Here is a 54,891-nt window from a genome sequence, read left to right on the forward strand (position 1 = left end):
TCGCAGGGGCCGATCCGTTCAGAAAGGACTCTGGTATCCGCCCCGGCAATGTCGGCCACGATGCAGTTCACATCAGCGTCGAGCAGTGCGGCATTCTCCCGTGCGGTAACGATGGCCGCTGGGTCGAGATCGACCGCCCGCACCGTCCGGGCGCCGAGGAGTGCCGCCCCGATCGCAAGGATCCCGGTCCCGCACCCGAGGTCACAGACTGCCTTTCCCTCGATGTCGCCGTTCATGTATGCGTCATAGAGGAGCCGGGCGGCAAGGGTGGCCGGGGTCTGGTACTGTTCCCATGCCACGCGGGGCGTTTTGTAACCGGCACAGCGCTGCAATGCCATCTCCAGCTGCCTGAGTTTCATACGATCTCGTCAATGGTGTAGTAGTCCCACGTCCGCACACCGCAGAGGATCTCGAATTCCTGTGGGGAAAGGACGGGTTTTTTAAACCGTACCTGGTCGTCATAGGCAAGCCGGGGGCAGGCCGTGTTCACGTAACAGTCAAACCCGAGGTTGAGCAGTTCGTCCGGGTTTACCTCGCGCATCGTGACAATGACGGCCCCGGGAGAAAGTGCCGCGAGCCGTTCTGCAAGTGCCCGGCGCTGCTGGCCGCTTTTCGTGCTCACGATGATACCGATGTGCTGTGCCCCCCGGGCTTTCTCCATCACCGCAAACCGCCGGCGCAGGAGCGCATCGGCGCTGACTTCCTGTGCAGCACCGGTAAGGGGATCGAGTGCGATCACCCGGGCTTTCGTGGCAAGCGCGATGCCGATCGGGTGGAAAAGGCCGGTGCCGACAAAGAGGATCTCGCCGGCCCCGGTCGATTTTGCCGCGGCAAAACTGCACCCGAGAACCTGCCCCCTTAACGGGGTGCGCCCGGCGCCATCGGCGACCCGGACTTCATGGCCGTGCGATGCGAGAAATGCTTCCATTGCCGGGATGAGCGGGGCATGCTGGACCGTGGTGACAAGGCCAACGATCTTCTCCTTAAGCAGGGGAAAAGCATGGGCGAGAACCGACACATCGAAATCTACCGTCCATGGCTCGAATATGACGTTCTCCCTCTTGTCTACGGGAGCGTGTCCGAAATGCACGAGTACGTCTGCATTCCCGTATTCAAGGGTGTCGAGCGCAAGATCGCAGGCGCCATAACAGGGATCGCCACTGATAATAACCTCGAATCCTGCATTCTTCAGATTGGAGGTAACGGATGCTGCTTGCCGTTTGAGCCCTTCGGGAAACTGGAGGGCAACCTTATGTGCCCCGCGTTTTTTGAGTTTTTTGATCAGCTCAGATGTGTCGCTCAACCACATGCACCCGGTCGGTGACATTGATCTTCACGAGTGACTTGTACGGCCGCCCGATGTCGGGGTCGCCGCGCTGGATCACGATGCAGACATCTTTTACCTCAGCACCTGCGATTTCAAGTGCCGCAAGGAGCGCCCGCATCGTGCCACCCGTGCTCACCACATCATCGATGATCACAACCCGGTCACATTTGTATACGCCGTTGAGGTACAGTTCCCCTTTCGAGTAGCCGGTCTTCTGGTGAACAGGCACTTCTGAGGGAAGTTTATACTCCCGTTTGCGCATGACTGTCATGGGGATGTCGGTCATCACCGAGAGTACCGCCCCGATGTGGATGCCCATCGCCTCGACAACAACGATCTTATCGACATTGTTGAGGTCAAGCACTTTTATCATCGCGCTGCACACATCGCGGAGCAGGGCGGGTTCAACGAGCGGAACGCCGTCAGTGATTGGGTGGATAAAGTAATTGTACTCTCCGCGTTTCACCATCGGGCATGATTCAAGGGATTCTACCAGTCGGTCAAGCATGCATATCACCAAAATCTTTTAAGAATGCCTCAATACTATTGCGGGTCACGTGCGGCATGCAGACGATCCGCAGGTGGCCGTTTCTCGTCCACGAAACCTTCCACGGGGACGGGCCCTTCTCGCAGACAAAGGTCGCCACGTTCACGTCAGGGGTCGCCGCCGCCTCAATGCCGAGCGTTCCCATGCCGGCGATGAGGCGTCGGGTATTTTTCATGCAGCCGGCAACGACGGCTCTCATGCCCTCAATACCGAGATAATCGAGCACCGCGAGGGCTCCTGCCACCGGGGCCCCCGGGCGGGTACCGGCGAGCGTGTATTCTTTTTTCACCGTGAGGTACGGGGTGTCAATGTTGAGCGCATCGAGCATGTCCGGTTCCCGGGTTAACAGGCAGCCGGCCGGGATGGTGCTCATGCCCATCTTGTGCGGGTCGACAGCAATGGTCGTCACCCCGGGCAGGGCAAAATCAAAGGGCAGGGGCCTATCGAGAAACGGGATCACCATGCCGCCGAACGCTGCATCCACGTGCAGGAAGAGATCGTGCTGGTCTGCGATCTTTGCCAGATCTGCAATAGGGTCGACCATGCCGTACTCAGTAGTACCAGCGACACCGACCATGCAGATGGTATTCTTATCGACAAGCTCGGCAGCCTTGTCTGCCTGCATCCGGAGATCGGGGCCGAGCGGCACGCTCCGCATCTCAAGGCAGAGGATATCGCAGGCCTTCTTGAACGAGAAGTGGGCGGACTCCGGAACGACCACGTTCGGACAGGTGGCATGCCGGAGGGTTTTTGCAAGCCGGAGTGCCTGGATATTGGATTCGGTGCCTCCAGAGGTCGCATATCCCCCGGCCTCCTTCCTGTGGAAGAGTGTGCCGAAGCGTTCGATGAGCAGCCGCTCAAGCGACGCCGTCCCGGGAAAGAGCCCGGGGTCGCCGAGGTTCGTCTCCATGAACATATCGTGCGCCTTTACGGCGACCGGGTGCGGGAGCGTGCACATGGAGCTTAAGATATACGAATGGTCGATATCCTCCTGTTTTTTTGAGGATAAAAAAGAGAAGAGATTGTCTTCTGTCGTGCCCTTATTCAGCATCGCGGTTTCTCGCAGCTTCAAGGATGATGCGTTTCTCGGTGCGGGCAACAGCCTCGCGGATCTTTGCAATGGCATCGATATTTGCAGAGATACTTGAAATCCCGTGTTCCACGAGCCAGACCGCCATCTTCGGGTCGGAGCCGGCCTGCCCACAGATCGAGCATTCGACCCCGTACTCGCGGCATTTCTGGATGGAGTTGTGGATCAGGGTAAGGACTGCAGGGTGCTGGGGGTTGTACATGTCGGCCACATTCTCGTTGTTCCGGTCAATGGCGATCGTGTACTGGATAAGGTCGTTTGTCCCAAACGAGGCAAACTTAATGCCGGCCTGGAGGAAGTCCTCGATCATAATTGCGCTTGCGGGGATCTCGATCATAATGCCAAGTTCAACGTTTTCCACGTCAACGCCCCAGTCCCGCATCATTTCCTTTGCTTTTATGAACTGGTCGGGGTGGGAGACCATCGGGAACATGACGCCGAGATGTTCGTAGCCGGCCTTCCAGAGACGCTTGAACGCCTCAACCTGGAGCCGGAACTGGTCCGGGCTCTGGAGGTCGCGGCGGATCCCGCGCCAGCCGAGCATCGGGTTGTGTTCGAGCGGCTCGTTCTCTCCGCCTGCCATGTTCCTGAACTCGTCAGTCGGGGCATCGAGCGTCCGTACCCAGACGGTTTTTCCCGGGAATGCGTCGAGCACGATCTTGATGCCATCGTAGAGCTCTTTTACGAACTCCTCTTCCTTGTGGTTGGAGATATACCAGCCGGGCGTCTTGTTGAGCCCGAGGATGAGGTGCTCGATCCGGAGCAGACCGACACCGTCAGCACCGGTTGCCGCCGCCCGTGCCGCTGCCTCGGGGATCGAGACGTTGACTTTCACGCTTGTCGCGGTGATCACCGGTGCGCTGCCGACAACCACCGGTGCGGCACTGCCGGCCTTTGCTGCTCCGCCAACTGCGCCCTCGTAGACAAGCCCCAGTTCGCCATCGACGGTAACAAGCTGCCCGTTCTTGAGCTGCTGGGTCCCCGTCTTTGTGCCGACTACTGCAGGGGTGCCCAGTTCCCTGCTCACGATGGCTGCGTGGCACGTCATACCTCCTTCATCGGTCACGATCGCGGCGACCTTTCTCATCGCCGGCACCATGTCCGGATTGGTCATTCGGGTGACGAGGATATCGCCCTCTTTTACTGCTCCCGTATCCTTTGCATCCCGGATGATGACCACTTTACCGGTCGCGGTACCCGGCGCCGCACCCTGACCTTTCAGGAGAATCTTTGCATCCTTGTTCTGTCCAGACATGCCCGTTGCCTCTTTCTTACCGATGGTTGTGATCGGCCGGGACTGGAGGATATAGATAGTCCCGGCAACAATGCCCCATTCAACATCCTGCGGAACCCCGTAGTGGTTCTCGGCGATCTTGCCGTACATGGCGAGCTTCGCCACCTCGGCATCAGCGAGCACCTGCGCATCCTGCCGGGCCGCGTCAACGGCCACCAGTTTCGTGCCGTGGGATCCGTCAGGAACGATCTCCACTTTCTTGTTTGCAATCGTCGTTTCCGCGATGGACTCCGTCCGCTGGTCAAAAACATAATGGTCGGGAGAGACCGAGCCGGACACAACTGCCTCGCCAAGGCCCCACGAGCCTTCGATAATTGTGATCGGTTCACCGCTGATCGGGTGGGAGGTAAACATGACTCCCGCCTTCTCCGAATGAACCAGCTGCTGGACGACGACCGCGATGTTGACCGTGCTGTCCTCGAATCCCTGTTTTGCCCGGTAATAAATCGCCCGTGCCCCGTAGAGCGAAGCCCAACAGTTCTGTACTGATGTAAGGAGCGCCGCCTCCCCCTTTATATTGAGATAGGTATCCTGCTGGCCGGCAAAACTTGCATCAGGAAGGTCTTCAGCTGTGGCGCTCGATCGCACGGCGACGATCAGGTCTTTTTGCGACATCTTTTTGTACGAGGCTTTGATGTCGTCTTTTATCGCTGACGGCATCTTTGACTTTATCACCAGCGCCTTTATGGTATCGGCGGCCTTTTCAAGAGCCGCATTATCCTCTACATCCAGATTGTCCGAGACCTTGAAGATCTTCTGGTCAAGGCCGGTCTCGACAAGAAACCTCCGGAACGCCTGGGCAGTGACCACAAACGCCGGAGGCACCGGAAGGCCGATCGAAGCCATCTCACCAAGGGAAGCTCCCTTGCCGCCGACCGACGAGATATCCTCCTTCCTGATCTCTTCGAGCCATAGAATATTGGGCACTTCTTTCATGCTCGCACCACTTATGATCTCACCTCCCCCCTGTTTAAGTATTATCATCTGCCGGTACACCCATGGACGTCCCGGCCGGCCCTTTTTTTCATAAGGCAAGAATAACCCTGATTAGGTATCGCGCAGATATTGTATGGGTTTTTATGGCAAACGCGAGAGTGCTCGTCAGCGATCCGCTGGCGGAAGAGGGGCTTCTTATCCTCAAAGAGACGTGCGACGTTGATGTCAAAACCGGCTTGAAAGAGGACGAGCTCTGCGGGATCATCGGAGATTACGAGGCCCTGATCGTGCGGAGCGGTACCGAAGTGACCGCAAAGGTGATCGAGTCCGGTAAAAAGCTCAGGTTTATCGGGCGTGCCGGCGTCGGTGTGGACAACGTTGACGTAGACGCGGCAACCAGAAAAGGTGTCATTGTAGCGAACGCCCCTGAGGGAAATACTCTCGCAGCAACCGAGCACACCATGGCGATGATGCTCTCGCTCGCACGAAACATCCCGCAGGCAACCGCGAGCCTGAAGAAGAAGGAATGGAAGCGCTCGAAGTTCATGGGAGTCGAGCTTAACGAGAAGACACTGGGGATTGTCGGTTTTGGCCGGATCGGCCGTGAGGTGGCGAAAAGGGCAAACGCGATGGATATGAAGTGCGTTGCCTACGACCCGTTCATCTCCAAGGAGCGTGCGGCCCAGCTCGGTGTTAAGGTCATGTCCCTTGATGAACTCTTCAAGGTCGCCGATGTAATCACGGTACACACGCCGCTCATCAAAGAGACAAAACATGTCATCAACGCCCGGAGCATCGCGACGATGAAAGACGGCGTGCGGATCATCAACTGTGCACGCGGCGGCATCATCGATGAAAAGGCGCTCTATGATGCGATCCAGAGCGGCAAGGTTGCCGGTGCGGCGCTCGATGTCTTCGAGGAAGAACCTCCTCTGGAATCCCCGCTTCTTACCCTTGACAAAGTTATCGTAACCCCGCACCTCGGGGCAAGCACGGTCGAGGCCCAGAAGAACGTGGCAATTCAGGTCGCAAAACAGTGCATCGAGGTCTTAAACGGCGGCTCCGCAAAGTACGTGGTGAACGCACCGATGGTTCCGTCAGAGCAGGCCGAAGTGCTCGAGCCGTTTGCCGAGCTTGCCGAGAAGATGGGACGTTTTGCGATCCAGACTGTTGAAGGACGGCTCGCGTCGGTCGAGTGTATCTACGGCGGCGAGCTCTCTGCCTATGCGGGAAGCATGAAGTTTGTGACCCGGCTTGTCCTCAAAGGACTTCTTGACCCGATCCTCCAGACGCCGGTCAATATCGTGAATGCCGAGTTTGTCGCAAAGGAGCGCGGCATCTCGATGAGCGAGACCGTGACCGAGGAGTCCCACGGGTTCAAGAATCTGATCACGATCAGGGTGAAGACTGACAAGACCGAGGAGACCGTCAGCGGCACGGTGTTTGTGAAAGGCCGCAGCCGGATCGTCTCGGTCGACAAGTACACGATGGATTTGATCCCCGAGGGGTACGTGATTGTCTCCCGTCACCTGGACAAGCCGGGCGTGATCGGGAGGGCATCCACGATCCTTGGGAAGTGCAACATCAATATTGCCGGCATGCAGGTGGGCCGGATCAACCCTGGCGAAGAGGCACTCATGGTCCTGAATGTGGACAGCGAGGTTCCCGAGACCGTGATGAAGGAGATCCGCTCGATGCCAGGCATCTTCTCCGCGACGTTTGCCAAAATCTCATCAAAGAAGATCTGAACCTTTTTTATATATTTTTACAATTCTGGCACTCAAATCTGTGCCCGGGTAAAAAAGAAGACCGGGTTTTGCCGACTATGCTTCTTCTTCGTACACCCTGATCGCAACCGGCAGGATGTCGGGGCGCTTGTCGTTCATGATGTACGTGTAGCTCATCACGTGTACGCGATACTCAAGGTAGCCTCTGGCAAAGTTGGAGAGCCCTTCGTGCCGGGTGCCGAAAATCAGGATGTGGAACCACTGGATGAACAGGCAGATGAAAGTGATGATCCCGTAGACCCAGACGACAATTGCAATCAGGATCCAGTAGACGATGCGGATGAGCAGCTCAAGACGGCTTGCATCGTGCACGTACGTGAAGAGCTGGGTGGAGGCTAGGGCAGTTCCTTCAGTCATAATAAACCCGGCTCCTACTATGTGATGAGCGCTGATAAACCGACCGGTTTTTGTGCGCCCTGATCTAGGCCAGAGGAGAAATGCAGGGCGGAACGCGGCACGGGTGCACTATTTTTTAATAATAGGATGACAAATATCGTAGAGCATCAGACCTTTTGCGGGCTCGTGGTCTAGTTGGCTATGACGTCGCCTTGACATGGCGGAGGTCCTGAGTTCGAATCTCAGCGGGCCCATTCCGATGCTTATTTTTTTTAGTTTCCGTTCTTTTGCGAGCTGGAGCGGTTTTGGGATGTGATGAAATCCTAAGCTGATTTCTTCCACTCTGCCACAGGATCTGTGTATGAGTTTCTCCGTACCGTTTTTTGGGATTCAGTGTATATCATCCACACCGCGTAGAGCATGATGGCGGAGGCAATGAGCAGGATCAGCGAATGAAGACGGGGAAACGTATACGGGGAAAAAGTCCGAACCCCGTCAGACAGGGCAAAGAGTGCAAAGGTAATCGCAATAAGCCAGCCGTACGACCTGCCCTTCAGGACCGCAATCAGTACGGCAATTAATGCGACTGCGCATTCAAACAGGATGGCGACGATCTGGATAAGTCCGGCGATGTCCATGGTGCAGGATAGGTATCCCTGACAATATTTGTTTTACGGGTGCCCTGAAAAGCAGGAGTAAAAAAGGGAATTGGAAATCTGTTCCGGTTATGCCGTATACCCGGCATAATTGGCGGCAACCTGCGTTGAGGTCAGGGCCTGGTTATAGAGCGCCGTCGATCCTATGTACCCATTGTAATTGAAGTCATTGCCCGAACTTGCTGCATTTTGCTGCCCGATATTTACCGGGTAGTTATTATTATTCGCAATATTGACCAGACCATTCGGGGTGGGGGGAGTAGTTTGGGTCGAGCTTAAATTCGGTACATTACTGTTGTCATAGACAAGGGGCTGTGCCACACCGTTATCATAGATCGTAAGATGACCACCGGAGACGGTCGCGGTCACGTAATTCCATGAGCCTGCAGTGACCGGTGTCGTTGTAGTGATTGCCTGGTAATGCTGGCCATTTGTAGCATCATTCCATTCGAATAACAACTGGTTTCCCAGCTGGAAGATCTGATAATTGTCGTTCTCATCTGATGAACTGCTCCCGGCGCTGGTTGTCAGACCTTTCCCGATAAGTTGCTGCCAGTTGCCGCTGTTGCTTGCTGATCCCGCCGTCGTCGGATCAAACCACATGGAGATGGACATATCCCCGGTGAAGGCGAGTCCGGTAGAATCTGGGATTGTGATATATGCGCCATTGCTGAATAAGGTGGCCAGCATGCCTCCGGGCCCACTGTTGGAAGTGGTCAGAAGCCCGTTTACCGTTTCGTTTAAGGGATTACAATTCACGTCGTAGAACTGACCGGTGCCGGTACTAAGAAGCCCTCCTGCCACCGGCAACGCTGAAGCCCCATTCTTCACCTGCTCGGTATATGTGCCGGCGATCACATGTACGTTCTGGTCGATCATCCGGATGGTCCAGGTGCCAAGTGCCATGGGCCGGAGCGTACCGTTCGGGGGCTTCTGGGATATTGCATAGTTGCACTGCGTGGACGAGGGTGTGTTATTTGGGTAGATGTAGAGTGTTTTCCCGTACAACGTCCCGTTTAAGGTGCTTGCGTCCGGGTAGAGCACCTGCCCGGTCGGGCTGATTGCCTCCAGCGTGACCTGCGTACCGGTTGTCCCGGATGTCTGCCCGGTCAGGTAGAAGAGATCTCCTGCTTTTGGCAGGAAGGTCAACACATCGTCTGAAATACCCCCAGACTGCGGGATGGTGGCTATCCCGGCACTTCCCGCGACATAAACGCTCTTTTTGAAGAACAGGGAGTTGAGTTGGCCGGAGAACGCCGCATAGGCCACCACGGCAATCAGTACCACGAGGATGACGATCAGGATCTCGGCAGCGACCTCAGATACACCACTCGTAGATTTCAAATCATTCTTGCTCATATCATTCAGTAATTGCGTTTTTCTGTTTTATCTAACTGCTCATATAAGCCGGCACCCCGCACTGCCATGTTTTTCATGATACTGCTGGTGGTACTCTTCAGCCCGCCAGAACTCCCCCGCAGGAACGATCTCGGTGATAACCGGTCGTTTGAACCGTCCGGAGCGGCCAACTTCTTCCTTTGATAGGTTCGCGATCCGCTGCTGTTCCGGATCATGGTAAAAGATGACCGAACGGTAATTCGTCCCGATATCGGGCCCCTGACGGTCTTCCTGCGTCGGGTCGTGGATCGACCAGAACGTTGCAAGGAGGTCCCCATACGTTACCTCATCGGGATCGTACAGGAGCCTTGCCACCTCTGCATGTCCCGTCTGCCCGGTACAGACATCCTCGTACCGGGGATTTTTCGTGTGTCCCCCTGCGTATCCCACTTCTGTCGACACTACACCGTGCACCTTCCGGAATGCGGCCTCGACGCCCCAGAAACAGCCGGCCCCAAATATCGCGGTCTTAAGTTCGCCCATCACAGACTCCTCAGGAGAGTCCCTTTTTCACACAACCTGTTAATGGTTGTGTAGTAATTTCACCACCTGTCATTACGGTAATCCTCATAATCGATAACGACACACCATCCACTATGAAATGCCGGTACTGTAGCATTCTGTCGGGGCATTCCTGCGGAACGGATCGTCCGGGAAAATTCCCGTGGCGCTGAGGCAGCGCCGGCAGGCACCCTGTGCGTGAGGAAATTAAAAAATGCGGATACTGTTTGTCGTGTGCGGCGAAGGGCTGGGGCACTCGTCCCGGTGCATCCATCTTGGTCATTACCTCGAGCAGCAGGGACATTCGGTCAGCTTTGTGGCGTACGGAAAATCCTACGATTTCTTCCGCGACCATGGGTGCGTCAATGTCTTCAGGGGGGAGCGGGAGGTCTGTCTTGAAGGGGAGAACGGTTTTTTTTCCCTGAAAAAAACCCTCTGGTGCTCGAAGTGGGCTGCCTTCAACCTGATCCGTTCCGGATTACGTGTCCGCCGGCTGATCATAGAGCAGAATATCGATTGCGTGGTCTGCGATACGATGTATGGCGGGGTCATGGCGGCACGGTTCCAAGGGGTGCCGGTTGTTTTTATCACCAACCAGAACCGGTTCAGCGGCCCCGGCGGCCGGATGAACCCGGTCTGGTACATTCTCAATTTTGTGATCCGGCGGTACCTGTGTCTTACCGATACGGTGATCATCCCGGATTATGCCCCTCCGGATACGGTAAGCGAATATAATCTGTTTATTCCGGATCATGAACGAAATCACTATCATTTCACCGGTCCGTTTCTCGATGTCGATCTTTCCCGGTACCATTTTTCACAGGAAACGATCTTTGCCAGTTTCGGGGGAGAGCCGTACAAGCTTCCGCTCTACCAGCTGCTGCGGAAGATTGCCGATGAGAGAAAGGATCTGATTTTCGACGTATTCTATACCGGTGCCATTCTTCCGGAATCATCTGAGAATTATCTGTCCCACGGGTACGTGCCCAACCTGTATGAGCACCTCGCAGAGGCGCGGATTGCAATTGTGCATGGCGGGCTCACCACGCTTCATGAGGCACTCCTCTTTAATAAGCCGGTTCTTATCATTATGGATCCCGGTCACCCCGAGCAGCAGAACAATGCAAAGAAGATTGTCGATATGGGTGCAGGAATATCAATTGACGGACGGACCGTCACAAAGGAGATCCTCAGACAAAAGATCGCCGAGACGCTGGCTCTCTCTCCCAGAAAATCCGGTACAGATTATGCGGCGGTTGCCGGCAGGAAGAATGCTGCGGCGATCATCGAGGCGGTCGCAGGTCGTGGGGTAAATGGAAAGATTAAGTCTTCATCATCCCCTACCGGTGAGCAGTGAATGATATGGGCATTTCAGCGGAGATCAAATCCATAAAACCGGGTGAGGAACTGCATAAGTGCCCATCATGCAGGTACGAATATGGGTTCCATACGTCCTTTGTGAGTGTGAATGCCGGAACTGACGGAAAGGAGAGCCCGGTGAAATCCACCGGGGCCATTTACCGGGTTATCCTGATCTGTCCTGAGTGCGGGGCGCGGTTCGATGCAGGCTGGCGGATCTCGTTCTGCGATGAGGAGAACCGTGTTGTCAAGGCAACGAGTATTATCCTGCGCTGATGCGCCCGTCCTGTCCCTGCAAAATCCGGGAATGGGGGACGGCAGCGTGGAGCCGGGAGGCGGTTCCTGATGCAGTGTATCCGGTGCAAGGGAAAAGGGATGTGCGGTCTCGCCCGGTGTCCCATCACGAGCAGGTTCCATGCACAGGCTGAAGTGAAACCATCCACCTGTTACCAGGGCAGCGCCCCGTCGATTTTTGTCGGCAGTTTCGGGTTCCCGGATGTCCAGGGCGGCCCGCTCATGATAAATGACAGCGATCATCCCCCGGACTGGCTGGGCCGGAACCTTGGGATTGAGGATATTGTGGATATCCGGGCACGGACGATCCGCGGGAGAGCCCCGCTCCAGCGGTTTACCGGCAACCTCCAGGAGATCGCCCTCTCCTCGCAGCCTCTTGATGTCGATGTGATGTTTGAAAAGCCCGTTTCATTTGCGATGACCTTTGATGGCACGGTCGCCCCGGTCGGGTTTTCCGGGGCAGTCCGAAACCTTGACGTCATCGGGAGCGCCCGGGTTGGGAGAGTCGTGGACAGGATCACATCTGACGTGGACATACGGGCCACGGATGCCTGTGTCGAACTCAGCCAAGGTGGAAGCGATGTCTACGAGATCACGAAACTCATGACCGCGGGGCTCCTTGGAAAACGCCGGCATTTCGTTCCCACCCGCTGGGCGATCATAGCGGTCGATGACACTCTTTCCACGGCCCTGAAAAAAGAGATCGCACAGTTCCCGTCCCTTGACGAATACCGGGTCTTTTCCGGAGAGATCTTCGGCAACCGGATCGTCTGCATCCTTGCGCCGGGGGACTGGCGATACGAGATGATCGAAGTCTGGGGCCGGCGCACGCTCTGGGCCGGGGATACGGAAGTGATCGTCGAGGACCGGGAATCAATGAAAAAACAGGGCTACTCCCCCATTTCAGGTGCCTATTACTCGGCACGGCTTGCCGTGTGCGAGTATCTCAAAAGCATCCGCCGATCAGCACGAGTGATCGTGCTGCGCTACATATCCAGCGATTACTGGGCACCGCTCGGAACCTGGGTAATCCGTGAAGCGGGACGAAAGGCAATGGCCTCGCCTTCGGATTCATGCGAGTCGCTGGACGCGGCCATAGCCGTTGCGTCCGACCGGATCGGGTTTGATTACTGGCAGCAGCACAGCACGCTCATTCTTGAAATGCGCACGCAGCGGACCCTTTTTTCATTCTGATCGTTTATTTCTGGTATGCCTGCGCCGATTTGGACTGCCGCTGGTACCGGTCTTTTATGGCGTCGAGCGTCTCGATCTCGGTTGTGTCCTTGTCGTCCCTGATCCGGATAAAACGGGGGAACCTGAGGGCAAACCCTGCTTGGTAGGTCGGGCTGACCTGGAGTTCCGCATACCCTACTTCGAACACAAGTCCCGGTTCGAACTGCACCTCTTTACCGGAGCCTGATATCACCGTGTCCTTGAGGAGATCGTACACCTCGGCCAGCTGCTCATCGGAAAAACCGGTGGCGACCCGTGAGAGGGGAATAAGTTTTCCCTGGTCCTGGCAGGCGACAAGGAACGAGCCGAAGACGTGCGCCCGTTTGCCTTCGCCCCATTCCGCCCCGATGACGGCAAGGTCGAGCGTATCCACTTCGGGTTTGATCTTGATCCAGTTCTTGCCTCTCTGTCCGGGCGTGTACGGCGAATCGCGGACCTTTATCATAATGCCTTCATGGCCGGCGGCAAGCGCCCGGTTGTAGGTGTCCGCTATCACGGCCGGATCCGCACTTGTCACCTGCGGTGCCATGTATTTTTTTTGTGTCACCACACTCTCCAGCCGTTTGCGGCGTTCCGTGAACGGGAGGTCGATCAGGGTCTCCCCATCGAGGTAGAGAATATCAAAGATGTTGGGCACCATCATGATCTCTTCCTTCACCTCGGCAATATCATGCCGGCGCCGGAACCTCCTCAACACGGACTGGAACGGCATCGGCCTGTTATCTTTTATGGCGATCACTTCTCCGTCGAGGATGACATCGTTGTCCGTTGAAGCAAGCAGGATTTCTATCACGTCGGGCAGCGCCCCACTGACGTCCTCGAGCCTGCGGGAGTACATCTTCCCAAGTCTCCCCTTTTTGTGGAACTGGAAACGGGATCCATCGTACTTGAACTCCGCTGCGACCTCTCCGTGTTCTTCGATCATCCCGGCGATCGAGCCCTGCTGGGCGAGCATCATTCTCACCGGGTGGAAGAGCGTGATACGGACGTCCCTGAGTGCGTCCGGTCCTATCTTTGCGAGGCGTGCCACTTCGCCCAGATCATTGATGGCTTGCATCGCGTGTTCCACAAGGGCCGGCTCCACAGAGAACGCCTTTGCAATAGCCTCCCGCACGCTCCCCTCGCCGACCCCGATGCGGAGCTCCTCAAGCATGATCCTGGCGAGGTACCGCCCTTCAAGCGGGCTGGCGGTTGAGAAGAGTTTACGCACGCCACGCAGTTTTTCCTGCTGCGGCTTCTCACGTCGGATTTTATCTTGGCCGGCGCCCGCTTGCAGGTTCTTTCCGCCCTGCTCCGAGATGTTGATCAGTTCGTTGTAGACCGACATAATGTCGTGGGCTTCGTGGGAAAAGAGCATCTGCTGGGAAATGTGATTTTTATTGGACAAGAGCTCCTCCACAGCCATGCCAACATCCCCCGTTCGGTTGATTCGGTCAATGACCTGCTCTTTCTTTAAACCGACAACATAGCCGACAGATTCATAGAGTAGATTAGGCCCTATATCTAGTTTTTTATTGCTCCAGTCAGGAAATATCCGTCCCATGACAAACCTGACAAAGACCGGGAGTTCCTCCGGTGAAAGCCCGGGCAGGACCCTGCTTATCACATCGATCATGTCGAGGCGGCCGGAGATGCCCTCAATCTTTTCGCAGCAACGGGAGAACTCCAGAAAGAGCATGATGTTCCTGTTTTGTGAGTTGGCCGCTGGAGCATTAACATTTTACTGTAACGCCGTAAACCGGGGTTTTATTAGTGTTGGTTCCCGCTCTGCGATAAATGTAAAAGTATTTTTAATGATCTGCCGATAGTTCATGCAGTGCAGGTCGTGGATTATCTCTATGGGTGATGAGTGGCAGCCAGAAGCTGTTGTCCGGTTGAGACTGGAACGCCTTAAAAAGGAGTTTATCGATTATATCGCGGTCAACAGCGAAAAGATCGATGCCAACATCCCGGTTTTTTTTGGTCAGGTCATTGCGTCCCTTGACAAGACGCTCCCGGGCCTTGGTGACGATCTCTACGACTCGTTTATCGATGCAATGGCATTTGCCGTGCTTGAAGCCTCAAAACGATCCGAGGACATCCCGTTTGTGGAAAAACTCTTCGATTACGCCATGCGGAACAAGCGCGGGAACCGGGGTCGCGTAGTCTACGATATCCTCCTTGGCATGAAGATGATCAATACCGGCAAGTATGCAGAGGCAGCCGAGCAGCTCAAGAAGTACCGTTCTGTTGATGTCATCATCTGCCCAGCGATCGCATACTGCCACTTTGTCCTCTCCACCCAGCAGACCCCGATCGACCGGACCGGGGGGGCCCAGCGCCCCAATAATATGTCGCTTGCCGCGCGGGAACAGATGATCGAGCTCATCCGGCTCAATCCACCCATAAACCGGCTTCAGGATCTCGAAATTGCTGAAGACCCCCGGATCAACACGATCTTCTGGTTCATGATCAAGAAGGCGATCGAATGGTTCCCCAGCGAGCGCGAGTTTATCCGCATCGGGATCGAAAAGGCATCCCGCGACGGGAAACGCGACATAAAAGAGGAGCTCCTCAACATCGCGATCGAGCGGTTCTACAATGATATGTTCTTCCTGCGCGAGCTTTACAAACTCAAACTCGAGAACCGTGATGCCGGTGGGGTTGCGGGAGTCGTCAAGCAGATGACCCAGCAGTATCCCGATGACATCGAACCGATCTACTATGGCCTCAAACTCTCGATCATCACCAGCCGCATGGACACCTATTTCCGGTTCCGAAAACTTGCCGTGACTAAAAGTATACCGGCACAGGCGCTACTCCTGCTGGACTATTCGTTTGAGTTGATGAGCGGCAAGCAGGCCGAGGCGGCTGCCTGCATGGACGAGATCAAAAAACGCTTCGGACCGCAGCATTTTTTTGTGACGCTGCTCGAGTATGTGGCGCACGATTTTCAGTCAGACGACACAAAAAAAGTCAAACGGGCTAAAAAGGCGGTATTCGATGCCATCGATCAGTATTGTATAAAACTGCTCAAGATTGAGGTGCGATGATGAGAACACGTATGACGACAGGTGTATGTGAAGACAGAACGGTTTTCCGGGAACGGCAGGAGGTCACTCCATGACCGTAGTGCGGATTCTTATCGCAGCGGGAGATGCGGCAGAAGCCGACGAACTCGCGTACCTGGCAGAGGAGGCAGGATACCGTGTGATGGCACGGGCATCTTCCGGGAAAGATGTCATTGCGCTCGCAAAGGCCCGTCATCCGGATCTCATTCTGATGGATGTGCATCTTCGCGGGGAGATGGGAACGCTGGTAGCAGTAAAGAAACTCCAGATGCACTGCAACATTCCGGTGGTGCTGGTCGCCGCTTCAGATGAGGTCGTCCCGCTTCTGCACAAGGGCACTCCGGTCCCGTACGGGTTCCTGGTCCGGCCGTTTGGGACACGGCAGTTCCTTCAGGTAATAGGAGCGGCAGTCGACCGGCATATGCGGGAGCAGGCCCCCGGTAGGAACGATGGCAGAGAAACCATACACGACAGTACGGCAGTGCGAAAGATTGCCCATGATATCAACAACTCGCTCAGTTCCGCGCTCGCGAACATCCAGCTTTCCCGCAGATCGTGCCCCCATAAGGATAGCATGTTCGAGCACCTGGACAGCGCTGAGGCGAGCGTGCTGCGGGCGCGGGATCATGCCCGCCAGCTGCTTACACCTTCGGTGAGGCCGGAAAAAGAGGCCAGAACAGAACGCGGGGAGCAGGTACCAAAAAAGCAGATCGGGAGTGCCGGTGGTAAGAAAAAGGGTCTGGCTGCACGGTACAGGATCCTGCTGATGGACGATGAAGCGGCCATCCTTTCGGCCACAAGCGATATGCTCACATTCCTTGGTCACGAGGTTACCGTGGCAGAGAACGGCGACGTGGCCATAGATCTGTATTCCCGGGCACAGGCCGGAGCCGTGCCGTTCGATGCGGTTATCCTCGATGTCACGGTGCCGGGCGGGAAAGGGGCACAGGAGACCATGCCCCGGCTCCGGCAGCTTGATCCCGAAGTGCGTGCTATCGTCTCCAGCGGGTATGCCACCCACCCCCTGGTCGTCAGTTTTGCCACCGGCGGTTTTGTGGCGGCCCTTGTAAAACCTTACGGGTTCAAGGAACTCGAGGAATCGCTTGCACAGGCATTCCGGTCATAAGGGGATTTACAACCGGATCTCCTGAGGGGTGGCCGGTGTCGAACCCCCCTGAGTCGCCACGGTAAGGCATTTTTCTTCAGCGTAGAGCCCGAAGCCGTCGCGTGCACTTGCCCACGCTCGGTCCGGGGTATTGTTGATCTCGCTTAAGTGGGAGAGAACCACCTGCGGCACGTCTTTTCCGAAGACCCGGAGTGCTGCTGCGGCAGCCGGGTTTGAGAGGTGTCCCCGGCTGGACCGTATCCGCCGTTTCAGGGACTCGGGATACGGCCCGTTTGCGAGCATCTCCGGGCAGTGGTTGCTCTCGAGCACGAGTCCGTCGCAGTGTCGGAGCAGGTCGAGCATATGGGGGGTGAGGATACCTGTATCGGTGCAGTACCCGATCATCGCCCCGTTCTCCCGGATCACAAACCCGCAGGGTTCAGCTGCATCGTGAGAAGTGGCAAACGGGGAGATGGTAAACCCGCCGGCTGCAAACGTTTCGTCATACCGGCAGGAGTGCGTCGTGAGCGGTTTATCCGAGGTACGCCGGTGACACAGAAAATCCCCTAGCGTGCCCCGCGTGGCATAGATGGGGCACTCCAGTTTTCGTGCGAGCACGTCAAGGCCCCTGATATGATCCACATGTTCGTGGGTGACGATGATGGCCTCGATTGCATCGGCTGTGCAGCCGGTCTGTACGAGCCGGTTCAGGGTCTCTTTTGCGCTCAGGCCGGCATCGATCAGGATGGCGCCATCGCTTCCCCCGATATATGCACAGTTACCTTTGCTTCCGCTCGCAAGAATCGTGCACTGCATGTCCCGTTATCATGGGTGTTTTTTGTATTAACCAGCTTTCATCCTGTCTGCAACGGGGTATGGGAACAGGGTTAAAAAGGAAAAACCGGGGTTATTTTTTTGCTTTTATCGTTTCATACTCCGCAAGCACCGGGGCAATGGTCTTTGTGGAGATCGAGCGCCTCACAAGGATAGTCAGTTTCCGGCAGTACTGGATGTGGGCGATCTGGAAACTCACAATGAGGCCAAAACAGAAGCACGTGACGCCAATCAGGCAATAACTTGTAACATCGACCATCGTATATCCCCTCAGGTTTCCCGGGCGAGTTCGTCCACGATCGGAACCACGGAGTCAGCATCGGAGCATTCCTTTGCAAGCACCATAAAGCGTTTCGAGTAGTAGTGCGTCAGGACCTGGTGCCCGATTATCATTCCGATCGAGAACATGATGATCCCAAAACCAATATAGATGAGCAGATCCGTCAGCAGGTCAGCCATGGTGAATCACATTGACTTTTACGGTAGGATACAGATAAATTTATTGAATAAAAATCATCCGGCTGTACTGCCCGTGGAAGACGTCGGGAACCCCCGACGGATTTTCCTGTAAAAAAGGAAAAGACCATTAACCGCAAGAACGTTGGTATCGTTATACGGGGAGAAGATCCATGAATTGCAGTTCAGGGAAGGAGTCCGTGACCGGTGAAGTCCCGGCCCCCCTGCGCTTTACGCTCTCCGAGTTTGCCGGATCGCTGGGGGACTTTGGGACGATTATCCCGCTCATCCTCGCCGTCGCACTGGTCTCCGATGTCAACCCCCGATATATCCTTCTCTTTTTTGGGATTTGGTTTATCCTGACCGGGCTCTATTACCGGCTGCCCATCCCGCTCGAACCGATGAAGGCGATAGCGGTGATCGTTATCGCCGGTGGGATCGGGAGCGGGGAGATCGCGGCTGCCGGTCTTATTCTCGGGGTGCTTTTTCTGGTGCTCGGCTATGGCCGGTGCTTCGCGGTCATCGAAAAATGGGTGCCGGAGAGTGTGGTGCGGGGCATCCAGCTCGGGCTTGCCCTGCTCCTCTTTAAAGCCTCCGTGGACTTCGTGATCAAGGATGTATTCTTTTTTGTTATCGGTATTGCCATTATTGTGGCATTTCTTCTCATTATTCATTATAAAAAAGTCCCGGACCTTTCGTCTATCTGCGTGATCGCGGTGGGCGTGATAGGTGGGATTATTCTGCATGGTATCCCTCCCCTCAGCCTGATCCCATCCCCCACGCTCGTGATCCCTCTCCCCACGGATTTCCCCTCTGCTCTTTCCACGCTCGTACTGCCCCAGGTGGCACTCACCATCGCAAATGCGATTCTGGCAACCTCCCTTTTGACAAAAGACCTCTTCGGAAAGGATGTGCCTCCAAAAAAGCTCTCGACGACGATCGGTCTCATGAATATTGTCTCGGTTCCCTTCGGAGGGTTTCCCATGTGTCATGGGGCAGGCGGGCTTGCGGGGCAGTACCGTTACGGTGCACGGACCGGCGGGGCAAGCATTATTGTCGGCCTGATCTTTATCATCCTCGCCCTGTTCTTTACCTCGCCGCAGGTGCTCTCCATCGTGGCGGTGGGAGTCCTCGGGGCGCTTCTGGTCTTTGTGGGAATTGAGATGTGCCGGTACAGCCTCAGGACGGATTCTCTTGCCATCACCATCGTTATCGGCGTACTTGCCCTTGCCATATCAATGACCGTCGCATTTATTATCGGCATTGCTGCGGCGTACATGATCATCCTGGTAAAGATGAAGCAGGCGCAGAAAGGTTCCGCAGCGTAAAGCCCGAACCGGGGACCTGCGGGAGGTATCCCGGCCGCATTCGCAGGATAAATACAGCCCGGATAACGAAACCTTAACAACCTTTCCCGCCGAGTTTTTCTGCTATGTGGAGCGCGGTAGATGTAGAAACCTGGGTCTCGCGGCGTACTTCCCGGTTGGATGCAGTGCACGGCCCGGTCCAGGAAATCATCGAGAAGGTACGGTTGGGAGGGGATGGTGCTCTCATCGAACTGTCCGAAAAATTTGACAAGGTACATCTCGATACGATAGCCGTCGATGAGGATATAAGGGAGGCTGCCTACGAGATGGTCGATGCACAGGTTACAGAATGTCTGGTGGAGGCAGAGGCCCGGATCAGCCGTTTCCACGAACTCCAACTGCCCCGGGGCCTCTGGCTCAATGAGCTCGAGCCCGGCCTCACTCTTGGCGTGAAGACGACCCCGCTCTCCCGTGTCGGGGCATACATCCCCGGGGGCCGTGCCGCCTACCCCTCGACTGCCCTCATGTGCACGGTTCCTGCCCGTATCGCCGGCGTCCCATCAATCTGCTGCTGTTCCCCGCCGCCGATCCAGCCGCTCACGCTCGTCGCTCTCGACATCGCGGGCGTGGATGAGATCTACCAGTGCGGCGGAGCGCAGGCAATTGCCGCGATGGCGCTCGGGACCGAAAGTATTGATCCGGTGGACAAGATCGTGGGACCGGGTAACGTGTACGTGACCGCCGCAAAGATGATGCTCCGTGAGTATGCAGAGATCGATTTTCCAGCAGGCCCGAGTGAGATCGCTGTCATAGCGGACGAACATGCCGTGCCGGCGTATGTCGCGTCAGACATCCTCGCACAGGCCGAGCACGACCCTCATGCAGCCTGCATTCTCATCGCCACATCCGCCGCTGTCGCCGATCGTATCAGTGCCGAGATCAAAAGACAGGCCGCAGACGCCCCGCGAAAGGATATCATCGCACAGGCCCTTAAAAACTCAGGCTATATTGTGGCCGGTGATCTGGATGAGGCGGTTGCGATCTCAAATGCCATCGCTCCCGAGCACCTCTCCATCCAGGTGACCGATCCCCTGCCGGTCCTTGGCGGCATACAGAATGCAGGCGCGATATTTGTCGGGCCATACACCCCGGTCGCCTGCGGGGACTATGCATCGGGTACCAACCACGTGCTCCCAACCGCCGGGTATGCCCGTCAGTATTCGGGCCTTGACGTGCACCACTTCTGCAAGACATCCTCGGTGCAGATCCTCACAAAAGAGGGTCTTGACAGCATCGGGGACATTATCGAAACCCTTGCCACTGCGGAGGGTCTTTATGCCCACGCACAGTCCGTGCGGGTGCGGCGGCAGGAAAAGAAGGGCGATCGGAAGAGTGATTCAGGCTGCTGACGTGTCGGACCGGGTTTTCCCCGGGATTTTTTCTTTATGCGGTTTTCAGCCGGCGGATCATGCACGAGCCGGTGACGATAGTGATCCCGAGCGCGGCTATTGCTATCCCCGGGGAGAGGGGCACTGGTGTGGGTTCTGTCTCCGGGGGCTGGAAGAGAATGTCAGCCGAAGCGTAACCCCCGTGGCTGAACCGCTCCCGGTCGATGGGGGTGGTTACTACATAGACCGTGTACTTCCCTGGGTTCATGTTCCCGAGGATGATGGAGGTGTCCCAGTGATACACCCAAGTACCGTCCGTCATATTCACGGGTGCAGTGGTAAAGAGGCCGTGCCCCGCCGGTATATTGAGATTCTCCAGCGTGACGCCCCGGGAGTCCAGATCCGGCCCGGTCAAAAAGAGGTAGACCGCGATGGTCTGGATGCCCGAGATCGTGCCGTTGAGGGTGACCATGTCCCCGATATGCACCACGGAAGGGGTGGCATTGATGGTGACGACAGTCTGCGCTCCCGCTGGAACTATTGCGATAAGGATGAGGAACAGACCTGCTGCCAGCGGACAGAACCACCCTTTCATACCAGTACCCTTCCAGCTGAAACGATAAAACAGTATCATAAGGGGAATTTTTTTAAAATTCCACGACCATGACTGCCTCTTCCTCTGCTTTGAGTTCCCCTTTTAGGTGATCGGCTTCGAACTCATAACCGTCGGCCGGGTTGTAATCCTCGTAGAGCTCGCACTTGTCCAGGACATCGACAAACTCTTTTAAGAATATCCGCGGGATCACATCTACCCTGCCACCGAACCGGCCGGTGATCTTTTTGATCATGGCCCGGATGAACCGGTGGGTAACTTTCTCCCGGTCGACTTCCCTGAACGCCTGCGAATACACGTCAACGACCTTGAGGGCAACCAGTTCGAGTTTGCCGGTATCGAACCGGGCAAGGTGGATCTGGGGCTGGCGGGGGTTTTTGTAGGCGCCGGTCTCGGCCACGCTGATCCGGTCGTACAGAGGCGTTACCGATCGTATACCCCGCGACCCGTCGAAGAATGCAGGGGTGCCGGTGAACAGGAAATAACAGTGCGGCATCCTGCCGGCATCGAGTGCATCGATGATCCGGGCGAGTGTCTGGTAACTTCTCTCCCGCTGGTTCCGCTGGAGCCCCTGCGTGGTCTCCAGTTCATCGATCGCAATCGCAAGCCCCTTGTATCCTGCACCGTGGAGGATCTCGACAAGTCCTGAAAGGAAGAGAAACGCGGTGGCGTCGTCGACCTCTCCTTTGATACCTGCTTCCTGTTTGAAGTCGCGCCCGACCGTAGGCTCTGCTGCGATCCAACCGATGGCTGCCTGGGCAATAGGGAAGTTGCCGGCGTTGTTTGCCCGGTAGTAGGTGCGCAGCGCGGCGGCAAGGGCGCTGTTCTTTTCGCTGATACCAGCAAGAGCCGTCTCGATCTCCTTTTCCGTTGCCGCTTCGAGAAGAGCGTCCTCCACGCTGCCGCTGCCCGTTGCGATCAGCCGCTCTTCGATCGCAAAGAGCCAGTTGTCCACGATAGTCTTGAGCGCGTGCTCTGTCTCGTTTGTTTTGAGATTCGCACAGATCTGCTGGTAGAGCGCTTTTGGTTTCGAGAGCGGGGCTTGGGGGGAGACAAAAACGTGGACAGTGACAAAATTTTTGGTGCCGGCGATCTCAAGGGCGCGGGCGACAAAAAACGTCTTGCCGCTCCCGTAATCCCCCCGGATAAACTTGAGGTCTCCCCCTCCTTCAGCCACATAGTCCAGCTGCCGGGCGATCACGCCCTCTTCCATGTAAAATCCGACTGCAATCCGTTCCAGGCCATCCGCAGGTACGGTACCCCTCCTGAGCGCGTTTATGATGTTGAGGCTCTGGTGCCGGCGCCGGGCTGTCTGTTCAGGTTCCGGAATATTCATAGACCTCCCCTTCCGCACTCATACCTTTTTTTTCAATAAGCATAATCCCCTGCGTTGCCGATTTACGAATCAGGGCGTTTACGATCCCGGCAACCCTGCGGGTGTCCAGCAGCCTGCGCAGGTCTGTCTCGCTCGCCCTCCTGTGGGTGGCAAGGAAAACGAGGATCTTCTGTTCGGGCTCCGTGAGCGCCATGATCTCGCTCATGGCCTGTACCGGCCGGAGTGACTCAGTCTTTTTCCCCGTGACGGGCGCTTGGGCCTTTACGACCGGGCAGTCCGTGAGCATCTGCGGTTTGCACTGCTGTACCAACACAAGAAAATCGTCAGGACGGCAGTTACCGGAGTACGCGGGCAGCGCATCAATACCGCAGAGACAGTCGTGCATGCAGGCCGCATAGTCCTCCCGGGACAGCGCATCGGCGGCCGCGCTCCGGTACGCCGCGGCAAGGCACTCCCGTACCTCTGATCCCAGCATATCCCTCCGCTCTTCAAGGCGCCGGATCAGTTCTCCCGTGAATCGTCTCATCCGGTGGAGTGTCCCCTCATTTTTTGTCACGGCTGCTGCAATCCGGCAGAGGTCGGCCAGTTTCCTGACATTTGCAAGAATATAGAGCAGGACCTTCTCGGATTCGCGGTCGTCCCCCTGCGAGGCAAGGAACTCTGCGTACGGCAACCCGCCGTTTATGTAATCGGCGCGGTATGCCCGGTAATACCAGGACCGGGCCTCGCCGGGATCCCCCTGTTCCCGGTACAGCTCCGCGGTCTCTGTGAGAGAGACCACGTTCGTGTCGCCCGGGACAAGCGAAAGAAACCGTGTGAGGGCCTGTTCCGGCGGGAACTGTGACCTGATGTATCCCCGGTAAGATATCAGGATCTGCCTGAAAGTCTCTGCCGGGCATGGTGCATCCAGTTCCTTACGGATCAGGTTCTCGTATGCCAGAAGGGTGTTTGCATGATCGCCGAGCGCCGCAGAGAGTTCGCATGCGATGAGATGGTGCTGTGGTTTATTATCGATCGCGATCAGTTTTTTTACGGCGGCAAGCCCCCGGAGATGTTCTCCCCTTTCCCGTAACAGGAGCGTATAATCGAGAAAGATACCGGGGTCAGGAACTTCTTTGAGAGACGATGCGTAGGCCTCGGGAGCGGTGGCGGCATCTGCGCCGGCCCGTGCGGCAAGATAGAGCCGGATGATGGCCGGATCGTGTGATTCATCGCAGAGCCCCCGGGCCTCATCCGCTGCTTCCCGGTACCTCCCGGCTGCACAGAGCGCTTCGATATATTCCCGGCTTTTTGTGTGCCCGGCTACGGGAGACTGGTACAGGGCACAGGCTTCCTCTGCCCGCCCGGTCCGGGTGAGGGCAGTGGCCAGGTTCCGGCAGTCGTCAGGCCGTTTCCCGAGCACGTAGAGCCGTTTTAAAACCGGGAGTGCCCCCCGGCAATCATTTCCTGCAAGCAGACTTGCCGCATAGCTGCGCAGGGCATCCTGGTTATCGGGATCAAGCCTGACCGCCGCCGCGTACTCTGCAATTGCCCCCTCGTCGCCCCGCTGTTCGAGCACTTTTGCAAGATAACTGTGGACATGAGACGACTCTGGCATTTTCCGGGCAAGATCCCGGAAATATACCTCTGCCTCCTCCAGTTTTCCAAGGGAGAACAGGTTGGTGGCCGCAAGGATTTCCAGCGCAGGGTCCCGGGTCGTTTCGAGCAGCCGGTTGCACAAGTCGAGTGATTCTTGGTATTTTCCCTCGGCATACAGCATGAATGCATCTTTATGCTGTTTATCTGCTGTTGCCGGTATCATGGCGTGCCTGGATGGAGCCGGACCCTGAGAAGACCGGCAAGCATCCTTATCATGTCCCCTTTCCTGACCCGGGAATCCCCCTTGTTCTGCCATGTGACCGGCACCTCCTCAATCCGGTACCCGGCCCGTTTCAGCCTCCAGATCAGTTCGACGTCGAACTCAAAACCCCGTGCAATAAGCCGGGGTAGTACAGCATCGACCGCGGATTTTGTAAAAACTTTTGCCCCGCACTGCGTATCGTGGAAGGAAAGGCCGAACAGAAGCCGGATAATCAGGTTGAAGCCCCGGCTCTCCAGCCGGCGCAGCCATCCCTGCCGAATCTCCTGCTGCGAACCCGGTACCCACCGGGAACCGATGACCACATCTGAAGAGGAGAGATGTCCGAAGAGCCGGCAGATCTCGTCGACACTCGTGGAACCATCGGCATCCACGTATCCCACGAGCGGTGCCTGAGCGGCGGCAAGTCCTGCAATCACTCCCCCGCCCTTTCCGAGCCGGGTGGAAAAACGCAGGCAGCGGATGGAGAGGTCGGGACGGCGTTGTGCTATCGCCTCCACCACGTCTGCAGTGCCATCGTTCCCGTCGCAGACAACAATAAACTCCCCCTCGAACTGCGTGAGGGCCACAAAGAGGTCAGGTATCCGCTTTTCCTCGTTGTAGGCGGGGATGACCAGACTGTATTTTATCGTGGGGGCAGGTGACATGGCAGGCAGTACATTTACGGAGGTTCTTTCATCTGCAGGTTCAAAAATCACGGGCCCGGCAGCGGTTTAATCCAGTACCGTTGGGTGGAGATCGCCAATAATATTACTGGTGTTTGCCCAGATGCCGGGCGAGTGCCGTGTCTTTATGGTATTTCTCCGCGATGGCAAGCGCGGTTGCCCTGAGCGCCTGGTGATCCTTCAGGCAGGTCTCCGGGGGCGGGGACTTGCGCAGTATGGCAGAGGTGTTCTCGGTTACCTGGATAAGCTCGGTTGCGATCAGCGCGTCAAGCCAGATCATGTCGGCGAGCATGCTTTTGAGTTCCGGATCTTCCATACTCTCTACTTCAGACGTGCCGGTATTTAAGGAAGGCGTGCCCCTAAACGGGGGTCACGAAGAAAAAAAAGCGGAGGATCGGCTGCCTTATCCCTGCCACCGGAAGTACGGGACACCGTCGATCACCCGGTGCCCGATCTTCTTTTCCGTAAAGAGGAGCGGGGCAAGCAGCGCCAGGTCGGCGATGAACACATCGAGGTGCTTTGTGCGGTTCATCCCGGGCCCGATGAGTGCCTCCTCGATCTCGTGGAGGGAGTACGCGGTGTTGGGATGCGCCCTGAGCAGGGCCTCGATTTCATTTATCCCTTCGGTGCCTTTATTGTATTCAGCTGTGGTAAGGGGCATTCTGCTATCACCGGTCCACCGTTTACGGTTTTGGATCTCATATAGGTTCGGGAGGATCCCATTCCACTCTCTCACGACAACTTTAATCCCCTTGCATTCCAGACATCTCCCCTGAGTACCATGACCTATCTGGAGAATATAAAAAAAGATGGGAAATATGCAAATCCCTTCTTCTGCCTGACAGGGATCGAGGTCGTCTGTGCTGAGGAAGGCAGGGCTACGCTGAAAATGGCAGTCCGGCCCGATATGCACAACGGTGTCGGCTGGCTGCAGGGAGGGATGCTCGTGGCGCTTGCCGATGAGGCGATGGCTCTTGCACTCTACCCTATGCTGGAAACAACCGAAGGGATAGCGACCATCTCCGAGTCCACGAGTTTTATCAAGGGTGTGCGGGAGGGCGTGATCCTTGCTGAGGGCCGGGTGATCCGGAAAGGGCGGCGTGTCGCGTTCTGCGAGGGAGAGGTCAGGATGGATGACACCGATAAGACGATGCTCTCCCGGACCACCGCCTCATTTGCCGTGACGGTATGCAAATAATATAAAAAGAAAAAAGTTTTTCTCTCATTTTTTATTTTTCTTGGTGCCTGCTTTTTTATCCGGTTCTTCCGCGGCGGCTGCCTTTCTCGTGGCATAATATGCGACACCTGCTGCGACAATAACCACCACGAGAGCGAGAACGATCAGGGCAACCGGCGGTATAGAAGGAGCGGCGTTCTGTGCAGCAGCAAGCTTCGTTGTCGCCTCGCTGTTGCCGGGATCGGTTGCAAGTGCTGCTTTGTACGAGGTTATGGCGTCCTGGTAGTTCCCGAGTTTTACCAGTGCGTCTCCCTTGTTGATCATGGCGCCGGTGTAGTTTGCATTATTGGCAAGCGCCTGGTTATACGAGGTCACCGCGTCCGTGTATTTCCCGAGGTTGTACTGGGCATACCCCTTGTTGTTCCAGAGCATGTCGTCATTGGGATACTCCGCGAGCCCGGCATCACTGGTCGTTATCGCATCAGAATAATTGCCCAGCTGGATTTGTGCATAGGACTTGCCCTGGTACGTGTAGAGGAGTGCATCTGTGGTCTGGATCATGGTCGTATTCGATGCGAGTGCCTTATCGAAGAGTACAATCGCGCCTGAATAGTCCTTGCCTCCCAGTAACTGCACTGCCGCGTTGTAGTAACCCGTGGCAGCATCCGTGGGGGTGGTCTCGTTCGCGGCCATGGCGGGAATGATCATTATGGCACACACCAGAAGAAGTGCCAGAATACCGAGAATCTGCCCTCGTTTCATACCCGGTATATGGGTGCTGTCCTGACATCAATCTTGCTTTGGCAAGCCGGGATCTTTGCCCGGGTTGCCCGCCGTGCTATTCACCGGAGGAACCAGAGGTAGAGCATGATCGATCCGCAGAATGCCCCGATGGCGAGCCAGGCGATCGAGAAAAGTGATGAATTAAGTATATTCTGCCGGACCAGCGCATCTACATACCCGGCCGGGAGCGTGGCCGCGAATCCCGCTGCTGCAAGAATAATAAGACCTGCAATCCCGGCAACGATGGCACACCTCTCCAGAAACGGTACCAGGTACCTGGCGTGCATGCCGGTGAATAGTTCTCCTGATATTATAAAGTCGGTCGTTTTCACGCGTGGTACAGGAAATCCGGTAAAACCCCTCACTAGGATCCGGCCTCGCCGTTCTATCCCGTCGATAAGATAATAATAATAGGGAATGCGGCTCAAATGGTATGCATTCGGGGAGATCACGTGAAGTACATTTTTGTCACCGGTGGTGTTATGAGCGGCCTGGGGAAAGGGATCACAGCCGCCTCAGTCGGACGTATCCTGAAAAACCGGGGGTACCGGGTGACGGCCGTAAAAATCGACCCGTACCTGAATATCGATGCCGGGACAATGAACCCTGCCCAGCATGGCGAGGTCTTTGTCCTCAAGGACGGGAGCGAAGTCGATCTCGATCTTGGTAACTACGAGCGTTTCCTCGATATCGAGCTTACGGCCTCGCATAACATCACGACCGGCAAAGTGTACCGCACGGTCATCGACAAGGAACGCCGGGGCGATTTCCTGGGAGAGACCGTCCAGATCATCCCCCACATCACCGACCAGATCAAGACCTGCATCCAGCAGGCGGCCGAAGAGGAGTTCCCTGACGGCACGAAGGCAGAGGTGTGCCTTGTCGAGGTAGGTGGGACGGTCGGCGATATCGAGAGCATGCCGTTTCTGGAAGCCGTCCGGCAGATGCGGGGCGAGCTTCCCGCGCACGACTACGTCCTGATCCATGTCACGCTCGTTCCTGAGGACGCGATGGGAGACTTAAAGACAAAACCCACCCAGCACTCGGTAAAAGCCCTCCGGGAACTCGGGCTCCATGCAGATATCATCGTTTGCAGGAGTGAACGGGTGGTCGGTGCCAACACCAAGCGCAAGATCTCGGCGTTCTGCGATCTCCCCATCAGTGCGGTCATCTCGGCTGCCACCGCAGCTGATACCTACGAGGTTCCCATGGAGATGGAAAAGGAGGGGATCGCGGATGTCCTCTCATCCATCCTCTCCCTTGAGAAGAAAGAAACCGACCCTTCATGGTACCGTCTGGTTACCAAGGAATACACAAACCGGGTGACGGTTGCGATCGTGAGCAAGTACGGCATAGAGGACGTCTATATCAGCATCAAGGAAGCGCTCAAGCATGCGGGCCGGTCGCTCTCGACCGAGGTGAAGATTGCATGGCTGGATGCGGAGCGGTACGAGCGCAACCAGCTCAAGGACTACGATGGCATTCTCATCCCGGGAGGGTTCGGAAAGCGGGGCATCGAGGGCAAGATCGAGGCGATACAGTTTGCCCGGGAGAACAACATCCCGTTCCTGGGTCTCTGCCTCGGGTTCCAGCTTGCGACCATCGAATTTGCCCGGCACAAGTGCGGGATAGAAGATGCCACCAGCGAGGAGTTCGGGGAGGGCTCGCACGTGATCGCGCTCCTCCCCGAGCAGGAGAGCGTGACCGAACTGGGCGGCACGATGCGCCTTGGGGACTACACCTCAGATATCCGGGACGGCACCCTTGCGATGAAACTCTACGGACAGAAGCAGATCGTCGAACGCCACCGGCACCGGTACGAAGTAAACCCCCGGTATATCGAGACGCTGGAAAAAGAGGGGCTGGTCTTTTCGGCGACGAACAGGAACCGGATGGAGTGTCTCGAACTCCCCGGCCACCCGTTCTTCTTTGCAACGCAGTTCCACCCCGAATTCAGGTCACGGCCGACGCGCCCCTCGCCCTCCTATCTCGGGTTTGTCGAGGCATGCCGGGCAAACAAGCGGACAAAATAGGCAGGCGACAGTCATGGTCAAACCAGAGAAGTTCATCCCACAGGCAATTGAGGAGATCAAAAAGGCTGCCGGCACCGATAAAGTCGTGATGGCACTCTCGGGCGGTGTCGACAGCTCGGTCTGCGCCGCGCTTGCCGCCCGGGCGATCGGCGACCGGTTGATCCCGATCTATATCGATACCGGCCTGATGCGCAAGGGTGAGACCGAACGGATAAAGATGGTCTTTTCGGACATACGTCTCGAGGTGATCGACGCCAGCGATGAATTCTTCGCGGCGCTTGCCGGGATCACCGACCCCGAGGAGAAGCGCAAGGCAATTGGCGAGCGCTTCATCCGCGTCTTCGAACGGGAGGCAAAAAAATCGGGTGCCACGTGCCTGCTCCAGGGCACGATCTACCCGGACCGGATCGAGAGCGAGGGGGGCATAAAAAGCCATCATAACGTCGGCGGGATGCCCCTTGAGACAGCATTTACCAAAGTGATCGAACCGATCCGCGACCTCTACAAGGACGAAGTCCGGGAGGTTGCGGGAGCACTCGGCCTGCCCAAGGAGATTCAGCACCGGATGCCATTTCCCGGGCCGGGCCTTGCCGTCCGCATCCTTGGGGAGGTCACCCGGGAAAAGGCTGCAGTGATCCGGGAGGCGAACTGGATCACCGAGTCCGAGATCGTCGAGCAGTACCACCCGTGGCAGTGCTTTGCTGCTCTCATCGGTCTCGGGACCGGGGTGAAAGGAGACAACCGGATCCACGGGTGGATCGTTGCAATCCGGGCCGTGAACTCCCGTGACGGCATGACCGCCGATCCCCTCGACATCCCGTTTGCCGATCTTGTGAGAATCGGTGCGAGAATTACTGCCGAGATCCCGAGTGTTGCCCGGGTGGTCTACGACATTACCCCAAAACCGCCGGCGACGATCGAGTACGAGTAACCCCGTTGTCCCTATAAAAATCCAGGATGTCGGGGCAGTCTGGAATACCTGCCAGTATTCCCCGGAAAACAAACAGGAAACCTCCGAAATTATAAGAACTCATGTGATACCCATGAAAAATACCGATATTACAAGCCAGTACAAAGCGCTTGACGACCAGTATTATATGCCCGCTTTCTCGCGGAACATGGCAATTGTCCGCGGAAAAGGTGCAAACGTCTGGGATGGCACCGGAAAGGAATACATCGACTGCGTGGCCGGCATTGCCGTCTGCAGCACCGGGCACTGCCACCCGGCAGTGGTAAAAGCGATCTGCGACCAGGTGCACGAGCTCATCCATTGCTCCAACCTCTACTATACTCCCCACCAGGGCGAGCTCGCAAAAAAGATCGTAGAGATCACCGGCCTCAAAAAGGCCTTCTTCTCAAACTCGGGAGCCGAGGCGAGCGATGGTGCCCTCAAACTCGCCCGGGTCAGGACAAAAAAGCGGAAGTTTGTGGCGTTCACCCACGGGTTCCACGGCCGGACGATCGGGTCGCTTGCCGTGACCCACAAGCCTGCGGCCCGGGAGCCCTTCGAGCCTCTTGGCCTCCCGACCACCTTCGTGGAGTACGGGAACCTTGATGCCCTCAAAAAGGCTGTTGACGGCGACACCGCAGCGGTCATTGTCGAACCGATCCAGGGTGAAGCCGGCGTCATCATCCCCAAAGACAGTTTCCTTGAAGGGATACGAGAGGTCTGCGATAAGACCGGGACGTTCATGATTGTCGATGAAGTCCAGACCGGTATGGGCCGGACCGGAAAATGGCTGGCGATCCAGCATACGAAGGTGGAGCCTGATATCGTGACGCTTGCAAAAGGAATTGCAAGCGGTTTTCCGATGGGGGCACTCGTTGCCCGCGATGGGCTGGAGTTTACCAAAGGCGAGCATGGCAGTACCTTTGCTGGCGGGCCGGTTGCCTGTGCGGCGGGGCTTGCCACGATCGGGGTGCTGGAGCAGATCCTGCCGGACATCGCCCGCAAGGGGGAGCGGTTCCGTACGGGTCTCGCCCGTTACCACCCCCGGGTCCGGGGACTGATGATCGGGATCTCGGTCGGGGATAAATGTGCAATGGTGCAACAGGAGTGCGCTGAGGAAGGCGTACTCGTGAACTGTGCGGCTGACGGGAACCTGCGGCTCGTCCCGCCGCTTGTGATCTCGGACGCCGAGATCGACCGTGCGGTGAAGGTGATCGATGGAGCGCTTGGTAAGGTCATGCTATAGGCAGGGCGGATATGTTTTCGCAAAAAAGGCGGGAAGCAATGCACACGGTGCGGGCGACGTGCATATCGCCCGGCTTGCCAGTAACGAGAACCCTGAAGCCCCGTCACCGGCAGCGGTAGCGGCAGCGCAGGCAGCGGTCCTTTCCGCGAACCGGTACCCCGACGAGCGGGTGGACGTGCTCGTTACGGCCCTCCGGGCATATTACGGCGATTATACCTTTGTGACCGGTGTCGGGATGGACGGGGTGATTGAGACCCTGATCCGGACATTTGTCGATCCCGGGGAGACGGTGGCGATATCGGCACCCACTTTCTCGTTCTACGGGCTTGCTGCACAGGCGCAGGGTGCGCGGGTTGTAACGGTGCCGCGCCGGCCGGATTTTTCGGTCGATACCGATGCCCTCATACGGGCAGGAAAGGAAGCGAAGATTATCGTTCTCTGTACCCCAAACAACCCGACCGGCAACGCGACATCTGTCGATGATGTGCAGCGGGTGCTCGATGAGATCAAGGGGATCCTCTTCCTCGACAACGCGTACGTCGAGTTCTCGGGCATCGATTACCTGCCCCTGATGAAGAAGTATGACAACCTTGTGATCGGCCGGACGTTCTCGAAGGTACACTCGCTTGCCGGCCTTCGGATCGGGTACGCGTTTGTCCCGGCCTGGCTCCATCCGTTCTACCTGCGGGCAGGTACGCCGTTTACGGTGAACTCGGTCTCGGCAGCAGCGGCATCGGCGGCGCTTTCCGATAAAGATCATGCCGCCCGGTATATCGCACAGGTGCAGGTGTGGCGGAAGCGCTTCGCCGCTGAACTGAAATTCCCGGTGCTCCTCTCTGATGCAAACTTCGTGATGGTGGATGTGGCGCCGCATACCGGCGATGAAATCGTGGAGAAACTTGCCGCACGCCATGTGCTCGTGCGCTCGTGCAGAAGTTTTACGGGGCTCGCGGATCATTATATCCGTGTGAGTGTCGGAGAAGACTGGGAGAATGAGTTGTTTATCCGGGAGTTAAACGCCTTATGATGTGCGGCATCACCGGGACGCCGGGGACCGGGAAGTCGACCGTGGCCGATGAACTGGCCCGCCGGGGGTACCGGGTGGTTCACATCACGGATATCGTGCAGCCCTACGTTCAGGGAAAAGATCATGAGCGGGACACGCAGCTCATCGATACCGACCGGATGGCAGACGAGTTCGTGCCCTTCGACGGTTTTGTCGAGGGACACTTTGCCCACCTGCTGCCCTGTGACCGGATCGTGGTGATGCGCCTGCGGCCCGACACGCTTGCCGCCCGGCTTGCAGCCCGCGGGTATTCAAAGGAAAAAATTGGTGAGAACCGGGATGCCGAGGCGCTCGATGTCTGCCTGATCGAGACGGTGGAACAGTATGAGCCTGACGAGATTTTTGAACTGGACACGACCGACAAAAACCCTGCTGCCTGCGCAGATACGATTGAACAGTTTTACCGGGGCGAGCTCCCTGCCTCGTTCGGGACGCTTGACTGGTCGGCATTTGCAGGGGTATCATCATGACGCTTGACCAGTACCGCCCGCACGTGAAGGTCTACTTCGACCCGCTCGTGCGGTTTGCCATCCGGTGCAGGATCACGCCGAACATCCTGACGATCGCCGCCCTTGCGGCATCAGCGGTAGCCGGCATTCTCTTCTTTTTCCGGCTGGAGATCTGGGCCGTCCTTGCAGTTGCAGTGAATGCCTTCTGCGATGCGATGGACGGTGCCGTTGCCCGGGAGATGAAGAACCAGAGCCTGCGGGGCGACTTCCTCGACCATGCAGTCGACCGGTACGCTGATATCTTCATCATCACCGGTATCTTTGCGAGCGGCCTCGTGCCCTGGCCGGTGGGGGTGCTCGCGCTCACCGGTGTCCTCATGTCCTCGTACCTGGGCACGCAAGCGCAGGCCGTCGGCGTTGGCCGGGTCTATGCCGGGGTGCTCGGCCGGGCTGACCGGCTCGTGCTGATCATGGTGGTGGGGATTGTCTTCATTTTCTTCCCGATGACGATCTACTGTCTGAACCTGCTTGGCTGGCTCCTCCTCCTCTTCGGGGTCTTCGGCCATGTCACCGCGTTCCAGCGGTTCGGGTATGTGTGGCTTAAACTGGAATAATCACCTTTTTTTATTCTGTTGTAACCTTCCCCGTTTACGTCGACGCTCTCTGGGGCTACGGCATGAGTGCCTCCGCCCCCGCACGCTTGAGGCATCCCCCATGTAGCGATAGTCTCTCAGAAAGTTAGCGGGAGATTTCTTATAACGGGACAATCCATGGGGGTCAAAGGGTCTTACCCCTTGGGCAACCTCCCTCTCTGGGGGTGTGAGGGGGTCACCCTCATAACGTATCTGAAAGATTCGGAAAAAGTGGTGCGTTATTTTTACGTGCCTTTTGCCGCCAGATCCCGGATATACTCCAGCGCCGCTACTGCATCCTCTCGTTTCTGGTCGGCCGGGGAGGTGGCGGCAAAGGCAAGGAACCGCTCTTTTGTCGCCGGGGAAATGGTGTTGCCTGCGACGGCAACAATCTTCGCGTAGGTTCGCTGCGGGTAGAAGACGGCATGGGCGGCGGCAAGAAGTGCTCTGTGCGCCGCCGGGGTAATAACTTCGGCAGCCTCGGCTTTTTTGAGCGTGCAGCGGATGTTGATGAGCGGTTCTGAAAGTGAATAGCCCGAGACCGGGTCAAAGACGAGCGCCACCTCATCATCGGAGACGAGCGTACCGTCTTTGTACATCCGGTAGATCTTCCCGACGCCGGTCATCCCGAGAGTGTCCATCTCGGCGGCCCGGAGCGCTCCCATGCTGGACGCGCCGACCACTTTTATGCCTTTTTTTACCGCAGCAAGGATCTCTCGGTGGGCAACGGCACAGTCCTGGTGGAAGACACCGTCGATGAGGCCGATGATATCCGCGCCGTCCGCGACCGCGGCAAGGATGTCGCCTCGTTTTGCGGGCGGCCGGTATTCTGCGGCGAGTATCCTCTCCGCTGCAGGGAGATCAAGGCTTGGCCCGAGAAAGACGATGATTTTTGGCATGTTTAACCCTGTCTCCCCTCCGCTCCGGGTCCATCGCGTAGGCTTCGAGTCCCGGGACGATCACCCTGACGACCGGCACCCCGATCTCCTCCCGGGTCAGGTCGACGACAATCACCCGTTCGAGTCCCTGTTTTTTCAGGGCCTCAATGGCAAACCGGATGTCCGTTGCGAAGTCGTCGCTGTCAAACGACCGGAGGGTGCCGTAGTCCACCGTCCCGTTGTCCTTGAACCAGTACCCGTTGATCCGTTTTGCCCGGTCGTAGCCCATCTTTTTCCTGAGATCAGCGGTCGTCGTGTCCTCGCGTGCGCCGTGGATCTGGGTGAGCCGGCTCTGTGCCACCTCGGTGAGCGCCCGCATCGCAGCGATCCGTGCGCTCGTGTGGGTGCCGATCCCGATGGTAAGGAGCGTGGGGTCTTTAAGGAGCACATCGTCTGCCACCGCTGCCATGGTGGGGATACCGATGTCACTGGTGATGTCCCGCAGGGTGACCTCGACCTGCGCATCACGAAACTTCTTCTGCATGTCTGCGAGCACCGGGTCGGTGACCCCGGTCACCGCCGGGCCGGTGTCACGGCAGGCCTCGACAAGCGACCATGCGTCCCGTTCGATCACTTCCGAGAGTGCGTGGAAGATTGCCTCCTCCCGGGTGTTTCCCGAGGCAAGGCCATTTGTGGAGGTGCGGAAGATCTGCCGGAAGTTCCTCGGGAGCGGGTGGAAGACCGCCTGCGCCGGCACGAGCACCCGTTCGTCGTTTGCGATATCCCAGCCCTCGACCCAGGGGAGCACGTGGCCGGGTTCGGTGTCGGTGGGGAGGATGAGATCCTTGGGGTTGACGACCGGTTCGCGCCCGTCGAGCATCTCAAAGGTGTCCAGCTGGACCTTACGGTCGTGGATCTCCGAGGAGTACCGCTCGATGCCTTCCATGATCGCCGAGATCCGCGATTCCTCGACGGTTGCACCCTTGCCGTTGTAGACCGTGATCGCCCCGTCGTCCGCGGTCGGCCGGATGCAGGAGAAGACCGGGATGCCGATCCGGTCGAGGTCGGTGATGTCGGCGACCCGGGTGATGCCTGCGGCCGGCACCTTTGGTTCGATGCGTGCGAGGGTTGCTGCGAGCGGTACTGCCCGCTGGGTCTCGTGGTTGTAGGTCTTCTTGCAGGAGGAAATGAGCATGGAAGTCACCGGGAGTTCTCGTGCGGACGGGATTGTCCTTTCAATGAGGTTTCACGTTATTGTGGTTTATACATGTTCATTTTTCGGCTATTGAGAAATTCCCCGGCGCTCCCCTGCCCAAACAATTATCTCCACCAAAGGACGTTTACGGATATGATGCACGGGAAACATTTCCTGCCTGGTATGCTCGTCGTCCTGGTCCTCCTTTCGGCCGGTTGTACCGTGAGCCGGCCTGACGGGAATACGACCGTTGTCCCGACAGAAATTATCCCTGTCATTACCCTACTTCCTGCCCCTGCTCCTGTCGGGGGCACGATAGTTGCCGTTCCGGTGCAGCTGCCGGTGACAATCTCACCTCCCACACCAACGCCCAGCCCTGTCGCCACGCAGACTGTCGATAAGCACCCCCTGCCGACGATCTCGTCAATACATATCTACAGTAACAATTTTCATATTGAGCCGCTCTCCTATGACCAGACCGGTACCGTCACCACCGGCAATGTCGATATATACGGGACGCTTGAATCGACCACCAGCTATCCTGTATGGGTTGATATGAGGGTGGACATGTACGGTGCCTACTCCCCGGATAAACCCAAGGCGACGGCCTACGACACCGTGAGGATGTTTCCGTACGGTACGTCGTCATTTGATTTTCGGATTAACAACTATGTGTTTAACGACCGGCTCGATTATACGACGACGTTTGACACCTATAACCTTACTATCCTGAAGGTGACGGTTATCCCTACCTGACCCTGAGCGAACAATAACAACTCTTCCGGTGCGGCTGGCAGAACCCCTGATATTATCCTCAGAATGGGACGACCCCCGGCTATATTATCTCCCCGCGGCAACGGTGGTATGAGTTATGGATTATACCTATCTTCTCCTGAAATTTTTCATCGGCGGCGGTGTCATTGTCGGGGTGACGCTCCTTGCCGATCAGGTCAGCCCGAAGTACGGGGGTATCCTTGTGGCGGCCCCGATCATCACCTCGCTTGCGATCGTCTTTACGTATTCCGAGGCAGGGCAGGCGACGAGTCGGCAGCTGGTCCTGGGAGCGTTCTGGTTTGCCATCCCTTCCCTGCTCTTCCTCATCACCCTCTATCTTCTCATGGCACGCTACCCGCTCATTCCCAGTTTTGGCGGGGCTCTTGGGGTCTGGCTTACGGCCGTCGTCGTGATAAACCAGATCCTTGCCGTGATCTGAATGGATGATCCGTGCCCCCGGCATGAGTTTCATGGAAGGCTCCGGGTATGGGAGTAAAAAGAGGGAATCGGTCTCCTGGTCCAGTCCCGCTTATGCTGTTCCCTGCAGGAACCGCAGGATCTCCTGAATATCCGGCACCGAGTGCACCGGGTAGACTTTGACGAAGATGACTTTCTGCTGTTCGTCCACGATCACGTTCGCCCGCTCCGAGAACCCGTTCTCTTCCCGGAAGAGCCCGTACCTCTCTGCCACGGCCCCGTGCGGCCAGAAGTCGCACAGGAGCGGTGTCCGCGTGATGCCGAGGCTCTTTGCCCACGCCTGCTTGCAGGGCCGGGAATCCACGCTGATCCCGACCGGGATGCAGTTTAGCCGGGTAAATTCGTCCAGATTGTCCTCCAGCGACTTCATCTGGGCAGCGCAGAACTCTGTCCACGCGAGGGGGTGGAACGAGAGGAGGGAGCGTTTTTTGGCCTGCTCGTAGAGATCGAAGGTTTTGTCGTTCTGGTCTTTTAACGAGAAGTTCCGTGCCGGGTCGCCCGGCTGTACTATGACCGATTGCATGGCTGGTATCTCCTGTTAAAGGGAGCATCTTGTGCCATAAGGCTATCAGGGTTTGGGTGGGGGCAGGAATGCCGTAGCACTCGGGTGCCGGCTAACGGGCCCGCAACCGGATATTGACCGAGTAACTAGCGCATCAGCCGCTGGCAGATCCGGCAGCAGAACCCGGCGTTGTTCTGGAAGTATGACTGAAGAGTGGTAACGACCCTTTTTTGGGAACCACTGGTCATTTTCCGGAATCCTCAGCTCATGACCCGAACTTTTTTAAAAATATCCGGACCTATGGGGGGAGGGGTAGGGGGTACCCCCCCACCATGTTTGACCTGAGAGGGGGGATCACCCCCCTCCCCTGTTGCCGGTCCGGGTGGGGGTACCCTCCCCCCAGCTCATCCGGACGTGGACACCGTTTTTAAAACCAGCTTTCGAGCGTCTTCTGCCCGGCTTTGACCGTGTACCGTTCGAGCGCCGCATCGACCCGTTCCTCGGCAAAATCGTATCCATCACAGAGCAGGCGTTTGATCCCCTCCGCGTCCGGGTGGCCCCATGTTAAGGAATACTCGTTTGTCACTGGTGGGCGGAGGAAAAAGTCCATCACCGGCGCCGGGTCAAAACCCGGGCATTTCTCGGCAAGTTTTGTAGTAAACTCACCCTTCTGCACGATCTTTAACGCAGTCTTTGCCCCCACGCCATCGGCGCCCGGGTTAAAGTCGGTCCCGACAAGGATTCCGACCTCGATGAGCTGCTCCCGGGTCAGTTTCAGGCCGGCAAGCACGTCCGCGAGCACCACCCGCTCCGGGTTCACGGTCACGACCCGGCCCCGGATCTTCCGCTTCCCGCTCACCGTGAGGTTGCGCACAAGAAGGGGGGTGCCAAAGAGGAGCGTATCGTAGTCCTGCGAGACCGCGTACCGGGCGTCGCCTCTCTGCACCATGAAGGCCGCTTGTGCCTCCCCCTCGGTCGGGGCCTGCACATACGGGATGCCCATGAGACCGAGCAGCTCCTTTGATGTCGCAAGGATCGTTTCGTCCACCCGGGTCGACGACCGGGCCTGCTTGTACGCCTCCTCGTCATCGCCCCGCTCCACGGCCTCCTTCCACTTTATCCCGGCCTCGTCCCGGTTTTTGCGGCGCTCCGCGTTTGTGGCCTCCTTGAGTTCGGGTGGCTTCCCGTCAAAGACAAAGACCGGTTTTACCCCTTTTTCGAGGAAGTTAACCATCCTGAAAAGGATCCCCGAGAGGTGGGAGGTCACCCGTCCGTGATGGTCCATCAGCGGCGTCCCGTCCGGCTGCCGGATGATCGTCAAAAACTGGTAGAGCGCGTTGTTCGCATCGACCGCCGCCACCCCGGAAAGCCCCTCCCAGGTGACCGGCACCTTGTAGTCAGCGATAATATCCCGGAGTGCGACACCCATGACTCTTCTCTCCTGCCGTACCGTTAGGCCGGCCCGGCTCTTATTTGTACACCCGCTTCGAGAGCTCGGTTACTAGGTCCTCAAGGTGGGCGGTGGTCTTGTCATACTCCGCAGTCATATGGGTGGAGATCTCCTCAAGGTTTGAGCGCAGCATTCGCTCCCGGGTGATCACGTTTGTTTCGAGGTTCCGCACCTTGATCTGGAGGGACAAAAACAGCCCTCCAAGCGAGAGCATCATAAGGGCGGCCGCAATCGCAATTATCAGGTCCTGCCAGAACCGCAGGATGAGAACAAGGGTGGAGATCACCATGACTGCCGTGAGCAGGATGTCGGGGAAGTACTCGGGAATGTCCATGCTTTTAGATGATAGAGCGCACAACATTAAGCTAACTATCGCTCCGGAGACACCTTCATGGACACCCTGACTGACAAGCTCAAGAACCTCATGCCCCTCCTTGCAATGCCGGCCCTCCTCATTGCCGTGGAACTAGGGGCACTGCTCCTCACGCTTCCCGTGCAGGTCTCGGGGATCGTCGCCTTCCAGGACCCGACTTCGATGGAAAACCCGTTTATCTTCATCGCGATCCTCCTTGTCTTCACCGCGTTTTTACTCGTCCTGATCAAGTACAATCTTAAAAAAGTGATCGGGGCCGTCATCACTATCGCGCTCTTCCTGACGTTTGTATACATTTTCGCGGCACTGGTCTTTGCAGCGATGGGCGAGACCTCGGTGGCAACGACGGAATGGTGGGAAGCGGTGCTGCCTGCGGTTGTGGTCTATTCAACAACCGCCCAGACCCTTCTCGCGACGGGCATCGTGCTTATCCTTTCCGTGCTCGCGACGGTCCTCTTGTACAAATACCCGGAATGGTACGTGATCGACGGCCTCGGGATCCTGCTCGGCGCCGGGGTGGCCGCGATCTTCGGCGCCTCGCTTGACATCCTGCCGGTCTGCCTGCTTCTCGTGCTCCTCGCGGTCTACGATGCGATCTCCGTGTACAAGACAAAACACATGCTCACGCTCGCGGAAGGCGTGATCGACCAGAAGACCCCGATCCTCTTTGTGATCCCGAAAAGGAAGGACTACTCGTTTATCAAAGAGGGGATCGGAAAACTGACTGACGGGGGCGAGCGCTCCGCCTTTATCATCGGTATGGGCGATATGATCATGCCCGCGATCCTCGTCGTCTCCGCAAACGTCTTTGTCCACGGGACAAAATACTTCGGGCTCGTCAACCTGCCGGCGCTCGGGGCGATTATCGGCTCTATTGCCGGCCTTATCGTCCTGCTCCATTTTGTCATGTCAGGACGCCCGCAGGCCGGCCTTCCCCCCTTAAACGGCGGGACTATCATCGGGTTTCTGGTCGGCCTGGCTCTCCTCAGCTTTCTTTAATTCTTCCCAAGCCTTGCGGTGGCTGAGGAGCTCTTTGAGTACCTCATCCACACCGTCTTTTGTTTCGGTGGACATGGAGAGATATCCCTCCTCCACCTTGAGATCGGACTTGTTTGCGACGATGATGAGCGGCACGCTGACCATACCTTTTACCTCGTCGAGGAGCCGCAGCTGCATCTCCATCGGGTACCCGCAGTGCTCGGACGGGTCGAGGACAAAGAGGATCACGCTTGCCACGTTCATTATCGCGGAGAGCGCCTGCCGTTCGATGGGATTGCGCTCCTCTGCGGGCCGGTCGAGAATCCCCGGGGTGTCCACGAACTGGATGCGGATCCTGCCTTCTTCGCGGAGTCCGACGATCACGCCTTTTGTCGTGAACGGGTAGGACGCGATCTCAGGGGTTGCGGACGAGACGAGCCGGATAAACGAGGATTTGCCCACGTTCGGGTACCCGGCGATGACGACCGTAAATGCGTCCTCGATATGGGGCAGTTTCCTCAGGGTGTTTCGTACCTTGTTTAAGAACAGCAGGTCCTTATCGATCTGGTGGACCATCGAGGCAAGGCGTGCGACTGCCCGTTTCCGGAGCACGAGGGTCTCGGTTGACCTACGGGTCTGCACGGCGATATCGTTCCCCACCATCTTGGTGTGCTTTGCCGCCCAGCCTACCGCCCCGAGGGACTGCTTGATATTGTCGATCCCGTAGAGGATATCCGCCATCTCCCGGTAAAAGGGAGGTATCTCTTCAAACTCAGGGAATCCCCGGATGATGTAGACCAACCGGTCGTGGATCGCCGCGCCGACGGCCCTTACAAATTCCTCGTTTGCCCGATCCTTGTTAGTCTTCTCTTTACGCTTCTTTGCTGCACGGCGGAAACTCCGATCAAGGATCTCATCTGCAGTGGGCACTGTTGGCATCCGTTCGAATTCCACAAAACTCCAACCTATATATCCATAGACAGTGATACGTCTTATCGTTATGGAGCTGTCCCTTATCCAGAAGGATATCCTGATCACGCTCATTACCCTCTACCACCAGCAGTCTCACTCTATCAAAGGCGAAGAGATCGCCGATATGATCCTGCGGAACCCGGGTACGGTGCGTAACCAGATGCAGTCCTTAAAAGCGGTCGGCCTTGTGGACGGGGTCCCCGGGCCAAAGGGCGGCTATATCCCCACCGAACTGGCATACAAGGAACTCAACCTGAACGCCGCAGGCAGCGACTACGATGTGCCGATCAGCCGTGACGGCAAAGAGGTGAAGGGGGCACATGTGCAGGAGATCGATTTTACCACGCTCTGCCACCCTGACATCTGCCATGCGGTCATCAAACTCGTCGGCAGTGCGAAGATCTTCGAGATCGGCGACAAGATTACCATCGGCCCGACCCCGGTGAACAAGCTCTTAATACGGGGGGAGGTCTTCGGGAAAGACGAATCAAAACAGTCGCTTTTGATTGCCACCTCCGAGATGATCTCTCTCCCGAAGCAGCCGATAAAAGCCTACATGAGCACCCCGCTCAAGTCGCTCACCAGTATCCAGTCCATCAAGGATGCGATCGCCCTCTTTACCCGGCACCACATCCACGGCGCGCCGGTGATTGACGGGGAACACCTTGCGGGCATCGTCACCATGAGCGATATCACAAAAGCCCTAGACCGTGGCCTGACCATGGATGCCCTCCTCCCTTCGGTGATGACCCATGATGTGGTCGAGGCGCCATCCGATATCAAACTCTTTGAAGTGATAACTCGGTTCAAGGAACGCGAGATCGGGCGGCTCATCGTGACTGAGAACGGCAAAGCCGTCGGCATCCTCACCCAGTCGGATATTATCCGGGTCTTTCCCTCCCTCTGATGCGGTCCCGCTAACCCTGGAATTACTTGCGGCACCGTGCTTTTTTCATTCACGCGGGTCGCGCATGAAAAGAACGAAAAAGTCGGATTGGATTTTCAAAATAACCTTCTATGCCCCTCCATTTCAGAACACTTTAAATATTAATACATCGTCATTTTTTTTATGACTCGTACATTTGCCCGCAGCCTCTCACGAAAAAAGATCATGAGCAATGACGGTAAGCTTGTCGGCACGCTCAAGAACATCAGGGTCGATTTTGATTCGGGGCAGGTCCTCGATCTGATCATCCACCCGGACCAGTCCTTTGTAACCGATGGATATGACCTTGAAGATGGTAACCTGCTGGTTGTTCCCTTTGAGTCGGTAAAAGACATCAAGGATTATATCGTCGTCGACCGTTACCTTGCCCGAAGGTAAGACCTATACTTTTTTACGGCTTGTACAAAGCCCTTTCCGTATCCATCTTCCATCACGTCAGATGCCGCCGCTTTTGTCGCGGGGTGGGCATTTGCGAGGGTCACGCCCCGGCCGGCTGCCGCAAGCATGCCGGCGTCGTTGATTCCGTCGCCGATGGCAAAAAAGTTCTTTGGGGAAAGACCCATGTCGCGTGCGAGAGCGATAAGAGCGGTTCCCTTGCTGATACCTTCTGACTGGAGGTGAATCGCATACCCGGTGTCGATCACCTGCACCGGCTTGTCGGCAAGTATCTGCTGGACCTCTTCAACCGGCACGGTCCGGGCAAATGCAAGGTCTGCATACCGGTACGTGGGGTTATAGAGCTCCAGCTCGATCCCGTTCTTCCGGTAATGGGCCTGCACGATCTCCAGGGCCGTACGGCAGACTCCCTGATCTCCGGTGATATGGAGGGTGCCGGTATAGCCGATCCGGTACACCCCCCCGTTCTCTGCGATGAACGTCCCTTTGGTACCTGCCATTTTAGAGAGGGCGTCCATAAAGCAGGCAGTATTCCCGCTCGCAAGGACAACCTCGATGCCATCGTCAGTGAGCGACCGTATACACTCGATCGCCCCGGTGTCGATCCTGCGGGTGGCATCTGTTATTGTTCCGTCAACATCTGTCAACAGCGCTTTTAACACGGCTTGAGTCCTGCCTCTTCAACCATGAATGGTGCTTCGCCCTCGGGGAGGTTGGGACTGTCCACGAGACGGGCGATACGCTTACCGGCCTTGCTCTTCCGCAGGTAGATACGGAAGGTTGCCGTGTGGCCCACGATGTTGCCCCCGATGGGTTTTGTCGGATCGCCGAAGAACACGGCCGGGTTGGACATGACCTGGTTTGTCACGAGGCCGACCGCGTTGTGCTCGTCGATGAGCTTGAAGAGATCGTGCATGTGCCGGTTGAGTTTCTGCTGCCGTGCGGCAAGCGTTCCCCGGCCGGCGTACTCGGACCGGAAGTGGGCGGTGAGCGAATCGATGATAAAGAGCTTCACCGGCTTCTTGCCTGACTTGAGCTCGGTTGCAAGGTCCCGGGAGTTCTCCACGAGAAGCATCTGGTGGTCGGACGTGTGCGCCCGGGCGATATGGATATTGTCCAGGAACTCCTGGGTGTCCGGGATGTCATCGATACCAAGACCCTTGACCATCTGCTCGATACGCTCGGGACGGAACGTGTTCTCGGTATCGATATAGATCACGCTGCCGTTAAGGCCGCCCTGCTCTTCGGGGAGCTGGACGTTGACGGCCATCTGGTGGACGATCTGGCTCTTACCGGAACCAAACTCACCGTACATCTCGGTAATTGCCTGGGTTTCCATGCCACCTCCGAGAAGTGCGTCGAGTTCCGGGACCCTGAAGGACAACTTCCTGATATCCTTTCTCTGCTCGAAGATATCTTTCCCGGTCTTGAAACCGCCGATATCTGCGGATTCGCGGGCCGCCTTGATGATCTTCTTTGCCGTGGACTCCGAGATCTCTGTGATCTCCGAGAGTTCGGCCGGTGCAGCGGTTGCGATGCTCTCAACGGATAGGTAGCCTGCTTCGCGTAGCTTGTCGGCAGTAGTTGGTCCGACGCCGGGTAAATCTTCAATATCCAACGCTTTGTCAGCCATTTCTAGTACATCTCCTATGGCATAACAACATTTTAACCCCACCCATATAACCCGGGGCCATGCGGGGGGTGAAAGTGATTTATGGTGGGGAGGAGGTATCCAGCCGTTGGAAAAGAGCGGCAAGGCGGCCTGCCACCTCTTCCGGGTTTTTCTCGGCCGGTTCTGCTGTATCCGGAATGATTCGGCTTCCCGAAAGCACCCCTGTAATCCTCATCTCTGACCCGGCCGGGAACTCTCCGTCAATAAGGTACCGTTCAATTCCATTGTCGATAAACATGCACCCGTTGCCGGGAATCATCGTCCCGGTAAAGGTGATCGCCAGTTTTTCTTCGTGTGGGACCCGGAAGATACTGCCCCGGCCCACGCCGAGTTCGATGCCCCCGAACCTGCCGGGTTTTGCCGCCGCATGGTAGATCTCGACGCGATCACCGGGATGCACTGGCACCAGTGCCTTCTCTCCCCAGAGCACGACTTTTTGATCCTCCTCCCCCTCACCGATCCGGATATTTCGTACCCACGAGACTGCCCCGGCTCGTGAGGTGAACGACCGGGGTTCCTGCACGGTCTTTACCTCGCCACAAATGGAATAATACCCGTTGTCGCTGACCGATGCGAGCGGGGCAAAGGGCACCGTGACGATGCCATCGGAAAGACATACCGTACCCGACTCGTCGATGCTGTAGCCCCGTCCCTCGGAACGCCGGTCGGGTTTTGCCCCGGTGATATGGATGACGCTCCCCGGGGGGATGTCCCGGAGCAGGTCCGGCGCCCACGCGATAAGCCGGGCGGTCCCGGTGGCATCGCCGATCACGCATTCCTGCATCTCACCGGTCGTCCTGTCCCGATGTGTAAACGTGCGGGGCGCATCCGCACCGATCAGGATCACGTCGAGATCGACCGGGTCCGTGGACAGCCCCGACCCGTTCCCGGCTGCAGTCGCGGTGCAGGCGATCTCGCAGGTAGCCTTCCGCAGGGCAAGCGCGTAAATCTCGCGCATATTCTTTCCCGGGTGTCTCCCGATGATTTCCAGCACGTCGCCAAGGGCAATCTCAAGGACGGCACCTGCCTTCTCGTCCCAGAGCACGATCCTGGTGGTCCCGGTCTCGTCACCCACGAGAAGGGTCGCTACCCAGCCCTTCTCCCCGTCTTTCCGGGTAAATTCCTTTGGGTCGGTCTTGTCAACGACCTTCGCAAAAAAACAAAATAGACTGGATTTTCCCGAGAGCTCTCGGACCTTGACATGCTGCCGTCCGAGCGCCCCGACGACGAGCATCGCGGCGGTCGGCTCGTCGAGGAGATCCCCGCATTCCTCGATCTTCTCATCCACGCGCCGTTCGAACTCTTCCTGCGATATCAGGTCGTCGACCAGTGCGTAGTGGAAGAGTACCACGAAAACCTCCCGGTGTTACCGCTGCCAGGGTGGCCGCACCATGGTGCCGGTCAGGTCAGAAAGGGTCTCGCTGCGCCGCATGAGCGCCGCATCTTTCCCGTGGATCAGCACTTCGGGGCAGCGGGGCCGGCCGTTGTACTGCGAGGACATCGCGTATCCGTATGCCCCGGTGTCAAGAACCGCGATCAGGTCGCCTGCCGTAAGTTCCGGCAGCTTCCGGTCGGGAGCAAGGATATCCCCGGTCTCGCAGATAGGCCCGGTTACCGTATACTCGGTGGTGAGGAGTGCATCCGCACGGTTTGCCACGATCACCTCGTGGTAGGAATCGTACATTGCGGGCCGGATGAGCAGATTAAATCCTGCATCAACATTCGCGAACCTTTTATGGGCCGTCTTCGTTGAGTTGACCCGGGTGAGGAGCACGGTCGAGTCCGCGACAAGGAACCGACCCGGCTCGATCCAGAGTTCAGGGGATATCCCCGCCGCTGTGATCCCCGCAAGGAAGACCGGCATGACCGCGTTTGCGTAGTCCTCCGGTGTCGGCGCCGGGTCGGTGTCGTGGTGGTACGGAATGCCAAGGCCGCCGCCGAGGTCGAGGAATTCGAGTTTCACGCCCGTTTCGGAGAGTTCCTTTGCGATCCTGACCATGACCTCGGCGGCCTTTGCAAACGGCCCGACCTCGAGGATCTGCGACCCGATATGGCAGTGGATCCCGATCGGTTTTACGTTCTTGCAGGCAAGCGCCTCGCTGTACGCGGCCGCGATCTGCTCGTGGGGGATCCCGAACTTGCTCGTGGCAAGACCGGTGGCGATCTTCGGGTGGGTCGGGACTTCGAGCGCCGGGTTGACCCGGAATGAGATCGCTGCAACTTTCCCGGCATCACGGGCCACCGCATCGAGCTGGTGGAGCTCGTCAAGGGAATCGACAGACACTTTCACGCCATGCTGCACGGCGAGGGCAAGGTCGGCTTTTGTCTTTGAACTGCCGTTAAAGAGCAGTTTCTTTGCCGGCATGCCGGCTTCGAGCGCGAGCGCAAGTTCGCCGCTGGAAAAGACATCGGCCCCGGCGCCGAGCTTCGCAAGCCCCCTCATCACGGCAAGGTTGCCGTTTGCTTTTGCCGCAAAAAGCACCTGCACCCTGTCGTACCGGGCAGAGAGGGCTTTTTTGTAGTCCTGAAAGTGCTCGCAGATCCGGTCCTCGCTTGTGACGTAGAGCGGCGTACCGTATTTCCCGGCAAGAGACACGCAGTCGTGGCCGCCGATGTGGAGGTGCCCGTTCTTTATCGTGAGGTGCGGGGGGAGTTTCATAAGGAAAGCCTCCGCATACGTTCGATTGCCTCCTTGATCCGTTCTACCGGCCGGGTGATGGCAAACCGCACGTATCCCTCTCCCGCAGAGCCAAAGCCGACGCCCGGTGTCACGACAATGCCTGCCTCGTTTAAGAGTTTTGCCGCAAAGGACATGCAGTCTTTGACCGGCATCCAGACATAGAATGTGGCCTTCGGTGACGGCATGTCAAAGCCGAGATCGCGGAGCCCCGAAACCAGCACGTCCCGGCGCTCCTGGTAGATGGCGCAGGCCTCTTTTACGCAATCCTGCGGGCCCGAGAGCGCAGCGATCGCGGCATACTGGACGGCGTTAAAGACCCCGGAGTCGACGTTCGTCTTGACCCGGCCAAGACCGGCGAGGATCTCCTGATTTCCCACCGCCATGCCGATCCGCCAGCCGGTCATGTTGTAGGTCTTTGAAAGCGAGTGCATCTCGACTCCTACCTCCATCGCCCCTTTTGCCTCTAAAAACGACGGGGCGCGGTAGCCGTCGAACGCAACCTCCGAGTAAGGGTTGTCCGAGACCACGACGATGTGGTGGTCGGCGGCAAAATCCACGACCTCGCGGTAAAAAGAGAGCGGGGCAATGGCTGCCGTGGGATTATTGGGGTAGTTGATGAACATGATCTTTGCAGAGCGGATGACCTTCTCTGGTATTGCATCGAGGACCGGGAGGAAGTTGTTCTCCACAAGGAGCGGCATCTCGTGGACTTTTCCTTCGGCAAACAGGGTGCCGGTCGAATACCCGGGATAGCCGGGGCTCGGGGCGAACACGTAGTCGCCGGGGTTCACAAACGCCTCTCCGATATGGGTGATCCCGTCCTTTGACCCCATCAGGGCAAGGGTCTCCCTGGATGCATCGAGCGTGACGCCGAATCGCTTGTGGTACCATCCGGCAACGGCTTCCCGGTAGGCCGGCATCCCGGCATACGAGGGGTAATGGTGGTTCGCCGGGTTATGTGCGGCCGAGCAGAGCGCATCAATGATGTGCGGAGGGGTGGGGAGATCCGGGTCGCCTACGCCCAGATCGATGATATCAACACCTTTTTTCTGCTGTTCTGCTTTCATCTCGTCAATCCGTGCAAAAAGATACGGCGGGAGATTGCTCATGCGTGTTGAGTACATAGGTAGTACACATTCGTGCCCCGGCCACTAGTAATTAACGATCTGGCAGGGATGACTAAAACATCCTGTCAGGAAGATATGCTTAATATCGGACGGGCGCGAACCAGTGACATAAAGCATGCATATGTCATCTGGCAGGAGAAAACCGGTATGGCAACAGATATCGTGGTAATCCTCTGCACGGCGGCACCAGCCGAAGCGTCATCGATGGCGCAGGCATTGGTTGAACAGCGGATTGCCGCATGCGTCAATATCGTTCCCGTGCAGTCGACCTACCGGTGGAAAGGCGAGCTCTGCAACGATCCTGAACACTTGATGATCGTAAAGACCACGCGAGATGGTGCAGACCGGGCGGTCGCAGCTATCCAATCGATGCACAGCGCCGCAGTCCCGGAGATCATCGTGCTGCCGGTGATCGCAGGCCACGCCCCTTATCTCGACTGGGTGCGGCAGGAGACCGGCGGGAGCCCCTGATCCCTCTCAAAGGCTGCCGTACCTGTGCGGGATACACAGGGTTATTGCCCCGGGCTCGCAAACAGGAGAACTATACAAAAACGGATGCAGGTCATGGAACCAGATACTATCGCACAACCCCCGAAAACGGCGCTCCTTGTTCTGGGGTGCCCGCAGGTGCCGGTGCAGACCAGTATCGCACTGTACCTCGTCAGCCGGCTCAAATCCGCTGGCATAACACCGGTGATCGCCGGCAACAAGGCGGCAAATACCCTGCTTGTGGTTGCCGATCCCGACCGGCACTACCTGGGCGAGATAACTGATCTCGACCGGGCCGTCGCCCAGATCACCGAGAAGAAACGGGACTTCGACCAGTGTTTTGTCTTTATCCACAACGATGCAGGGATCAGTTATGCTGCAACGATGGGCGTAATATCGAAAGCGACACTGTATGTCCTTGTATATGGGGAGCACCAGGAGGATATTGTGCAGCAGATCACCTTCCCCTGCATAAAGATGGCGGCAAAGGCCGTGCACAACCCTCTCCCCTTAAAAAAAGTGATCGATGAGGTGGCACCATGGGCTGCGTAGAAGCGCTCAATTACGAGATCCTGATACGGGGCGCTTCCTTCAAGGAGTGCCGGGAATATATCCGGAGCCACTTCCCCGAATCGATCGATGTTGAACCGGGGTTCAAGATCTTCGATGTTCACACCATCGGCGTTCCCCCGATCGCCGTGGGTATTGACGGGGATTTCGTTATCTTCCCGTACACCAAGCCCTGTCATGGGACATTCCTGCTGCGGGTACAGGATGCCGAAGAAGCCGCACGGCTGCGGGTGCTGAAAAAAGGCAGGTAATACTGATCCAAACATATCCGGTAGCAGATTCCCGTGGTATGCGATCCCGTCATTTCTGGTAAAAACCTGCCTGAAGGGAAAATATATAGTACGTATGGGTGAAGTATAACACAACAGGGATCGGCTATGGCAGGGAAAGGAAAAATTCTCCTGGTGGATGATGAGGATATTATCCTCGACGTGTCCCGGGAGGTGCTCCGGTTCCTTGGGTATGATGCTGTTTTTGCAAAAGAGGGTGCGTCAGCAATAGAGATATACCGGCAGGAAAAGGAAGTAGGCCGGCCGTTTGATCTGGTTATCATCGATCTTACCATACCTGAGGGAATGGGTGGCCGGGAAACCATAGAAAAACTCCGCAGCTACGATCCCTCAGTGAAGGCGGTGGTTTCGAGCGGGTACGCCAACGACCCGGTCATGCAGGACTTTGCCAGTTACGGCTTTTCCGGCAGGCTAGCCAAACCCTACCGGATCAACGAGATGAAAACGCTCCTTGAGGATATGATCCGGAAGAACTGACGTTTTGTTTATGCGCCCTCTATCCCCGGGGCCGCCACTATCCCAACCTATTTACCGTTTCCGAAAACATCAGAGATGTGAGGAAACCGCGTATGAAGGAAGTATCCGTGCTCGTGGGGGGCAGGGCCGGCGACGGGATCAATAATGCCGGGGCGATGGTTGCACAGCTGCTCAACCATCTTGGTTATTTTGTCTATATCTCTATCGATTACCCGTCCCTGATCCGCGGGGGACACAATTTTGCCCTGGTACGTGCCGCTGATAAACCCGTCGGAGCGTACAACAACCGGATCGACTATCTTGTCGCGCTCAACCAGGAAACGCTTGACCTGCACATCCCGCACTGCCCGGACTGCACCGTGGTGGCAAACGCAGATCTGGCAAAATCCATACCAAGCGGTCAGACTATCTCCATAAATGCCATCCTTAAAGCAGAATCCGCCCCGCCCATCACCGGCAATTCCGCGATGATCGGCGCCTTTGCAAAAGTGGCAGGCATACCTTGGGAGATCGTTCTGGAAGTATTCAGCCGGCATATGCCAAAGGCCGCAGACGAGAACCTTCGGGTTGCCCGGCGGGCGTACGATGAATGCCACACCACCCGCCAGGTACCAGCGCTGTCAGGTCCGCCACACAGCCTGCTCACGGGGAATGAAGTGATCGGGTGTGGCCTTGTCGCCGGCGGCCTGACGCACTATATCTCATACCCGATGACGCCGTCCTCGTCCCTGCTCCACTTTCTTGCCGGGAATGCAGAGCGGCTCGGAATAACGGTCATCCACCCGGAGAACGAGATCGCGGTGATCCTGATGGGCCTTGGCAGCGCTGTAGCCGGGGCGAGAACCGCAGTCGGTACTTCGGGAGGCGGGTTCTGCCTCATGACCGAAGGGCTCTCGTTTGCCGGTATGGCGGAGATCCCGGTCGTGATCGTGGTCTCCCAGAGAACCGGGCCTTCGACCGGTCTTCCCACATACACCGGCCAGGCGGAACTTCAGTTCGTGCTGCACGCCGGGCAGGGAGAGTTCCCCCGGCTGGTCTTGGCGCCTGCCGACGCCGGCGAGGCGTACCGCTGGTCGGCGGCCGCAATGTATCTTGCCTGGAAATACCAGATCCCGGCATTTGTGCTCTCCGACAAGACCTTGTCCGAAGGTACCTACAGCGTCGATTACGATACTCTTGCCGAGCTGCCGGTGGCTGATCCCGTGCTCTGGGACGGGCAGGATCCCTACCTGAGGTACCAGGACACCCCAGCCGGTATATCCCCACTTGCATTCCCGGGCAGGAAGGATGCGATCGTGAAAGTGAACAGCTATGCGCACGATGAGGACGGGTACACGACAGAGGAGGCGGCGCTGGTTACCCTGATGACCGAAAAACGCAGGAAAAAGGAAGTGAAACTCAAAGAGGAGATGGACCGGTACCCGTGTGTCAGCGTAAGGGGGAAGGCAGATGCTTCAACCGCCCTCCTCTGTTGGGGCTCGGTTCGGAATGCCTGCGATGAAGTGGCAACACGGCTGGGCCTGCGGGTGATCCAGCCGGTTGTGCTCTCTCCCTTCCCGGATCAGCAGTTTTCTGCTGCATGCCAGGGGGTGCAGCACCTGATCGCGGTCGAGGAAAATGCCAACGGGCAGCTCGCTGCACTTGTCCATGAGCATGGCGGGCGGGTCGATGTTACCGTGCTCAAATACGATGGCCGCCCGTTCACCCCCGATGAGCTGTTCCTGCGGGTGCAGGAGGCGATCGCCCCATGACCCGGAATCTGATCACCCCGGCGCAGAACACCTGGTGTCCCGGCTGCGGCAACTTTGCGATCCAGCACACGCTCAAGGACATCCTTGCCGGCCTTGAAAAAGAGGGCCGGTCTCTTGACGACGTGGTGATGGTCACCGGTATCGGCTGCCATGCAAAGATTGCTGATTACCTCAATATCAACAGCGTCTACACGCTCCACGGGCGGACGATCCCGGTAGCAACGGGGATCAAACTTGCAAACCCGAAACTTACGGTCATCTGCTGTGCGGGCGACGGGGACGCATACGCGGAAGGTCTCGACCACCTGATCTTTGCGGCAAAGAGGAACATTGATCTCACCATGATCGTCCACAACAACCGGGTCTACGGGCTCACCACCGGGCAGTACACCCCCACATCGCCGCTGGGGTTTAAGGGAAAATCCACGCCGGCAGGAACCACTGAGTACCCCTTCAACCCGCTGGAACTGATGCTTGCTAGCGGTGCCACGTATATCGCACGCGGCTACACGCGAAAGATGCCGCAGCTTGCGCAGCTGATCCGGCAGGGTATCGCCCACAAGGGTTTTGCCTTTATTGATGTCCTCCAGATCTGCGCGAGTTTCTTTAACATGACCGAGTACTACCAGTCCCGGGTGTACGACCTCGATGGCCATGATACCGCTGATTTTGAAAAAGCGTGCGCAAAATCGCGGGAATGGGACTACAACCTGGATGCGCCCATCGCGCTCGGCGTGTTCTTTGAGCGGGCACTTCCCACCTTTGATGATCGGTATCCGTCCCGGGATATGTCCGTCGGGGAACGTACGCGCCGGATCCGAGACCTTTTTGAGGCTGCGAGGTGACGATTATCCCTGCACAGTACCGGCCGGATCCCCTGTGGAGGGGATCCGGTGAACGGTAACTGGGGAGAGGAACAAGCATATGAACGAACCCGGGGTTAACGGCGCTGATATATCCCTGCCGGGTGCAGGGAGATCTGCCGGTGTGACCCTTCTTCTGATTCCCCTTCTGATCGTCATCATCTGGCTGCTGGAGAATTACCTGCTTGCTGGGAACACCCGCCTCTTCTGGCAGGCAAGTGCCATTGGTCTTGTGCTCTTTACGGTCCTTTCCGTTATTATCGTGGGAACTCTTGTTCCAGTCATGCGTATCCGGGTCTCCTTTCTCTCGGGTGCAGTCAACATGTTCCAGATCGGTTTCCGGCCCCTGCGCCGCACGCTTATTGCCGTCAGCCTGACCACCCTTGCCGGGTTTATCGTTCTTGGCCTGTCAGTGCAGGGCCTGGACTGGTTGACCGGTGCGGCTCTCTTTATGCTCCTTCTCCCGACGGCGATTGCTGCAGTGATGATCTGCTGGGTGCTTGTCGGGACCCATGTGCAGGCATATGTCCGCTGCGGGGGGGCGGTGATCTCTGTCTTTACCGGTGTTCTGATGACGGCCCTTGTCTTTGCCATTTCCCTTTCAGTCCTGTTTGCAGGGCTGAATTTCCGTGAATTCGTTGTCGGTTTTTTTGCTGCCGGGTGCGTGGCTGCATTCTGTTTCTTTGCCGTCCGCGATGTCTGGGCAACCGTCATTGTTGTCGCGTTCAGTCTTGTGATCCTGCTCGACTCCCGCATCGATCCGGCGTACCTTGCCCGGTTCAGCCCGGTGGTTGCATTCTGTGGGATCCTTACGGTCCTTGTCCTTGCGTGTGTCCACGATTATTTTTCCCGGAATTATACGACGGTTCTGCTCCCGGGAAAATGACCGGGTTCTTCTGGTACATCCCTTTATGGACCGGGGGTGGCAAACCGGGGTAACCGTCATGCACTGAAACGGGTCGTATCCTTCCCGGCACACCGGTTCGCAGGAATATTACAGCCAAATTTTTATCAGTCTGTGAGCAGAACGCTATGTTATGTCCAGAACATCTCATTACGGACTCCTGCTGTTCCTGATCCTTATCCTCTGTGTGTTTTTTGCCGGCTGTTCAAGCCAGAACACCACTACGACAACAAAAACAGTTACTACCACCCAGGCCGGGCCGGAATACACAGCCGGCGATATCGTTACGAATACTGCATCATCGGCAACATGGCTGATCGTGTCCTATGATTCTTCCACAGATCAGTACGAGCGTGCGCTGCTCGTGAAGAATTCCGATGGAAGCTGGGGCCGGGTGACGACCACCACGGATGAATTCCCCCGTGCTGAGATGGAAAAATTATACCCCGTAAAACTCTCCCATGTGTCTGCGACATCAGTCACGGTTGCGACTCCTACCATCCCCACGACGGTGGTGACGACGCTCTCAGGAAGCGGACCGGCGATAACCGCGATATCCCCCACGAGCGGGGCAACCGGTACGAGCGCGAGCATCACGATCACCGGGACCAACTTCCAGAACGGGGCAACGGCGAGCCTTGTCCAGCCGGGACACCTCCCGGTTCAGGCCACAAGTACTTCGGTATCCTCAACTCAGATTACCGGTACGTTCGATCTGAGCAATCTGGCTGCAGGTATGACAAATGTTGAGGTAACAAACCCGGATAGTCAGTCAACCACCCTGCAGAACGCGTTTACCATCGGTGCAGCGTCCCCGGTAATCTCCAGTTTCAGTCCCACGAGCGCTGATCTTGGCGCTACGTCGGTTGCCTTTTCGATCACCGGACAGAACTTAGCCGATACATGGGCGATAACTCTGGTGTCGTCCGACGGTTCACAGCAGGTTCCCTGCGCAAGCCTGTCCACACCCACGTCAACGGGCGTCACCTGCGTTCTTTCAATTCCTGATTCGATAACAACCGGTGCGTATACAGTCAAGGTTATGACGTCTGATGATACGTCAGGTACTTCGACATCGACCTTTGCCATCAACAATGCAACATCATAATTTTTTCCTGATACCTCCACGAATTTCCTGCGTGCAGTTCCGGTGATGGCATGGATCTCCTCCTCTTCTCTGTTTTTGTCCTCGCCATCACCGGGATTGTGATCGGATTCGCCTCCGGTTTTTTCGGGGTCGGGGGCGGTTTTCTCATGGTCCCGGTACAGTACTGGCTGCTTACCTCATTCGGGTTTGACCCGACGCTGTCGCTTCGGGTCGCTTTCGGGACCAGCCTTGCGGTGATACTGCCAACTGCGCTCTCCAGCACCTGGGGCCATCACTGCCGGCACTGTGTGCTGCTGCGGCCCTTAGCGCTGATG

Annotated in this window: 61 protein-coding genes and 1 tRNA gene (1 of these 62 only partly in view); 30 read left to right on the plus strand and 32 right to left on the minus strand. The window is 57.2% G+C overall.

The window, feature by feature from the left end; genetic code table 11:
• The 5 genes from WCE46_RS09830 to ppsA form a co-directional block, all read right to left on the minus strand.
• Positions 1-359: METTL5 family protein (locus tag WCE46_RS09830; protein ID WP_424733536.1), on the minus strand; the 359-nt coding region annotated here is incomplete at its 3' end.
• Positions 356-1,309, minus strand: a complete 954-nt coding sequence (gene dph2, locus WCE46_RS09835; RefSeq protein WP_424733603.1) for a diphthamide biosynthesis enzyme Dph2 — start codon at positions 1,307-1,309, stop codon at positions 356-358. The genes WCE46_RS09830 and dph2, both read right to left, overlap by 4 nt.
• Positions 1,287-1,835, minus strand: coding sequence for a hypoxanthine/guanine phosphoribosyltransferase (hpt, locus tag WCE46_RS09840; protein WP_424733537.1), 549 nt, complete (start codon positions 1,833-1,835; stop codon positions 1,287-1,289). Before hpt ends, dph2 begins: the two co-directional genes overlap by 23 nt.
• Positions 1,828-2,925, minus strand: coding sequence for a tyrosine decarboxylase MfnA (gene mfnA / locus WCE46_RS09845; protein WP_424733604.1), 1,098 nt, complete (start codon positions 2,923-2,925; stop codon positions 1,828-1,830). Before mfnA ends, hpt begins: the two co-directional genes overlap by 8 nt.
• A complete protein-coding gene (gene ppsA, locus WCE46_RS09850; RefSeq protein ID WP_424733538.1) occupies positions 2,915-5,194 on the minus strand; it encodes a phosphoenolpyruvate synthase in 2,280 nt (759 codons plus the stop codon). The genes mfnA and ppsA overlap by 11 nt, the downstream gene beginning before the upstream one ends.
• A 143-nt stretch (positions 5,195-5,337) precedes the next feature.
• Here ppsA and serA point away from each other — a divergent pair, with 143 nt between their 5' ends.
• Positions 5,338-6,942, plus strand: a complete 1,605-nt coding sequence (gene serA, locus WCE46_RS09855; protein ID WP_424733539.1) for a phosphoglycerate dehydrogenase — start codon at positions 5,338-5,340, stop codon at positions 6,940-6,942.
• A 75-nt stretch (positions 6,943-7,017) separates the two neighbouring features.
• Here the strand turns inward: serA and WCE46_RS09860 are convergent, their stop codons facing one another.
• On the minus strand, positions 7,018-7,338 hold the full coding sequence (locus tag WCE46_RS09860) for a DUF4389 domain-containing protein (protein WP_424733540.1): 321 nt from the start codon (positions 7,336-7,338) through the stop codon (positions 7,018-7,020).
• Positions 7,339-7,497: 159 nt separating this feature from the next.
• On the opposite strand from WCE46_RS09860, the gene WCE46_RS09865 reads away from it, so the two are divergent.
• Positions 7,498-7,571: transfer RNA gene (locus WCE46_RS09865), tRNA-Val, on the plus strand.
• Positions 7,572-7,640: 69 nt separating this feature from the next.
• On the opposite strand, the gene WCE46_RS09870 is transcribed toward WCE46_RS09865, so the two are convergent.
• The 3 genes from WCE46_RS09870 to msrA form a co-directional block, all read right to left on the minus strand.
• Positions 7,641-7,955 carry a hypothetical protein gene (locus tag WCE46_RS09870; protein ID WP_424733541.1) on the minus strand — a complete coding sequence of 105 codons (315 nt, stop codon included), beginning with the start codon at positions 7,953-7,955 and terminating at the stop codon, positions 7,641-7,643.
• Positions 7,956-8,042: 87 nt separating this feature from the next.
• On the minus strand, positions 8,043-9,332 hold the full coding sequence (locus tag WCE46_RS09875) for a LamG domain-containing protein (RefSeq protein ID WP_424733542.1): 1,290 nt from the start codon (positions 9,330-9,332) through the stop codon (positions 8,043-8,045).
• A gap of 39 nt (positions 9,333-9,371) precedes the next feature.
• Positions 9,372-9,854, minus strand: coding sequence for a peptide-methionine (S)-S-oxide reductase MsrA (msrA, locus tag WCE46_RS09880; RefSeq protein WP_424733543.1), 483 nt, complete (start codon positions 9,852-9,854; stop codon positions 9,372-9,374).
• Positions 9,855-10,086: 232 nt separating this feature from the next.
• Between msrA and WCE46_RS09885 the strand changes: the two genes are divergently transcribed.
• The 3 genes from WCE46_RS09885 to WCE46_RS09895 all read left to right on the plus strand — a co-directional run bounded on the left by WCE46_RS09885 (position 10,087) and on the right by WCE46_RS09895 (position 12,719).
• Positions 10,087-11,229, plus strand: a complete 1,143-nt coding sequence (locus WCE46_RS09885) for a glycosyltransferase family protein (protein ID WP_424733544.1) — start codon at positions 10,087-10,089, stop codon at positions 11,227-11,229.
• A gap of 5 nt (positions 11,230-11,234) precedes the next feature.
• Positions 11,235-11,507 (plus strand): hypothetical protein, encoded by a 273-nt coding sequence (locus tag WCE46_RS09890; RefSeq protein ID WP_424733545.1) that lies wholly within the window; start codon positions 11,235-11,237, stop codon positions 11,505-11,507.
• Positions 11,508-11,576: 69 nt separating this feature from the next.
• A complete protein-coding gene (locus WCE46_RS09895; RefSeq protein WP_424733546.1) occupies positions 11,577-12,719 on the plus strand; it encodes a hypothetical protein in 1,143 nt (380 codons plus the stop codon).
• Positions 12,720-12,723: 4 nt separating this feature from the next.
• Here the strand turns inward: WCE46_RS09895 and WCE46_RS09900 are convergent, their stop codons facing one another.
• Positions 12,724-14,436 (minus strand): ATP-dependent DNA ligase, encoded by a 1,713-nt coding sequence (locus WCE46_RS09900; protein ID WP_424733547.1) that lies wholly within the window; start codon positions 14,434-14,436, stop codon positions 12,724-12,726.
• A 133-nt stretch (positions 14,437-14,569) separates the two neighbouring features.
• Between WCE46_RS09900 and WCE46_RS09905 the strand changes: the two genes are divergently transcribed.
• On the plus strand, positions 14,570-15,790 hold the full coding sequence (locus WCE46_RS09905; RefSeq protein WP_424733548.1) for a hypothetical protein: 1,221 nt from the start codon (positions 14,570-14,572) through the stop codon (positions 15,788-15,790).
• A gap of 70 nt (positions 15,791-15,860) precedes the next feature.
• Positions 15,861-16,934: a response regulator gene (locus tag WCE46_RS09910; RefSeq protein WP_424733549.1), complete on the plus strand. Its 1,074-nt coding sequence runs from the start codon at positions 15,861-15,863 to the stop codon at positions 16,932-16,934.
• A gap of 6 nt (positions 16,935-16,940) precedes the next feature.
• Here WCE46_RS09910 and WCE46_RS09915 read toward each other — a convergent pair whose 3' ends face one another.
• The 3 genes from WCE46_RS09915 to WCE46_RS09925 all read right to left on the minus strand — a co-directional run bounded on the left by WCE46_RS09915 (position 16,941) and on the right by WCE46_RS09925 (position 18,206).
• Positions 16,941-17,729 (minus strand): MBL fold metallo-hydrolase, encoded by a 789-nt coding sequence (locus WCE46_RS09915; protein WP_424733550.1) that lies wholly within the window; start codon positions 17,727-17,729, stop codon positions 16,941-16,943.
• A 91-nt stretch (positions 17,730-17,820) separates the two neighbouring features.
• Positions 17,821-18,006, minus strand: a complete 186-nt coding sequence (locus WCE46_RS09920) for a hypothetical protein (protein ID WP_424733551.1) — start codon at positions 18,004-18,006, stop codon at positions 17,821-17,823.
• 11 nt (positions 18,007-18,017) lie between these two features.
• Positions 18,018-18,206 (minus strand): hypothetical protein, encoded by a 189-nt coding sequence (locus tag WCE46_RS09925; RefSeq protein ID WP_424733552.1) that lies wholly within the window; start codon positions 18,204-18,206, stop codon positions 18,018-18,020.
• Positions 18,207-18,376: 170 nt separating this feature from the next.
• Here WCE46_RS09925 and WCE46_RS09930 point away from each other — a divergent pair, with 170 nt between their 5' ends.
• Entirely contained in the window at positions 18,377-19,531 is a 1,155-nt protein-coding gene (locus WCE46_RS09930) for a putative sulfate/molybdate transporter (RefSeq protein ID WP_424733553.1), read from the plus strand.
• 104 nt (positions 19,532-19,635) lie between these two features.
• Entirely contained in the window at positions 19,636-20,919 is a 1,284-nt protein-coding gene (gene hisD, locus WCE46_RS09935; protein WP_424733554.1) for a histidinol dehydrogenase, read from the plus strand.
• A gap of 34 nt (positions 20,920-20,953) precedes the next feature.
• On the opposite strand, the gene WCE46_RS09940 is transcribed toward hisD, so the two are convergent.
• The 6 genes from WCE46_RS09940 to WCE46_RS09965 all read right to left on the minus strand — a co-directional run bounded on the left by WCE46_RS09940 (position 20,954) and on the right by WCE46_RS09965 (position 26,031).
• Entirely contained in the window at positions 20,954-21,493 is a 540-nt protein-coding gene (locus tag WCE46_RS09940) for a hypothetical protein (protein ID WP_424733555.1), read from the minus strand.
• Between the two features lie 52 nt (positions 21,494-21,545).
• Positions 21,546-22,847, minus strand: coding sequence for a BREX system ATP-binding protein BrxD (gene brxD / locus WCE46_RS09945; RefSeq protein WP_424733556.1), 1,302 nt, complete (start codon positions 22,845-22,847; stop codon positions 21,546-21,548).
• Positions 22,828-24,648: a tetratricopeptide repeat protein gene (locus WCE46_RS09950; RefSeq protein WP_424733557.1), complete on the minus strand. Its 1,821-nt coding sequence runs from the start codon at positions 24,646-24,648 to the stop codon at positions 22,828-22,830. Before WCE46_RS09950 ends, brxD begins: the two co-directional genes overlap by 20 nt.
• A complete protein-coding gene (locus tag WCE46_RS09955; RefSeq protein ID WP_424733558.1) occupies positions 24,645-25,352 on the minus strand; it encodes a dolichyl-phosphate beta-glucosyltransferase in 708 nt (235 codons plus the stop codon). Before WCE46_RS09955 ends, WCE46_RS09950 begins: the two co-directional genes overlap by 4 nt.
• A 103-nt stretch (positions 25,353-25,455) precedes the next feature.
• A complete protein-coding gene (locus tag WCE46_RS09960) occupies positions 25,456-25,686 on the minus strand; it encodes a hypothetical protein (RefSeq protein ID WP_424733559.1) in 231 nt (76 codons plus the stop codon).
• An 87-nt stretch (positions 25,687-25,773) separates the two neighbouring features.
• A complete protein-coding gene (locus tag WCE46_RS09965; RefSeq protein ID WP_424733560.1) occupies positions 25,774-26,031 on the minus strand; it encodes a hypothetical protein in 258 nt (85 codons plus the stop codon).
• 120 nt (positions 26,032-26,151) lie between these two features.
• On the opposite strand from WCE46_RS09965, the gene WCE46_RS09970 reads away from it, so the two are divergent.
• On the plus strand, positions 26,152-26,568 hold the full coding sequence (locus WCE46_RS09970; RefSeq protein ID WP_424733561.1) for a PaaI family thioesterase: 417 nt from the start codon (positions 26,152-26,154) through the stop codon (positions 26,566-26,568).
• A gap of 24 nt (positions 26,569-26,592) precedes the next feature.
• On the opposite strand, the gene WCE46_RS09975 is transcribed toward WCE46_RS09970, so the two are convergent.
• Positions 26,593-27,309 carry a tetratricopeptide repeat protein gene (locus tag WCE46_RS09975; protein WP_424733562.1) on the minus strand — a complete coding sequence of 239 codons (717 nt, stop codon included), beginning with the start codon at positions 27,307-27,309 and terminating at the stop codon, positions 26,593-26,595.
• An 80-nt stretch (positions 27,310-27,389) separates the two neighbouring features.
• Positions 27,390-27,617: a hypothetical protein gene (locus WCE46_RS09980; RefSeq protein WP_424733563.1), complete on the minus strand. Its 228-nt coding sequence runs from the start codon at positions 27,615-27,617 to the stop codon at positions 27,390-27,392.
• A gap of 165 nt (positions 27,618-27,782) precedes the next feature.
• Here WCE46_RS09980 and WCE46_RS09985 point away from each other — a divergent pair, with 165 nt between their 5' ends.
• The 6 genes from WCE46_RS09985 (at position 27,783) to WCE46_RS10010 (ending at position 33,687) form a co-directional block, all read left to right on the plus strand.
• Complete coding sequence (locus tag WCE46_RS09985) at positions 27,783-29,363, plus strand: CTP synthase (protein ID WP_424733564.1); 1,581 nt, start codon at positions 27,783-27,785, stop codon at positions 29,361-29,363.
• A 13-nt stretch (positions 29,364-29,376) separates the two neighbouring features.
• Positions 29,377-30,294, plus strand: coding sequence for a glutamine-hydrolyzing GMP synthase (gene guaA / locus WCE46_RS09990; protein ID WP_424733565.1), 918 nt, complete (start codon positions 29,377-29,379; stop codon positions 30,292-30,294).
• A 112-nt stretch (positions 30,295-30,406) separates the two neighbouring features.
• Positions 30,407-31,558 carry an aspartate aminotransferase family protein gene (locus WCE46_RS09995; protein ID WP_424733566.1) on the plus strand — a complete coding sequence of 384 codons (1,152 nt, stop codon included), beginning with the start codon at positions 30,407-30,409 and terminating at the stop codon, positions 31,556-31,558.
• Positions 31,530-32,585, plus strand: a complete 1,056-nt coding sequence (gene hisC / locus WCE46_RS10000) for a histidinol-phosphate transaminase (protein ID WP_424733567.1) — start codon at positions 31,530-31,532, stop codon at positions 32,583-32,585. Before WCE46_RS09995 ends, hisC begins: the two co-directional genes overlap by 29 nt.
• Complete coding sequence (locus WCE46_RS10005) at positions 32,582-33,094, plus strand: adenylate kinase family protein (RefSeq protein ID WP_424733568.1); 513 nt, start codon at positions 32,582-32,584, stop codon at positions 33,092-33,094. The genes hisC and WCE46_RS10005 overlap by 4 nt, the downstream gene beginning before the upstream one ends.
• Entirely contained in the window at positions 33,091-33,687 is a 597-nt protein-coding gene (locus WCE46_RS10010) for a CDP-alcohol phosphatidyltransferase family protein (protein WP_424733569.1), read from the plus strand. Before WCE46_RS10005 ends, WCE46_RS10010 begins: the two co-directional genes overlap by 4 nt.
• A gap of 263 nt (positions 33,688-33,950) precedes the next feature.
• On the opposite strand, the gene WCE46_RS10015 is transcribed toward WCE46_RS10010, so the two are convergent.
• Complete coding sequence (locus tag WCE46_RS10015) at positions 33,951-34,604, minus strand: TfuA-related McrA-glycine thioamidation protein (RefSeq protein WP_424733570.1); 654 nt, start codon at positions 34,602-34,604, stop codon at positions 33,951-33,953.
• The gene (locus tag WCE46_RS10020; RefSeq protein ID WP_424733571.1) at positions 34,567-35,778 is read right to left on the minus strand and encodes a YcaO-related McrA-glycine thioamidation protein; all 1,212 of its coding nucleotides are present in this window, start codon (positions 35,776-35,778) and stop codon (positions 34,567-34,569) included. Before WCE46_RS10020 ends, WCE46_RS10015 begins: the two co-directional genes overlap by 38 nt.
• A gap of 153 nt (positions 35,779-35,931) precedes the next feature.
• Here WCE46_RS10020 and WCE46_RS10025 point away from each other — a divergent pair, with 153 nt between their 5' ends.
• Together WCE46_RS10025 and WCE46_RS10030 are read left to right on the plus strand one after the other, a co-directional pair.
• On the plus strand, positions 35,932-36,534 hold the full coding sequence (locus WCE46_RS10025) for a hypothetical protein (RefSeq protein ID WP_424733572.1): 603 nt from the start codon (positions 35,932-35,934) through the stop codon (positions 36,532-36,534).
• Between the two features lie 115 nt (positions 36,535-36,649).
• Entirely contained in the window at positions 36,650-36,991 is a 342-nt protein-coding gene (locus WCE46_RS10030; RefSeq protein ID WP_424733573.1) for a DUF3147 family protein, read from the plus strand.
• A gap of 90 nt (positions 36,992-37,081) precedes the next feature.
• Here the strand turns inward: WCE46_RS10030 and WCE46_RS10035 are convergent, their stop codons facing one another.
• The 3 genes from WCE46_RS10035 to WCE46_RS10045 all read right to left on the minus strand — a co-directional run bounded on the left by WCE46_RS10035 (position 37,082) and on the right by WCE46_RS10045 (position 39,315).
• Positions 37,082-37,552, minus strand: coding sequence for a redoxin domain-containing protein (locus WCE46_RS10035; protein WP_424733574.1), 471 nt, complete (start codon positions 37,550-37,552; stop codon positions 37,082-37,084).
• Between the two features lie 406 nt (positions 37,553-37,958).
• Positions 37,959-38,960, minus strand: coding sequence for a flap endonuclease-1 (fen, locus tag WCE46_RS10040; protein ID WP_424733575.1), 1,002 nt, complete (start codon positions 38,958-38,960; stop codon positions 37,959-37,961).
• Between the two features lie 40 nt (positions 38,961-39,000).
• Positions 39,001-39,315 carry a hypothetical protein gene (locus WCE46_RS10045; RefSeq protein ID WP_424733576.1) on the minus strand — a complete coding sequence of 105 codons (315 nt, stop codon included), beginning with the start codon at positions 39,313-39,315 and terminating at the stop codon, positions 39,001-39,003.
• A gap of 57 nt (positions 39,316-39,372) precedes the next feature.
• Between WCE46_RS10045 and WCE46_RS10050 the strand changes: the two genes are divergently transcribed.
• Positions 39,373-40,353 (plus strand): presenilin family intramembrane aspartyl protease PSH, encoded by a 981-nt coding sequence (locus tag WCE46_RS10050; protein WP_424733577.1) that lies wholly within the window; start codon positions 39,373-39,375, stop codon positions 40,351-40,353.
• Here WCE46_RS10050 and WCE46_RS10055 read toward each other — a convergent pair.
• Entirely contained in the window at positions 40,294-41,271 is a 978-nt protein-coding gene (locus WCE46_RS10055) for an NOG1 family protein (protein ID WP_424733578.1), read from the minus strand. The genes WCE46_RS10050 and WCE46_RS10055 overlap by 60 nt on opposite strands.
• Positions 41,272-41,332: 61 nt before the next feature.
• On the opposite strand from WCE46_RS10055, the gene WCE46_RS10060 reads away from it, so the two are divergent.
• Positions 41,333-42,211 (plus strand): CBS domain-containing protein, encoded by an 879-nt coding sequence (locus WCE46_RS10060; RefSeq protein WP_424733579.1) that lies wholly within the window; start codon positions 41,333-41,335, stop codon positions 42,209-42,211.
• A 162-nt stretch (positions 42,212-42,373) separates the two neighbouring features.
• Positions 42,374-42,628 (plus strand): PRC-barrel domain-containing protein, encoded by a 255-nt coding sequence (locus WCE46_RS10065; RefSeq protein ID WP_424733580.1) that lies wholly within the window; start codon positions 42,374-42,376, stop codon positions 42,626-42,628.
• Here the strand turns inward: WCE46_RS10065 and WCE46_RS10070 are convergent.
• From WCE46_RS10070 to WCE46_RS10090, 5 genes are all read right to left on the minus strand, one after another.
• Positions 42,610-43,308: a phosphoglycolate phosphatase gene (locus tag WCE46_RS10070; protein ID WP_424733581.1), complete on the minus strand. Its 699-nt coding sequence runs from the start codon at positions 43,306-43,308 to the stop codon at positions 42,610-42,612. The two genes, WCE46_RS10065 and WCE46_RS10070, sit on opposite strands and share 19 nt — an antisense overlap.
• Positions 43,302-44,279 (minus strand): DNA repair and recombination protein RadA, encoded by a 978-nt coding sequence (radA, locus tag WCE46_RS10075; RefSeq protein WP_424733582.1) that lies wholly within the window; start codon positions 44,277-44,279, stop codon positions 43,302-43,304. Before radA ends, WCE46_RS10070 begins: the two co-directional genes overlap by 7 nt.
• Before the next feature lie 79 nt (positions 44,280-44,358).
• Complete coding sequence (locus tag WCE46_RS10080) at positions 44,359-45,669, minus strand: nucleic acid-binding protein (RefSeq protein ID WP_424733583.1); 1,311 nt, start codon at positions 45,667-45,669, stop codon at positions 44,359-44,361.
• Positions 45,670-45,684: 15 nt separating this feature from the next.
• Entirely contained in the window at positions 45,685-46,977 is a 1,293-nt protein-coding gene (gene lysA / locus WCE46_RS10085) for a diaminopimelate decarboxylase (RefSeq protein ID WP_424733584.1), read from the minus strand.
• Entirely contained in the window at positions 46,974-48,122 is a 1,149-nt protein-coding gene (locus WCE46_RS10090) for an LL-diaminopimelate aminotransferase (protein ID WP_424733586.1), read from the minus strand. The genes lysA and WCE46_RS10090 overlap by 4 nt, the downstream gene beginning before the upstream one ends.
• A gap of 150 nt (positions 48,123-48,272) precedes the next feature.
• On the opposite strand from WCE46_RS10090, the gene cutA reads away from it, so the two are divergent.
• From cutA to WCE46_RS10135, 9 genes are all read left to right on the plus strand, one after another.
• Entirely contained in the window at positions 48,273-48,596 is a 324-nt protein-coding gene (gene cutA / locus WCE46_RS10095; RefSeq protein ID WP_424733587.1) for a divalent-cation tolerance protein CutA, read from the plus strand.
• A 93-nt stretch (positions 48,597-48,689) separates the two neighbouring features.
• The gene (locus WCE46_RS10100; protein ID WP_424733588.1) at positions 48,690-49,166 is read left to right on the plus strand and encodes a DUF1890 domain-containing protein; all 477 of its coding nucleotides are present in this window, start codon (positions 48,690-48,692) and stop codon (positions 49,164-49,166) included.
• The gene (locus tag WCE46_RS10105) at positions 49,154-49,435 is read left to right on the plus strand and encodes a DUF1894 domain-containing protein (protein ID WP_424733589.1); all 282 of its coding nucleotides are present in this window, start codon (positions 49,154-49,156) and stop codon (positions 49,433-49,435) included. Before WCE46_RS10100 ends, WCE46_RS10105 begins: the two co-directional genes overlap by 13 nt.
• Before the next feature lie 126 nt (positions 49,436-49,561).
• Positions 49,562-49,951 (plus strand): response regulator, encoded by a 390-nt coding sequence (locus WCE46_RS10110; protein ID WP_424733590.1) that lies wholly within the window; start codon positions 49,562-49,564, stop codon positions 49,949-49,951.
• 92 nt (positions 49,952-50,043) lie between these two features.
• A complete protein-coding gene (locus WCE46_RS10115; protein WP_424733591.1) occupies positions 50,044-51,702 on the plus strand; it encodes a 2-oxoacid:acceptor oxidoreductase subunit alpha in 1,659 nt (552 codons plus the stop codon).
• Complete coding sequence (locus WCE46_RS10120; RefSeq protein WP_424733592.1) at positions 51,699-52,547, plus strand: thiamine pyrophosphate-dependent enzyme; 849 nt, start codon at positions 51,699-51,701, stop codon at positions 52,545-52,547. The genes WCE46_RS10115 and WCE46_RS10120 overlap by 4 nt, the downstream gene beginning before the upstream one ends.
• A gap of 79 nt (positions 52,548-52,626) precedes the next feature.
• The gene (locus WCE46_RS10125) at positions 52,627-53,451 is read left to right on the plus strand and encodes a hypothetical protein (protein WP_424733593.1); all 825 of its coding nucleotides are present in this window, start codon (positions 52,627-52,629) and stop codon (positions 53,449-53,451) included.
• Between the two features lie 151 nt (positions 53,452-53,602).
• Positions 53,603-54,577 (plus strand): IPT/TIG domain-containing protein, encoded by a 975-nt coding sequence (locus tag WCE46_RS10130; protein ID WP_424733594.1) that lies wholly within the window; start codon positions 53,603-53,605, stop codon positions 54,575-54,577.
• A gap of 50 nt (positions 54,578-54,627) precedes the next feature.
• Positions 54,628-54,891, plus strand: the 5' end (the start) of a protein-coding gene (locus tag WCE46_RS10135; RefSeq protein ID WP_424733595.1) for a sulfite exporter TauE/SafE family protein. It continues 549 nt past the right edge of the window; the window shows 264 of its 813 coding nt (coding positions 1-264); the start codon lies at positions 54,628-54,630; the stop codon falls past the right edge of the window.

This window comes from Methanoregula sp., from assembly GCF_049690535.1.
Taxonomy (GTDB): Archaea; Halobacteriota; Methanomicrobia; order Methanomicrobiales; family Methanospirillaceae; genus Methanoregula.

Bases quoted from the DNA above. Each gene is read 5' to 3' on its own strand.
- dph2 (WP_424733603.1), bottom strand. From the start codon at position 1,309: ATGTGGTTGAGCGACACATCTGAGCTGATCAAAAAACTCAAAAAACGC.
- hpt (WP_424733537.1), bottom strand. From the start codon at position 1,835: ATGCTTGACCGACTGGTAGAATCCCTTGAATCATGCCCGATGGTGAAA.
- mfnA (WP_424733604.1), bottom strand. From the start codon at position 2,925: ATGCTGAATAAGGGCACGACAGAAGACAATCTCTTCTCTTTTTTATCC.
- ppsA (WP_424733538.1), bottom strand. From the start codon at position 5,194: ATGAAAGAAGTGCCCAATATTCTATGGCTCGAAGAGATCAGGAAGGAG.
- serA (WP_424733539.1), top strand. From the start codon at position 5,338: ATGGCAAACGCGAGAGTGCTCGTCAGCGATCCGCTGGCGGAAGAGGGG.
- WCE46_RS09860 (WP_424733540.1), bottom strand. From the start codon at position 7,338: ATGACTGAAGGAACTGCCCTAGCCTCCACCCAGCTCTTCACGTACGTG.
- WCE46_RS09870 (WP_424733541.1), bottom strand. From the start codon at position 7,955: ATGGACATCGCCGGACTTATCCAGATCGTCGCCATCCTGTTTGAATGC.
- WCE46_RS09875 (WP_424733542.1), bottom strand. From the start codon at position 9,332: ATGAGCAAGAATGATTTGAAATCTACGAGTGGTGTATCTGAGGTCGCT.
- msrA (WP_424733543.1), bottom strand. From the start codon at position 9,854: ATGGGCGAACTTAAGACCGCGATATTTGGGGCCGGCTGTTTCTGGGGC.
- WCE46_RS09885 (WP_424733544.1), top strand. From the start codon at position 10,087: ATGCGGATACTGTTTGTCGTGTGCGGCGAAGGGCTGGGGCACTCGTCC.
- WCE46_RS09890 (WP_424733545.1), top strand. From the start codon at position 11,235: ATGGGCATTTCAGCGGAGATCAAATCCATAAAACCGGGTGAGGAACTG.
- WCE46_RS09895 (WP_424733546.1), top strand. From the start codon at position 11,577: ATGCAGTGTATCCGGTGCAAGGGAAAAGGGATGTGCGGTCTCGCCCGG.
- WCE46_RS09900 (WP_424733547.1), bottom strand. From the start codon at position 14,436: ATGCTCTTTCTGGAGTTCTCCCGTTGCTGCGAAAAGATTGAGGGCATC.
- WCE46_RS09905 (WP_424733548.1), top strand. From the start codon at position 14,570: ATGCAGTGCAGGTCGTGGATTATCTCTATGGGTGATGAGTGGCAGCCA.
- WCE46_RS09910 (WP_424733549.1), top strand. From the start codon at position 15,861: ATGACCGTAGTGCGGATTCTTATCGCAGCGGGAGATGCGGCAGAAGCC.
- WCE46_RS09915 (WP_424733550.1), bottom strand. From the start codon at position 17,729: ATGCAGTGCACGATTCTTGCGAGCGGAAGCAAAGGTAACTGTGCATAT.
- WCE46_RS09920 (WP_424733551.1), bottom strand. From the start codon at position 18,006: ATGGTCGATGTTACAAGTTATTGCCTGATTGGCGTCACGTGCTTCTGT.
- WCE46_RS09925 (WP_424733552.1), bottom strand. From the start codon at position 18,206: ATGGCTGACCTGCTGACGGATCTGCTCATCTATATTGGTTTTGGGATC.
- WCE46_RS09930 (WP_424733553.1), top strand. From the start codon at position 18,377: ATGAATTGCAGTTCAGGGAAGGAGTCCGTGACCGGTGAAGTCCCGGCC.
- hisD (WP_424733554.1), top strand. From the start codon at position 19,636: ATGTGGAGCGCGGTAGATGTAGAAACCTGGGTCTCGCGGCGTACTTCC.
- WCE46_RS09940 (WP_424733555.1), bottom strand. From the start codon at position 21,493: ATGAAAGGGTGGTTCTGTCCGCTGGCAGCAGGTCTGTTCCTCATCCTT.
- brxD (WP_424733556.1), bottom strand. From the start codon at position 22,847: ATGAATATTCCGGAACCTGAACAGACAGCCCGGCGCCGGCACCAGAGC.
- WCE46_RS09950 (WP_424733557.1), bottom strand. From the start codon at position 24,648: ATGATACCGGCAACAGCAGATAAACAGCATAAAGATGCATTCATGCTG.
- WCE46_RS09955 (WP_424733558.1), bottom strand. From the start codon at position 25,352: ATGTCACCTGCCCCCACGATAAAATACAGTCTGGTCATCCCCGCCTAC.
- WCE46_RS09960 (WP_424733559.1), bottom strand. From the start codon at position 25,686: ATGGAAGATCCGGAACTCAAAAGCATGCTCGCCGACATGATCTGGCTT.
- WCE46_RS09965 (WP_424733560.1), bottom strand. From the start codon at position 26,031: ATGCCCCTTACCACAGCTGAATACAATAAAGGCACCGAAGGGATAAAT.
- WCE46_RS09970 (WP_424733561.1), top strand. From the start codon at position 26,152: ATGACCTATCTGGAGAATATAAAAAAAGATGGGAAATATGCAAATCCC.
- WCE46_RS09975 (WP_424733562.1), bottom strand. From the start codon at position 27,309: ATGAAACGAGGGCAGATTCTCGGTATTCTGGCACTTCTTCTGGTGTGT.
- WCE46_RS09980 (WP_424733563.1), bottom strand. From the start codon at position 27,617: ATGCACGCCAGGTACCTGGTACCGTTTCTGGAGAGGTGTGCCATCGTT.
- guaA (WP_424733565.1), top strand. From the start codon at position 29,377: ATGGTCAAACCAGAGAAGTTCATCCCACAGGCAATTGAGGAGATCAAA.
- WCE46_RS09995 (WP_424733566.1), top strand. From the start codon at position 30,407: ATGAAAAATACCGATATTACAAGCCAGTACAAAGCGCTTGACGACCAG.
- hisC (WP_424733567.1), top strand. From the start codon at position 31,530: ATGGAGCGCTTGGTAAGGTCATGCTATAGGCAGGGCGGATATGTTTTC.
- WCE46_RS10005 (WP_424733568.1), top strand. From the start codon at position 32,582: ATGATGTGCGGCATCACCGGGACGCCGGGGACCGGGAAGTCGACCGTG.
- WCE46_RS10010 (WP_424733569.1), top strand. From the start codon at position 33,091: ATGACGCTTGACCAGTACCGCCCGCACGTGAAGGTCTACTTCGACCCG.
- WCE46_RS10015 (WP_424733570.1), bottom strand. From the start codon at position 34,604: ATGCCAAAAATCATCGTCTTTCTCGGGCCAAGCCTTGATCTCCCTGCA.
- WCE46_RS10020 (WP_424733571.1), bottom strand. From the start codon at position 35,778: ATGCTCATTTCCTCCTGCAAGAAGACCTACAACCACGAGACCCAGCGG.
- WCE46_RS10025 (WP_424733572.1), top strand. From the start codon at position 35,932: ATGATGCACGGGAAACATTTCCTGCCTGGTATGCTCGTCGTCCTGGTC.
- WCE46_RS10030 (WP_424733573.1), top strand. From the start codon at position 36,650: ATGGATTATACCTATCTTCTCCTGAAATTTTTCATCGGCGGCGGTGTC.
- WCE46_RS10035 (WP_424733574.1), bottom strand. From the start codon at position 37,552: ATGCAATCGGTCATAGTACAGCCGGGCGACCCGGCACGGAACTTCTCG.
- fen (WP_424733575.1), bottom strand. From the start codon at position 38,960: ATGGGTGTCGCACTCCGGGATATTATCGCTGACTACAAGGTGCCGGTC.
- WCE46_RS10045 (WP_424733576.1), bottom strand. From the start codon at position 39,315: ATGGACATTCCCGAGTACTTCCCCGACATCCTGCTCACGGCAGTCATG.
- WCE46_RS10050 (WP_424733577.1), top strand. From the start codon at position 39,373: ATGGACACCCTGACTGACAAGCTCAAGAACCTCATGCCCCTCCTTGCA.
- WCE46_RS10055 (WP_424733578.1), bottom strand. From the start codon at position 41,271: ATGCCAACAGTGCCCACTGCAGATGAGATCCTTGATCGGAGTTTCCGC.
- WCE46_RS10060 (WP_424733579.1), top strand. From the start codon at position 41,333: ATGGAGCTGTCCCTTATCCAGAAGGATATCCTGATCACGCTCATTACC.
- WCE46_RS10065 (WP_424733580.1), top strand. From the start codon at position 42,374: ATGACTCGTACATTTGCCCGCAGCCTCTCACGAAAAAAGATCATGAGC.
- radA (WP_424733582.1), bottom strand. From the start codon at position 44,279: ATGGCTGACAAAGCGTTGGATATTGAAGATTTACCCGGCGTCGGACCA.
- lysA (WP_424733584.1), bottom strand. From the start codon at position 46,977: ATGAAACTCCCCCCGCACCTCACGATAAAGAACGGGCACCTCCACATC.
- WCE46_RS10090 (WP_424733586.1), bottom strand. From the start codon at position 48,122: ATGTACTCAACACGCATGAGCAATCTCCCGCCGTATCTTTTTGCACGG.
- cutA (WP_424733587.1), top strand. From the start codon at position 48,273: ATGGCAACAGATATCGTGGTAATCCTCTGCACGGCGGCACCAGCCGAA.
- WCE46_RS10100 (WP_424733588.1), top strand. From the start codon at position 48,690: ATGGAACCAGATACTATCGCACAACCCCCGAAAACGGCGCTCCTTGTT.
- WCE46_RS10105 (WP_424733589.1), top strand. From the start codon at position 49,154: ATGGGCTGCGTAGAAGCGCTCAATTACGAGATCCTGATACGGGGCGCT.
- WCE46_RS10110 (WP_424733590.1), top strand. From the start codon at position 49,562: ATGGCAGGGAAAGGAAAAATTCTCCTGGTGGATGATGAGGATATTATC.
- WCE46_RS10115 (WP_424733591.1), top strand. From the start codon at position 50,044: ATGAAGGAAGTATCCGTGCTCGTGGGGGGCAGGGCCGGCGACGGGATC.
- WCE46_RS10120 (WP_424733592.1), top strand. From the start codon at position 51,699: ATGACCCGGAATCTGATCACCCCGGCGCAGAACACCTGGTGTCCCGGC.
- WCE46_RS10125 (WP_424733593.1), top strand. From the start codon at position 52,627: ATGAACGAACCCGGGGTTAACGGCGCTGATATATCCCTGCCGGGTGCA.
- WCE46_RS10130 (WP_424733594.1), top strand. From the start codon at position 53,603: ATGTCCAGAACATCTCATTACGGACTCCTGCTGTTCCTGATCCTTATC.